27 protein-coding genes and 2 pseudogenes are annotated in these 51,928 nt (G+C 55.5%); 16 read left to right on the top strand and 13 right to left on the bottom strand.

The window, feature by feature from the left end; all coding sequences use genetic code 11:
- Window positions 1–270: 270 nt before the first annotated feature.
- Window positions 271–2,775: a copper-exporting P-type ATPase CopA gene (copA, locus tag FQZ95_RS04430; protein WP_160529919.1), complete on the bottom strand. Its 2,505-nt coding sequence runs from the start codon at window positions 2,773–2,775 to the stop codon at window positions 271–273.
- Window positions 2,776–3,036: 261 nt separating this feature from the next.
- Between copA and glsA the strand changes: the two genes are divergently transcribed.
- The 7 genes and pseudogenes from glsA (at window position 3,037) to cueR (ending at window position 32,475) form a co-directional block, all read left to right on the top strand.
- The gene (gene glsA / locus FQZ95_RS04425; protein ID WP_160529918.1) at window positions 3,037–3,969 is read left to right on the top strand and encodes a glutaminase A; all 933 of its coding nucleotides are present in this window, start codon (window positions 3,037–3,039) and stop codon (window positions 3,967–3,969) included.
- A 2-nt stretch (window positions 3,970–3,971) separates the two neighbouring features.
- Window positions 3,972–5,264 carry an APC family permease gene (locus tag FQZ95_RS04420; RefSeq protein WP_105277212.1) on the top strand — a complete coding sequence of 431 codons (1,293 nt, stop codon included), beginning with the start codon at window positions 3,972–3,974 and terminating at the stop codon, window positions 5,262–5,264.
- Between the two features lie 337 nt (window positions 5,265–5,601).
- A complete protein-coding gene (locus FQZ95_RS04415) occupies window positions 5,602–6,957 on the top strand; it encodes a TolC family outer membrane protein (protein ID WP_160529917.1) in 1,356 nt (451 codons plus the stop codon).
- Window positions 6,958–7,065: 108 nt separating this feature from the next.
- Window positions 7,066–28,733 (top strand): annotated as a pseudogene (locus FQZ95_RS04410) (Ig-like domain-containing protein).
- A gap of 3 nt (window positions 28,734–28,736) precedes the next feature.
- Window positions 28,737–30,899, top strand: coding sequence for a type I secretion system permease/ATPase (locus FQZ95_RS04405; RefSeq protein ID WP_088541933.1), 2,163 nt, complete (start codon window positions 28,737–28,739; stop codon window positions 30,897–30,899).
- Window positions 30,896–32,071, top strand: a complete 1,176-nt coding sequence (locus tag FQZ95_RS04400; RefSeq protein WP_160529916.1) for an HlyD family efflux transporter periplasmic adaptor subunit — start codon at window positions 30,896–30,898, stop codon at window positions 32,069–32,071. The genes FQZ95_RS04405 and FQZ95_RS04400 overlap by 4 nt, the downstream gene beginning before the upstream one ends.
- Entirely contained in the window at window positions 32,068–32,475 is a 408-nt protein-coding gene (gene cueR / locus FQZ95_RS04395; RefSeq protein ID WP_001026747.1) for a Cu(I)-responsive transcriptional regulator, read from the top strand. Before FQZ95_RS04400 ends, cueR begins: the two co-directional genes overlap by 4 nt.
- Here the strand turns inward: cueR and FQZ95_RS04390 are convergent, their stop codons facing one another.
- The 4 genes from FQZ95_RS04390 to FQZ95_RS04375 all read right to left on the bottom strand — a co-directional run bounded on the left by FQZ95_RS04390 (window position 32,476) and on the right by FQZ95_RS04375 (window position 35,483).
- A complete protein-coding gene (locus FQZ95_RS04390) occupies window positions 32,476–33,699 on the bottom strand; it encodes a hypothetical protein (protein ID WP_160529915.1) in 1,224 nt (407 codons plus the stop codon).
- An 88-nt stretch (window positions 33,700–33,787) separates the two neighbouring features.
- On the bottom strand, window positions 33,788–33,994 hold the full coding sequence (locus FQZ95_RS04385; RefSeq protein WP_000664213.1) for a hypothetical protein: 207 nt from the start codon (window positions 33,992–33,994) through the stop codon (window positions 33,788–33,790).
- Window positions 33,991–34,413 carry a hypothetical protein gene (locus FQZ95_RS04380; protein ID WP_160529914.1) on the bottom strand — a complete coding sequence of 141 codons (423 nt, stop codon included), beginning with the start codon at window positions 34,411–34,413 and terminating at the stop codon, window positions 33,991–33,993. Before FQZ95_RS04380 ends, FQZ95_RS04385 begins: the two co-directional genes overlap by 4 nt.
- A 53-nt stretch (window positions 34,414–34,466) precedes the next feature.
- On the bottom strand, window positions 34,467–35,483 hold the full coding sequence (locus FQZ95_RS04375; protein ID WP_160529913.1) for a YadA C-terminal domain-containing protein: 1,017 nt from the start codon (window positions 35,481–35,483) through the stop codon (window positions 34,467–34,469).
- A 367-nt stretch (window positions 35,484–35,850) separates the two neighbouring features.
- On the opposite strand from FQZ95_RS04375, the gene FQZ95_RS04370 reads away from it, so the two are divergent.
- Entirely contained in the window at window positions 35,851–36,213 is a 363-nt protein-coding gene (locus tag FQZ95_RS04370) for a hypothetical protein (protein ID WP_001001644.1), read from the top strand.
- Window positions 36,214–36,315: 102 nt separating this feature from the next.
- On the opposite strand, the gene FQZ95_RS04365 is transcribed toward FQZ95_RS04370, so the two are convergent.
- Entirely contained in the window at window positions 36,316–36,774 is a 459-nt protein-coding gene (locus FQZ95_RS04365) for an NfeD family protein (RefSeq protein ID WP_000970331.1), read from the bottom strand.
- Window positions 36,771–37,688, bottom strand: coding sequence for an SPFH domain-containing protein (locus FQZ95_RS04360; RefSeq protein WP_000904502.1), 918 nt, complete (start codon window positions 37,686–37,688; stop codon window positions 36,771–36,773). Before FQZ95_RS04360 ends, FQZ95_RS04365 begins: the two co-directional genes overlap by 4 nt.
- Before the next feature lie 145 nt (window positions 37,689–37,833).
- Here FQZ95_RS04360 and fetA point away from each other — a divergent pair, with 145 nt between their 5' ends.
- Together fetA and fetB are read left to right on the top strand one after the other, a co-directional pair.
- Complete coding sequence (fetA, locus tag FQZ95_RS04355; RefSeq protein WP_001157551.1) at window positions 37,834–38,511, top strand: iron efflux ABC transporter ATP-binding subunit FetA; 678 nt, start codon at window positions 37,834–37,836, stop codon at window positions 38,509–38,511.
- Window positions 38,498–39,277 (top strand): iron efflux ABC transporter permease subunit FetB, encoded by a 780-nt coding sequence (gene fetB / locus FQZ95_RS04350; protein WP_001353389.1) that lies wholly within the window; start codon window positions 38,498–38,500, stop codon window positions 39,275–39,277. The genes fetA and fetB overlap by 14 nt, the downstream gene beginning before the upstream one ends.
- Window positions 39,278–39,411: 134 nt before the next feature.
- Here fetB and cnoX read toward each other — a convergent pair whose 3' ends face one another.
- From cnoX to tesA, 3 genes are read right to left on the bottom strand one after another with little or no spacing between them, the layout of a single operon-like run.
- The gene (cnoX, locus tag FQZ95_RS04345; protein ID WP_024211993.1) at window positions 39,412–40,266 is read right to left on the bottom strand and encodes a chaperedoxin; all 855 of its coding nucleotides are present in this window, start codon (window positions 40,264–40,266) and stop codon (window positions 39,412–39,414) included.
- Between the two features lie 60 nt (window positions 40,267–40,326).
- Window positions 40,327–41,136 carry an NADP(+)-dependent aldehyde reductase gene (gene ybbO / locus FQZ95_RS04340; protein WP_160529912.1) on the bottom strand — a complete coding sequence of 270 codons (810 nt, stop codon included), beginning with the start codon at window positions 41,134–41,136 and terminating at the stop codon, window positions 40,327–40,329.
- Window positions 41,126–41,749 (bottom strand): multifunctional acyl-CoA thioesterase I/protease I/lysophospholipase L1, encoded by a 624-nt coding sequence (tesA, locus tag FQZ95_RS04335; RefSeq protein WP_001295836.1) that lies wholly within the window; start codon window positions 41,747–41,749, stop codon window positions 41,126–41,128. The genes ybbO and tesA overlap by 11 nt, the downstream gene beginning before the upstream one ends.
- Between tesA and ybbA the strand changes: the two genes are divergently transcribed.
- Window positions 41,720–42,406 carry a putative ABC transporter ATP-binding protein YbbA gene (gene ybbA, locus FQZ95_RS04330; protein WP_001110573.1) on the top strand — a complete coding sequence of 229 codons (687 nt, stop codon included), beginning with the start codon at window positions 41,720–41,722 and terminating at the stop codon, window positions 42,404–42,406. The genes tesA and ybbA overlap by 30 nt on opposite strands.
- Window positions 42,403–44,817, top strand: coding sequence for a putative ABC transporter permease subunit YbbP (gene ybbP, locus FQZ95_RS04325; RefSeq protein ID WP_032183509.1), 2,415 nt, complete (start codon window positions 42,403–42,405; stop codon window positions 44,815–44,817). Before ybbA ends, ybbP begins: the two co-directional genes overlap by 4 nt.
- A gap of 205 nt (window positions 44,818–45,022) precedes the next feature.
- Here ybbP and dinQ read toward each other — a convergent pair whose 3' ends face one another.
- From dinQ to allS, 3 genes are all read right to left on the bottom strand, one after another.
- The gene (dinQ, locus tag FQZ95_RS26920; protein ID WP_349808740.1) at window positions 45,023–45,106 is read right to left on the bottom strand and encodes a damage-inducible type I toxin DinQ; all 84 of its coding nucleotides are present in this window, start codon (window positions 45,104–45,106) and stop codon (window positions 45,023–45,025) included.
- Window positions 45,107–45,517: 411 nt separating this feature from the next.
- Window positions 45,518–46,612: a tRNA 2-selenouridine(34) synthase MnmH gene (mnmH, locus tag FQZ95_RS04320; protein ID WP_032183511.1), complete on the bottom strand. Its 1,095-nt coding sequence runs from the start codon at window positions 46,610–46,612 to the stop codon at window positions 45,518–45,520.
- Window positions 46,613–46,680: 68 nt separating this feature from the next.
- Window positions 46,681–47,607, bottom strand: a complete 927-nt coding sequence (gene allS, locus FQZ95_RS04315) for an HTH-type transcriptional activator AllS (RefSeq protein ID WP_032183512.1) — start codon at window positions 47,605–47,607, stop codon at window positions 46,681–46,683.
- A 228-nt stretch (window positions 47,608–47,835) separates the two neighbouring features.
- Here allS and allA point away from each other — a divergent pair.
- The 4 genes and pseudogenes from allA (at window position 47,836) to hyi (ending at window position 51,870) form a co-directional block, all read left to right on the top strand.
- A pseudogene (gene allA / locus FQZ95_RS04310) lies at window positions 47,836–48,317 on the top strand (ureidoglycolate lyase).
- A 77-nt stretch (window positions 48,318–48,394) separates the two neighbouring features.
- Complete coding sequence (gene allR / locus FQZ95_RS04305; protein ID WP_000141275.1) at window positions 48,395–49,210, top strand: HTH-type transcriptional repressor AllR; 816 nt, start codon at window positions 48,395–48,397, stop codon at window positions 49,208–49,210.
- Window positions 49,211–49,299: 89 nt separating this feature from the next.
- Entirely contained in the window at window positions 49,300–51,081 is a 1,782-nt protein-coding gene (gene gcl, locus FQZ95_RS04300) for a glyoxylate carboligase (RefSeq protein ID WP_032183513.1), read from the top strand.
- A gap of 12 nt (window positions 51,082–51,093) precedes the next feature.
- A complete protein-coding gene (gene hyi, locus FQZ95_RS04295; RefSeq protein WP_032183514.1) occupies window positions 51,094–51,870 on the top strand; it encodes a hydroxypyruvate isomerase in 777 nt (258 codons plus the stop codon).
- Window positions 51,871–51,928: the final 58 nt, after the last annotated feature.

Raw genomic sequence — 51,928 nt, 5'->3', positions numbered from 1 at the left:
TGCACCTACCCGTTTTATTACATAACTGAAGAAAGCATTGCATTCCGGGAGCGTCCATATATGTTACCTCGCGCCCGACCCGGTAGCCGCAAGGGATAAGCCGAGGGTACCGCGCAGCGGCGATTTTGTTCGCCAGAGCCCGGGGGTGCAGGGGGCGGCGGCGATTGGCCGCCCCCTGCGCGCTCCTTGCGCCAGTCACTTTATATGGCATGACTCATAAAAGGAGCGCAACAAGAACTGGATCTCACAAACGCATTAAGTAAATACCAATCACTCTTTCGGTTTAAATCGCAGCAACCGGTTGGCGTTACTCACTACGGTGATCGACGAGAGCGCCATTGCCGCTCCGGCAACCACCGGGTTAAGCAGTGTTCCAGTGAACGGCCACAAAATACCGGCGGCGACCGGAATACCAATGCTGTTGTAGATAAACGCACCGAGCAGGTTCTGCTTCATGTTGCGCAGCGTTGCGCGGGAAATTGCGAGCGCATCCGCAACACCCATCAGGCTATGGCGCATCAGGGTAATCGCCGCGGTTTCAATGGCAACATCACTGCCGCCCCCCATCGCAATACCGACATCCGCCTGAGCCAGCGCTGGCGCGTCGTTAATGCCGTCACCCACCATTGCCACCTGACGTCCTTCACTTTGCAGACGTTTGATCGCTTCGGCTTTACCGTCTGGCAGCACCCCGGCTATCACCTCATCAATCCCTGCCTCTTTGGCGATCGCATTGGCGGTGGTCGGGTTATCCCCGGTTAGCATCACCAGACGATATCCCGCTTTATGCAGACGTTGCAGCGCCGCCACGCTATCACTACGCAATGGATCGCGTACAGCCAGCAGGGCTACCGCTTTCCCGTCAACCGCCAGCAGCACAGGCGTTGCCCCTTGCGATGCCTGGGCTGAAATATCTGCTTCAATCGCTTTAGTATCGACTTGCTGGTCATTTAACAACGCCTGATTACCCAGCAATAACGCATGACCTTCTGCTTCACCGCTCACGCCCAGCCCACGCAATGTACGGAAGCTGTTGACCTGCGGCAGCTGCATATCGCCTGCTTTATCGAGGATCGCCCGTGCCAGCGGATGGCTGGAACCTTGTTCCAGTGCCGCCGCCAGACGCAATGCTTGCGCTTCATCAACATCAGCAAATGTTTTTACTGCGGCAACCTGCGGCTTCCCTTCGGTCAGCGTCCCGGTTTTATCGAACACTACGGTGTCGAGCGTACTGGCGCGTTGCAGCGCGTCGGCGTCCCGTACCAGCACGCCAAATTCAGCCGCACGCCCGACGCCGGAAATAATCGACATTGGCGTTGCCAGCCCCAGCGCACACGGGCAGGCGATAATCAGTACCGTAGTGGCAATCACCAGGGTATAAACAATTTGCGGTGCCGGACCAAAGAAGTACCAGATGGCCGCACTGACCAGCGCAATCACCACCACTACCGGCACAAATACGGCAGAGATTTTATCCGCCAACTGGCCGATTTCCGGTTTACTGCTCTGGGCCTGGCGCACCATACGAATGATCCGTGACAGCGTAGTATGGCTGCCAACCGCACTGGCACGAAACAGCACGCTACCGTCCTGCACCACGGTACCGGCATGAACGCTATCGCCTTCGCCTTTTTGCTGTGGGATAGGTTCGCCCGTCAGCATTGCTTCATCCAGCCACGCTTCGCCCTGGGTAATTTCACCATCTACCGGTACACGATCGCCGGTCGTCAGGCGTAGTAACATACCAGGCTGAACATCTGCCAGCGGCACGCTTTTTTCACCTTCGTCAGTGACCAGGCGCGCCGTCGGCGGGGTTAAATCGAGTAATTTCTCCAGCGCCTTTGAAGAACGCTGACGTGCGCGCGCTTCCAGCATATGACCGAGATTAATCAGACCGATAATCATCGCACTGGCTTCGTAATAAAGATGTCGCGCTTCCATCGGGAACCACTGCGGCCACAGGTTGACGCTCATTGAATAGAGCCACGCCACGCCAGTACCCAGCGCCACGAGCGTATCCATTGTCGCCGCACCGTTCAGCAGGCTTTTCCATGCGCTACGGTAAAAATGCCCGCCGGCGAAAACCATTACCGCCAGCGTTATCAGGCCGATAACTAACCACAGACTGCGGTTGTCGGCGGTGACCATCATGTTATCGCCGATCATCCCCCAGACCATCACCGGGATACCTACCGCCAGAGCGACAATTGCCTGCCAGCGGAAGCGCTTCATGGTAGCGACGGCGGTTTCCTGCTGGCGCTCGCGGCGTTTAGCGTCATCTTCAATCGCTTCCGCGCCGTAGCCCGCTTTTTCCACCGCCTGCACTAAATCTTGTGGGGAGGCACTGCCCATCACCAGCGCAGTACGCTCCGCCAGGTTTACCCGTGCCTGAGTGACGCCCGGTACGCTTTGCAGCGCATTTTGTACGCGGGTAACACAGCTGGCGCAGCTCATGCCGCTCAGCAGCAACTGCTGACTGTCATCGTCATCGGCGTTTGCTGCCGGAAGCGCCTCAGAAACCGCTGTCAGTGCTTCCGACGGGATTGATGACTCCGCCAGCGGTTTAGCCTTTGGGTGGCTTACAGATGCGTCATAACCCGCTTGTTTGATAGTTTCGATCAGCTGTTCTGCACTGGCAGTACCGGTAACGTGTGCTTCAGTGATAGACACATCCGCCTGCTCAACGTCCGGGCGCTGTTCGAGACTTTCTTTCACGCGTTTAACGCAGTGACCGCAGGACAGGCCGTCCAGGGTCAGGTCGATAGTTTGTGACATAACGTACTCCTTTAAGACAGTGTTGACTGACTGTGTTAAAGGTTAAACCTTCCAGCAAGGGGAAGGTCAAGAAATTAATAAACCAGGCGGGTAAAAGTCCGTAAAGATTAAAAAATCGGCTCAATTTGCATCAGGATTAGACATTTATCTCTTTGTTTTCCTGTAGTTAAGTCGCGGATGCTAAGTTAAATCAGGATGCCTGAAAATCGGCACCGGGGTGAGGAATCCCCTCCCGCATCTATAAAAAGGAGTTAACAAAAGATGTTAGATGCAAACAAATTACAGCAGGCAGTGGATCAGGCTTACACCCAATTTCACTCACTTAACGGCGGACAAAATGCCGATTACATTCCCTTTCTGGCGAATGTCCCTGGTCAACTGGCGGCAGTGGCTATCGTGACCAGCGATGGCAACGTCTATAGTGCGGGTGACAGTGATTACCGCTTTGCGCTGGAATCCATCTCGAAAGTCTGTACGTTAGCCCTTGCGTTAGAAGATGTCGGCCCGCAGGCGGTACAGGACAAAGTTGGCGCTGACCCGACCGGATTGCCCTTTAACTCGGTTATCGCCTTAGAGTTGCATGGCGGCAAACCGCTTTCGCCACTGGTAAATGCTGGCGCTATTGCCACCACCAGCCTGATTAACGCTGAAAATACTGAACAACGCTGGCAGCGAATTTTACATATCCAACAACAACTGGCTGGTGAGCAGGTAGCGCTCTCTGATGAAGTCAACCAGTCGGAACAAACAACCAACTTCCATAACCGGGCCATAGCCTGGCTGCTGTACTCCGCCGGATATCTCTATTGTGATGCAATGGAAGCCTGTGACGTGTATACCCGTCAGTGCTCCACGCTCATCAATACTGTTGAACTGGCAACGCTTGGCGCGACGCTGGCGGCGGGCGGAGTGAATCCGCTGACTCATAAACGCGTTCTTCAGGCCGACAACGTGCCGTATATTCTGGCCGAAATGATGATGGAAGGGCTGTATGGTCGCTCCGGTGACTGGGCATATCGCGTTGGTTTACCGGGCAAAAGCGGTGTAGGTGGCGGTATTCTGGCGATCGTTCCTGGTGTGATGGGAATTGCCGCGTTCTCACCACCGCTGGACGAAGAAGGCAACAGTGTTCGCGGTCAAAAAATGGTGGCATCGGTCGCTAAGCAACTCGGCTATAACGTGTTTAAGGGCTGATCATGATGAACACGGAAGGTAATAACGGTAACAAACCCCTCGGTCTATGGAACGTCGTTTCCATTGGCATTGGGGCAATGGTGGGGGCGGGGATCTTCGCGCTGCTGGGGCAGGCTGCGTTGCTAATGGAAGCCTCGACCTGGGTCGCCTTTGCTTTTGGCGGTATTGTGGCGATGTTTTCCGGTTATGCCTATGCGCGTCTGGGGGCGAGCTATCCCAGCAATGGCGGTATTATCGACTTCTTTCGTCGCGGATTAGGCAACGGCGTCTTTTCGCTGGCGCTCTCGTTACTGTACCTGTTGACGCTGGCGGTGAGCATCGCCATGGTCGCCCGTGCTTTTGGCGCTTATGCCGTGCAGTTTTTGCATGAAGGCAGCCAGGAGGAGCACCTTATTCTGCTCTACGCGTTGGGGATCATTGCGGTGATGACGCTATTCAACTCTTTAAGCAACCATGCGGTAGGACGGCTGGAAGTGATCCTCGTCGGCATTAAAATGATGATCCTGTTATTGCTGATTATTGCCGGTGTCTGGTCGCTACAACCGGCGCATATTTCCGTCTCTGCGCCTCCCAGCTCCGGTGCGTTCTTCTCCTGTATCGGGATAACCTTCCTTGCCTATGCGGGCTTTGGCATGATGGCGAACGCGGCGGATAAAGTGAAAGATCCGCAGATCATTATGCCACGGGCGTTTCTGGTGGCGATTGGCGTTACCACGTTGCTTTATATCTCGCTGGCGCTGGTTTTGCTTAGCGATGTATCGGCATTAGAGTTAGAAAAATATGCCGATACCGCCGTAGCGCAGGCAGCATCTCCGCTCCTCGGGCATGTGGGTTATGTGATCGTTGTCATCGGTGCTTTACTGGCGACGGCTTCAGCCATCAACGCGAACCTGTTCGCCGTGTTTAACATCATGGACAACATGGGCAGCGAACGCGAACTGCCAAAGCTAATGAATAAATCTCTGTGGCGGCAGAGTACCTGGGGCAACATCATCGTCGTGGTGTTGATTATGTTGATGACGGCGGCGCTAAATTTAGGCTCACTCGCCAGCGTTGCCAGTGCCACCTTTTTGATCTGCTACCTGGCGGTGTTTGTGGTGGCGATGCGCCTGCGTCATGATATCCATGCCTCGTTGCCGATTCTTATCGTTGGCACGTTGGTTATGTTGTTGGTGATCGTTGGCTTCATCTACAGTCTGTGGTCCCAGGGCAGTCGTGCTCTGGTATGGATTATTGGCGCGCTCTTACTCAGCCTTATTGTGGCAATGGTCATGAAGCGCAATAAAGCCGTATAAAACCTCTCTGGGCGCAGTACTTTCTGTACTGCGCCTTTGTCTTTAATTCAAATTTCCTTTCTTATTCCTTTAATAAATAAGTCACAAAAAAATGATATATACGCGATAAATCTGTGATGCTAATCATTTATTGCTGTGGATTATTCTTAATGCGTATGATGGTAATCTAAAAGTCGTAGTGTATTCTAAATAAATAACGTATAAGCTTTTTAACTGCATTTCTTTTCCAATCTCAATGTTCGACAAAAGAGGTGCACAAGTTATTACCCTTCTTAATAAAATGAGACTGGTTATAAAAACCAGTTAAAATAATGACCTGGAAGGAAGTGACTTATCTATGGCGCGATTCCAGTTTAAAAGCCGTAAAAATAATGGGTTTATTTTTTTAATAAGTTTTATGGTGATGGGAGAAGCTACAATTGCTGCACCGCTGCCACAATGGGCGAACGCCCCAGCGGTAACGCCAGTTGCCCGATTATCTTTACAGGAAAGTATATTACGCGCCTTTGCGCGAAATCCCGACGTCACTCAACAGGCGGCGCAGATAGGTATTGGCGAAGCGCAAATTGATGAAGCCAAAAGTGCCTGGTATCCGCACGTTGGATTAACCGGCAACGCGGGGCCGTCCCGACAAACGGACTCCAGCGGCAGGCTTGATAACAACGTTTCGTATGGCATAACCCTGACACAGCTGGTGTATGACTTCGGTAAAACAGATAACGATATCAAACTGCAAACCGCCGCTCGTGACAGCTACCGCTTTAAATTGATGGCAACTTTAACCGATGTTGCCGAAAAAACGGCGACTGCCTATATGGAGGTCAGTCGTTATCAGGCGTTGTGCGATGCGGCTCAACGCAATATCCACTCGCTGGAAAACGTCTACAACATGGCGGCGCTGCGCGCTAACGCTGGTCTGAACTCATCGTCAGATGAATTGCAGGCCCAGACGCGTATAGCGGGAATGCGCTCGACGCTGGAGCAATATCAGGCGCAGATGGCGAGCGCCAAAGCGCAACTGGCGGTGCTCACTGGCGTCCAACCGGAGGCGATAGCCGCGCCACCTGCTGAATTAGCCGAGCAGCCGGTATCGTTGAAAAATATTGATTACCAGTCCATCCCGCTGGTACTGGCGGCAGAAAACTTACGCCAGTCTGCACAGTACGGCGTGGAGAAAACCAAATCGCAATACTGGCCGACGCTGAGTATTCAGGGGGGCAAAACGCGCTACCAGACCAGCGACCGCTCGTATTGGGACGACCAGTTACAACTGAACGTTAACGCGCCGCTGTATCAGGGCGGCGCAGTTTCAGCCCAGGTGCAACAGGCTGAAGGGCAACAAAAAATCTCTGCCTCGCAGGTCGAACAGGCAAAACTGGATGTGCTGCAACGAGCGTCTGTGGCATATGCGAACTGGACCGGCGCACGGGGTCGCGAAGAAGCCGGTTTAGCACAATCCGAAAGTGCGCACAGAACGCGAGATGTGTACCAAAATGAATATAAATTGGGCAAACGCAGTCTGAATGATCTATTAACCGTCGAGCAAGATGTCTTTCAGGCGCAATCGGCTGAAATAAATGCCAATTATGATGGCTGGGTCGCCGCAGTGAATTATGCCGCTGCGGTGAATAACCTTATTCCATTAGCGGGAATTAAACAGGGCTTATACAACGACTTACCCGACTTGAAATAATCCTGCCATTATTAATATCAGGTATGCATCGTTGTTAAGTGATTACCTTTGTCTTATTTAGATAAATGGACTCGCTAAGGATATGCGCCATTTATCAGGAATGCCATTATGAGCCTGATTATTGATGTTATTTCGCGAAAAACATCCGTCAAACAAACGCTGATTAATCCTGGCGACGTTACGGTTGTCATTTATGAGCCCTCCGTGGTGCAGGTTCATGCTCAGGCCTCTGCCGTTGCGCGTTACATCCGTGAAGGAAATGACCTGCTGATCTATATGCAGGACGGCACGGTGATCCGCTGCAACGGTTATTTCCTGCAAGCGGCAAATACCAGCGAACAATCTCAACTGGTGTTTGCCGATGGTCAACAGCTGACACATGTCACCTTTGCCGATACCGCCGCCGGTGGCTTAGCGCCCGTGGAGCTGACCGCTCAGACTACCGCAATTGAAAGCATTGCGCCGTATCTTGATACCGTCGCTCAGACCAGTGCCTTCCCGTGGGGATGGTTAGCGGGTGCCGCGGTAGGTGGTGGCGCGCTTGGCGCTTTACTGGCAAGCGGTGGTGATGATGACTCAAAAACTGAAGTGGTTAACAACCCACCGCCAGCCGAACCCGGCAATGCCACTCCATCGTTTTTGGTAACCGATAATCAGGGCGATCAACGCGGTATTCTTTCCGCCAACGATATCACCGATGACACTACGCCAACCTTTATCGGCAGCGGGCAGGCGGGGGCGACTATTCAGATTAAAGACAGTAACGGCAATACTATTGCCAGTACTCAGGTAGACAACAACGGTCACTGGAGTGTCTCGTTACCCACGCAAAGTGCAGGTGAACATACCTGGTCAGTGGTGCAAATTGTCGGCAGTACCATCACTGACGCCGGTTCGATAACGTTAACCATCGACAATAGTCAGGCTGTCGTACAGCTCGCCACCACCGCAGGCGATAACATCATTAACGCCAGCGAACAGGCCGCCGGGTTTACGCTTTCTGGCACGACGAGCAACCTGGCGCAGGGAACCGAACTCACCGTCACGCTAAATGGTAAAACCTACACCACCAGCGTAGGCGCTAACGGCGCGTGGAGCGTGCAGGTGCCGACCGCCGATGCGCAGGCGTTAGGCGAAGGGAATCAGGCGGTGCTGGTCAGCGGGAAAGACGCCACAGGCAATACCGTCACTGGCGCGCAGCTGCTAACGGTCGATACCCAACCGCCAACGCTTGCCATCAACACTATCGCTCAGGACAACATCGTCAGTGCTGCGGAACATAACGCCGCGCTGGTACTGAGCGGCACTTCGAATGCAGAAGCGGGGCAAACAGTAACCCTGACCGTCAACGGGAAAAGCCATTCAGCAACCGTCGGTAGCGACGGAACCTGGCAAGTGACGCTGCCTGCCACGGAGGTCCAGGCACTGGCGGAGGGGGACTACGCTGTCAATGCCAGTGTCAGCGATCGGGCAGGGAACACCACCAGCAACAGCGCGAATTTCACGGTAGACACCTCAGCACCCGTGGTCAGCGTTAACACCGTGGCGGGCGACGATATTCTTAATAATGCCGAGCAGGCCGTCGCGCAGATCATCTCCGGACAAGTCAGCGGTGCTTCTCCAGGCGATACGGTAACGGTGAAATTGGGCACTCATGTCCTGACGGGCATCGTGCTGGCAGATGGCAGCTGGAATGTGGCGCTTGATCCGGCGGTAACTCGCACTTTAGCGCGTGGCCCTAACGATATTATCGTCACGGTGACCGATGCCGCCGGAAATACCGGTACAGCGACTCATAACATCATCCTGGCGGGCGTCGCGCCGCAAGTCGCGATAGATGCTATCAGCGGAGATAACGTACTGAATGCGTTGGAGTCTCAGCAGCCGCTAACGTTAAGCGGCACCAGCAATTTGCCCGATGGCGGTACAGTTAGCGTGACGTTGAATAATGTCACGTATAGCGCTCAGGTCAGCGGCGGCGTCTGGTCGCTGAGCGTTCCGGTGAGTGATGTTGTTAATCTTGCGAACACCAATTACACCGTCACTGCCAGCGCCACCGATGTGACCGGCAACACTGGCACCGCGCAGAGCAATTTGCTGGTCGATACGGTGCTGCCGCAGGTGATCATCAACACCTTTGCGGGCGACAACATTGTCAACAACGCCGAAGCGGGAGCAGATCAAACCCTGAGTGGCGTCGTCGTGGGCGCCGCGCAGGGCGATACGGTCACTATTGAACTGGGCGGCAATACTTACACGGCGACGGTGGGCAGCAATCTCACCTGGAGCGTGAACGTTCCGGCGGCAGATTTACAGGCGCTGGGCGATGGTGCGTTAACCATTAATGCTTCGGTTACTACCGTACATGGCAATACGGGTAGCAGTGCGCTTGATATCACCATCAGCGCCGGGCTGCCGGGGCTGCGCATTGACACCATCGCGGGCGATGATGTGATCAATGCCGTTGAGCAGCAGCAAAACCTGATTATCACCGGTAGCAGTACTAATTTGCCCGCCGGAAGAGTGGTCACTGTTTTGCTCGGCGGCAACACCTACCAGGGGGTGACCGACAGCAACGGCAACTGGCAGGTAGGCGTGCCTGCGGCAGATCTACAGGCACTGACGCCGGGTACGATAGTGGTTAATGCCAGCGCAACGGACCCCGCCGGGAACCCGGTTACTATCGATCGCAACGTGGAGGTTAATCCGGGCGCGGTGCTTATTACCATCAATACCGTCTCCGGCGATGACATTATCAATGCCGCAGAAAAAGGCGCGCCATTGACGCTGACCGGTACCACGCAGCTGGTGGAAACCGGGCAAACCGTAGTAGTGAAATTCGCCGGGCAGACCTTTACCACTACCGTTCAGGCAGGTGGCGGCTGGAGCCTGACCGTTCCCGCCAGCGCGGTGAGTAGCCTGGCAGACGGTGCGGCGGAAATCACTGCGACCGTCACTAATATCAGCGGTAACACAGGCGACACCTCCCGCACCATTACCGTCGACAGCCAGGCCCCGGCCTTAAGCATTGACTCGCTGACGGCTGATAACATCATCAATGCCGCCGAAAGTGGTCAGGATCTGCAAATCACGGGCACCACCGACGCTCAGCCGGGGCAGACGGTGACCGTCACGCTTAATGGGCAGACCTATCAGGGCGTCGTGCAGTCAGATGGCTCCTGGAGCGTGACCGTTCCCACCGCCAACGTTGGCGCACTGGCTGACGGCAACGCCACGGTGACCGCGAGCGTGAACGATGTCGCGGGTAATCCGACCAGCGTCTCACGGGTGGCGCTGGTCGATGCCACGCCGCCGGTGGTGACCATTAATCCGGTGGCAACCGATAACGTCATTAACACGCCGGAACATACCCAGGCGCAAATCATCAGCGGCACGGTCACCGGCGCGCAGGCGGGCGATATTGTCACCGTTACGCTGAATGATGTGGATTACACCACGGTGGTGGATGCTTCCGGCAACTGGAGTCTGGGCGTTCCGGCCTCCGTTGTCAGCGGACTGGTGGACGGCAGTTATCCGATCAACGTTTCAGTGACTGATCGCGCCGGAAATACGGGTAGCCAGTCACTGACCGTCACGGTTGATACCGCCGCGCCGGTGATTGGCATTAACACCATTGCGGGCGATGATGTGATTAACGCCAGCGAAAAAGGGGCCGATGTTCAAATTACCGGCACCAGCGATCAGCCTGTTAATACCGCCATCACAGTGACGCTGAACGGGCAAAATTACACCACCACGACCGACGCCTCCGGTAACTGGAGCGTCACCGTTCCGGCATCGGCGGTAACCGCACTGGGCCAGGCCAACTATACGGTAACGGCGGCGGTGACCAGCGATATCGGCAACAGCGCCACCGCCAGCCATAACGTGCTGGTCGACAGCGCGCTGCCCGGCGTGACTATTAACCCGGTGGCAACCGACGATATTATTAACGCCGCCGAAGCGGGGGCTGCGCAAACCATCAGCGGGCAGGTTACCGGAGCTGCCGTTGGCGACACGGTAACCGTTACGCTGGGCGGTAATACTTACACCGCCACCGTGCAGGCCAATTTAAGCTGGAGCGTGAGCGTTCCGGCGGCGGATATTCAGGCGCTGGGCAATGGCGATTTAACGGTAAGCGCCTCGGTCACCAATCAAAACGGCAACACCGGCAGCGGCACACGGGATATCACCATTGACGCCAATCTGCCCGGTCTGCGGGTCGATACGGTGGCGGGTGATGATGTGGTCAATATCATCGAACACGGGCAGGCGCTGGTGGTCAGCGGCAGCAGCTCAGGGCTGGCTGAAGGCACGCCGCTTACCGTTACGATTAATAATGTGGAATACACCACTGCGGTGCAGGCCGATGGTAGCTGGAGCGTGGGCGTCACGGCGGCGCAGGTTAGCGCCTGGCCTGCGGGGACGGTGTCTATTGCTGTATCCGGGGAAAGTAGCGCCGGAAATCCGATAAGCATTACGCATCCGGTAACGGTCGATCTCACGCCGGCGGCGATCACCATCAACACAATCGCTACGGACGACGTGATTAACGCCGCAGAAAAAGGCGCTAATTTAACTCTTTCCGGCACCACTACTAATGTAGAGCCAGGACAAACCGTCACCGTCACCTTTGGCGGGAAAAATTACACCGCCAGCGTGGCGAGCGATGGTAGCTGGACTGCCACCGTTCCTGCCGCCGATCTGGCAGCATTACCTGAGGGCAGCGCCTCCGCGCAGGCCAGCGTCAGCAATATCAATGGCAATAGCGCCTCGGCGGTGCATAACTACAGCGTCGATAGCAGCGCGCCAACCATCATTATCAATACCGTCGCCAGCGACAATATCGTTAACGCCAGCGAAGCCGATACGGGCGTGACGGTGAGCGGCAGCACCACCGCTGAAGCGGGGCAGATTGTTACGGTAACGCTCAATAGCCCGACCGTGCAGACGTATCAGGCAACGGTGCAGGCCGACGGCAGCTGGAGTATTACTATTCCGGCGGCAGATCTTGAGGCATTGACGGATGGCAGCCACACTCTGACGGCAACAGTCAATGACAAAGCGGGCAACCCGGCGAGCACCACGCATAATCTGGCAGTGGATCTCACCGTTCCGGTACTGACCATTAACACCATTGCGGGCGATGATATTATTAACGCCGCCGAACACGGGCAGGCGCTGGTGATTTCCGGTTCCAGCACCGGCGGAGAAGCGGGCGATGTCGTCAGCGTCACGCTAAACAGTAAAACCTACACCACGACGCTGGATGCTTCCGGCAACTGGAGCGTCGGCGTTCCGGCGGCTGATGTCTCTGCGCTGGGCAGCGGCCCGCAAACCGTGACGGCGACCGTTACCGATGTGGCTGGCAACAGCGACAACGAGACGCACACGGTCACCGTTAACCTTACCGCGCCGACCATTGGCATCAACCCCATTGCCAGCGATGACGTGATTAATGCCACGGAAAAAGGCGCGGATCTGCAAATTTCCGGCACCAGTAATCAGCCCGCAGGCACCACAATTACGGTGACGCTTAACGGGCAAAATTACTCCGCCACGACGGACGCCGCAGGCAACTGGAGCACCACGGTGCCAGCCTCTGCCGTCGGTGCGCTGGGCGAAGCCAGTTACACGGTGACGGCGAACGTCACCGACAGCGCGGGCAACAGCAATTCCGCCAGCCATAACGTGCAGGTGAATACCGCGCTGCCGGGTGTCACCATTAATCCGGTGGCGACCGACGATATTATTAACGCGGCGGAATCGGGCGTGGCGCAGACCATCAGCGGCCAGGTGACGGGCGCGGCGGCGGGCGATACGGTTACCGTGACGCTTGGCGGGAAAACCTACACCGCTACTGTGCAGGGTAATTTAAGCTGGAGCGTGGACGTTCCGGCGGCGGATATTCAGGCCATCGGTAATGGCGACCTGACAGTTAACGCCTCGGTGACCAACGGCGTGGGTAATACCGGCAGCGGTGCGCGCGATATTGTGGTAGACGCCAATCTGCCAGGTCTGCGCGTTGATACCGTGGCGGGCGATGATGTGGTTAACAGCATCGAGCACGGTCAGGCACTGGTGATAACCGGTAGCAGCAGCGGGCTGGCGGCGGGCGCGGCGCTGACGGTGGTGATTAACACGGTCACTTACGCTGCGACAGTATTAGCCGATGGCACGTGGAGCCTTGGCGTTCCGGCAGCAGATGTGGGCAACTGGCCTGCGGGGACGGTGGATATCACGGTTTCAGGCGCCAGTAGCGCAGGAAACCCGGTCACCATCACCCATCCGGTCACCGTCGATCTGGCGGCGGTGGCGATCTCCATTAACACCGTTTCCGGCGATGATGTGATTAACGCCGCCGAAAAAGGGGCAGATTTAACCCTTTCCGGCAGCACTTCCGGCGTGGAAGCGGGGCAAACCGTCACCGTCACCTTTGGCGGCAAAACCTATACCGCTACCGTAGCGGGCGATGGCAGCTGGACAACCACCGTACCCGCCGCCGATCTCAGCGCGTTACGTGACGGCGACGCCACGGTACAGGCCAGTGTCAGCAATATAACGGCAACACGGCTTCGGCAACCCACGCCTATAGCGTCGATGCCACGGCACCGACGCTTGCCATTAACACTATTGCCACCGACGATATTCTTAACGCCGCTGAGGCGGGCAATCCGTTAACCATCAGCGGCACCAGCACCGCCGAAGCGGGGCAAACGGTAACCGTCACGCTTAATGGTGTGGCTTACATCGGCACCGTTCAGGCGGGCGGTAGCTGGAGCGTCAGCGTGCCGACAACAGATCTCAGCAATCTGACCGCCAGCCCGTACACGGTCAGCGCCTCGGTAAGCGACAAAGCGGGTAACCCGGCGACCGCCACTCACGGCCTGGCGGTGGATCTCACCGTGCCAGTTTTAACCATTAACACCGTCTCCGGCGATGACATCATTAACGCCACCGAACACGGACAGGCGCTGGTGATCTCCGGTTCCAGCACTGGCGGCGAAGCGGGCGATGTCATCACCATCACGTTAAACAGTAAAACTTATACCACCACGCTGGATGCCTCCGGCAACTGGAGCGTCGGCGTTCCGGCAGCAGACGTCACTGCGCTGGGCAGCGGCCCGCAAACCATCACTGCGGCAATTACCGATGCGGCAGGCAACAGCGATGATGCCAGCCGCGCGGTCACCGTAAATCTCACCGCGCCAACCATTGGCATCAACACTATCGCCAGCGATGACGTGATTAACGCCACAGAAAAAGGCGCGGATCTGCAAATCACCGGCAGCAGTAATCAGCCCGCAGGCACCACAATAACGGTGACGCTGAACGGGCAAAATTACACCGCTACCACCGATAGCAGTGGCAACTGGAGCGCCACGGTGCCAGCCTCGGCAGCTAGCGCGTTGGGTGAAGCCAACTACACGGTAACGGCGAGCGTTACCGACACGGCAGGCAACAGTAATTCTGCCAGCCATAATGTGCTGGTCAACAGCGCCTTACCTGGCGTTACCATTAACGCAGTGGCAACCGATGACATTATTAATGCCGCCGAAGCGGGCAGTGCGCAAACCATCAGCGGGCAGGTGACGGGCGCGGCGGCGGGCGATACGGTCACCGTCACGCTGGGCGGCAACACCTACACCGCTACGGTGCAGGCTAATTTAAGCTGGAGTGTCAGCGTTCCGGCGGCGGATATTCAGGCGCTGGGTAACGGCGACCTGACAGTTAACGCCTCGGTCACCAACGTCGTGGGCAACAGCGGCAGCGGCTCGCGCGATATCACTATCGATGCCAATCTGCCTGGTTTGCGGGTCGATACCGTGGCGGGCGATGATGTTATTAACAGCATTGAGCACAATCAGGCGCTGGTGATAACAGGTAGCAGCACCGGGCTGACGGCAGGAACGGCATTAACGGTCGTGATTAACAACGTCACTTACGCTGCCACGGTGTTAGCTGACGGTACATGGAACCTCGGCGTTCCGGCGGCAGACGTCAGCAACTGGCCTGCGGGTACGGTGGATATCACGGTAAGCGGCACCAACAGCGCCGGAACAACCTCCACCATTACCCATCCGGTTACCGTCGATCTGGCGGCGGTCGCCATCACCATTAACACTCTCTCCGGCGATGATGTGATCAATGCCGTCGAAAAAGGCGAAACGCTGGTGGTGAGCGGCAGTACCAGCGGTGTAGAAGCCGGGCAGACGGTGACCGTCACCTTTGGCGGTAAAAATTACACCACCACTGTGGAAGCCAACGGTAGCTGGACGGTGAATGTGCCTCCTGCCGATCTCGCTGCGTTGCCGGACGGCGCGGGCAACGTGCAGGCGAGTGTCAGCAACATTAACGGCAACAGCGCCCAGGCCGATCGCGCGTACAGCGTCGATGCCACCGCGCCGCTTGTGACCATCAACACCATCGCCAGCGACGATATTCTCAACGTGAGTGAAGCGGGCGCGGGGATAACCATCAGCGGCACCACCACGGCGCAGGCCGGGCAGACGCTGACTGTCACGCTCAATAACAACACGTACCAGACTACCGTCCAGGCCGATGGCACCTGGAGTGTGAACGTTCCGGCGACAGATTTAAGCGGATTAACCGCCAGCAGTTATACCGTAACCGCCACGGTGAGCGACAAAGCGGGCAACCCGGCAAGCGCGGATCATGCACTGGCGGTGGACGTTACCGCGCCGGATCTCACCATTAACACCGTCGCGGGAGATGACATTATCAACGCCATCGAACACGGGCAGGCGCTGGTGGTGAGCGGAACCAGTACGGGCGCGGCGGCAGGCGATGTGGTGACCGTCACGCTGAACGGTAAAAACTACACCACCACGCTGGACGCCTCCGGTAACTGGAGTGTGGGTATTCCGGCAGCGGATGTCACGGCACTGGCAACCGGTAGCCAGACCATCACCGCCAGCCTGAGCGATCGCGCGGGCAACAGCGACAGCACGACTCACGATGTGACCGTTGATCTCAGTGGCCCGACGCTGACCATTAACACTGTCTCCGGTGATGACATTATTAATAATGCGGAGAAAACCCAGGATCTGACCATCAGCGGCGGCTCCAGCGGTCTGGCGACTGGCACCACGGTCACCGTGATGTTGAACGGCCTGGCGTACAGCGCCACCACCGACGGTACCGGCAACTGGAGCGTTACCGTGCCCGCTTCGGCGGTTGGCGCACTGGGCGAGGCGGTATACCAGATTAGCGCCAGCGCCACCGACAGCGCGGGCAACAGCGGCAGCACCACCCATACGGTGAATGTCGAATCGCTCCTGCCTGGGGTAATCATTAATACCGTGGCGGGCGATGACATTATCAACGCCGCTGAAATCGCCGTTAATCAGACCATCAGCGGTCAGGTCACGGGAACAGCGGTTGCGGGGAATACGGTGATTGTCACCATTGGCGGCAATCAATATAACGCCACCGTGCAGTCAGATTTAAGCTGGAGCGTCAGCGTACCTGCGAACGTTTTGCAAGCGCTGGGCAACGGTGAACTGACCATCAGCGCCTCGGTGACTAATTCCGCAAATAATACCGGCACCACAACGCACGATATCGTGATAGATGCCAATCTGCCAGGTCTACGGGTCGATACCGTGGCAGGCGATGATGTGGTCAATATTATCGAGCATGGTCAGGCTCTGGTGGTCACCGGTAGCAGTACCGGACTGGCGGTGGGGGCGGCGTTGACGGTAGTGATCAACGGCGTCACCTATGGCGCAACGGTCCTCGCTGATGGCACATGGAGCGTCGGCGTTCCGGAGACGGATGTCACAAACTGGCCTGCGGGGACGGTCAATATTGCCGTCTCTGGCACTAATACTGCCGGAACCACAACCAGCATCAGCCATCCGGTCACGGTCGATCTCGCGGCCGTGGCGATTACCATTAACACCCTTTCCACTGACGATGTGATTAACGCCGCCGAAAAAGGCAGCGATTTGCAGCTCTCCGGCACCACCTCCGATGTGGAAGCGGGGCAAACCATCACCGTTATCTTCGGCGGCAAAAGCTACACCACCACGGTTGCCGCGGGCGGCACCTGGGGGCTGACAATCCCAGCAGCCGATCTCGCAACCTTGCCTGACGGCGCAGCAAACGTCCAGGCCAGCGTCAGCAACGTCGCAGGTAACAGCGCCCAGGCAACGCATGCTTACAGCGTCGATGCCACCGCGCCCTCCGTTACCATCAACACCATCGCCACGGACGATATTCTTAACGCCGCCGAAGCGGGATCGGCGCTGACCATCAGCGGTACCAGCACGGCGGAAGCCGGGCAGACGGTGACCGTGACGCTAAACGGCGTCAATTACAGCGGCAACGTGCAGGCAGACGGGAGCTGGAGCGTCAGCGTATCAACTGGCGATTTAGCCAACCTCACTGCCAGCTCGTATACCGTCAACGCCTCGGTAAGCGACAAAGCCGGAAATCCGGCCTCGGCAACGCATAACCTGACGGTAGACCTTGCCGCTCCGGTCGTCACCATTAACACGGTAGCGGGCGATGACGTGATTAACGCCACGGAACATGCTCAGGCGCAGATTATCAGCGGCTCGGCAACGGGCGCGACGACGGGTAACACGGTTTCCGTGACGATTGGCACGACCACCTACACCACCGTGCTGGACGCCAACGGCAACTGGAGCATCGGTGTGCCTGCCAGCGTGATTTCCGCGCTGGCCCAGGGCGATGTGACCATTACCGCCACGGTTACCGACTCCGCAGGCAACAGCGGCACGGCCTCGCACACTGTCAGCGTGGCGCTCGGTGCACCGATACTCGCCATTAACACCATCGCCGTCGATGACATCATCAACGCCATGGAGAAAGGCGCGGATCTGTCGATTTCCGGCACCAGCAACCAGCCTGCGGGCACGCAGGTAACTGTTACGCTCAACGGGCAAAATTACACCACCACTGCCGATGCTTCCGGGAACTGGAGCGTGACTGTTCCGGCGTCTGCGGTTGGTACGCTCGGTGAAGCGACTTATACGGTGACTGCCGCCGCAACCGATGTTGATGGCAATAGCGGTTCCGCCAGCCATAACGTGCAGGTTAATACCGCGCTACCGGGCGTCACCATTAACGTTGTGGCAACGGACGATATTATTAACGCCGCCGAAGCGGGGGCAACTCAAACTATCAGCGGGCAGGTCACGAGGGCCGCGGCGGGCGACACGGTGACCGTGACGCTAGGCGGGGCGACTTACACCGCTACGGTACAGGCAGACTTAAGCTGGAGTGTCGATGTTCCGGCTTCGGCGTTACAGGCGTTGGGCAACGGAGAGCTGACCATTTCGGCTTCGGTAACGAACAGCGTAGGCAATACCGGTAACGGCACGCGCGAAATCACCATAGACGCGAATCTCCCCGGTCTGCGGGTCGATACCGTGGCGGGCGATGATGTGGTCAACATTATCGAGCACGGTCAGGCGCTGGTGATTACCGGCAGCAGCTCTGGGCTGGCGATGGGTAGCAATGTCACGCTGACCATTAACGGGCAAACCTATGTTGCGGCAGTGCTGGCGGATGGCACCTGGAGCGTCGGCGTTCCGGCGGTGGATGTCAGCGCCTGGCCTGCGGGGGCGGTGACGATTACGGCGAGCGGCAGCACTACTGCCGGAAACCCGGTCAGCGTCACCCATCCGGTGACTGTCGATCTCTCGGCGGTGGCGGTCAGCATCAACGCCATTACCGCCGATGATGTGATTAACGCCGCTGAAAAAGGCGCGGCATTAACGCTCTCCGGCAGCACTTCCGGCGTCGAAGCCGGACAAACGGTCACCGTGACCTTTGGCGGTAAAACCTATACTGCAAGTGTCGCGGCGAATGGTTCCTGGAGCACCACGGTTCCGGCGGCGGATATGGCAGCCCTGCGTGATGGTGATGCCAGCGCGCAGGCCAGCGTCAGCAACGTTAACGGCAACAGTGCCACCACTACCCACGCTTACAGCGTCGATGCCACCGCGCCAACGGTGACCATTAACACCATTGCGGGCGACGATATTCTTAACGCCGCCGAAGCGGGTGCGGCGCTGACCATCACCGGCAGCAGCACGGCGGAAGCCGGGCAGACGGTGACCGTCACGCTCAATGGCGCAAACTATACTGGCACGGTACAAACGGACGGCAGCTGGAGTATCAGCGTACCGCCAGCCGACTTAAGCGCTCTGACCGCCAGCATCTACACCGTCAGCGCGGCGGTGAGCGACAAGGCCGGAAACCCGACCTCGGTTAACCACAACCTGACGGTGGATACTTCCGTTCCGGTCGTCACCATCAACACGGTGGCGGGCGATGATGTGATCAACGCGGCGGAACACGCCCAGGCGCAGATCATCAGCGGCTCCGCCACGGGTGCGGCAACCGGTAGCACAGTCACGGTGACTATCGGCTCAAATACCTTCACCACGGTGCTGGATGCCAGCGGCAACTGGAGCATCGGCGTCCCGGCAAGCGTTGTTTCGGCACTGGCAAACGGCACGGTGACCATTAACGCCAGCGTCACTGACGCCGCCGGAAACAGCGGCAGCGCCACCCATCAGGTGACGGTCAATACTGGCCTGCCGACCATTACTTTTAACGCCATCAGCAGCGATAACGTCCTGAACGCCGATGAAAAAGGCCAGCCGTTGACCATCAGCGGTAGCAGTACGGGGCTGGCGACCGGCGCACAGGTTACCGTCACGCTCAACGGTCATAACTACAGCGCTACCACCGACGCAGCAGGCAACTGGACCTTAACCGTGCCGGTGAGCGATCTGGCGGCCTTAGGTCAGGCTAACTATACCGTCAGCGCCAGCGCCACCAGTGCGGCAGGCAACACCGCCAGCAGCCAGGCGAATTTACTGGTCGACAGCGGCCTGCCAGGCGTCACCATCAACACCGTGGCAGGCGACGATATTATCAACGCCGCCGAAGCAGGTGTCGCTCAAACCATCAGCGGGGTGGTGACCCGCGCCGCCGCTGGCGATACGGTTACTGTGACGCTGGGCGGCAACACTTACACCACCACGGTACAGGGCAACTTAAGCTGGAGTATCAGCGTTCCGGCAGCCGATCTCCAGGCGCTGGGAAATGGTGATTTGATCATTACCGCCTCGGTCACCAACGCGAATGGCAACACCGGTAGCGGCACGCGGGATATCACCATTGATGCCAACCTGCCGGGGCTGCGCGTGGATACCGTGGCGGGCGATGATATCGTCAACAGCATCGAGCATGGTCAGGCACTGGTGATCACTGGTGGCAGTAGTGGCCTGAATGCAGGTGCTGTGCTGACGGTTACCATCAACAGTGTGGCTTATTCTGCCACGGTACAGGCAGACGGGAGCTGGAGCGTCGGCATTCCAGCAGCAAGCGTCAGTGCATGGCCAGCGGGGCCGTTAACCGTTGAAGTGACAGGCCAGAGCAGCGCCGGAAACCCGGTCAGCGTCAGCCATCCGTTCACCGTCGATTTAACGGCGGTGGCAATCAGCATCAACACCGTTGCCAGCGACGACGTGATTAACGCCGCCGAAAAAGGCACCAATCTGACCCTTTCTGGCAGCACCAGTGGGATTGAAAACGGGCAAACCGTTACCGTCACTTTTGGCGGCAAAACCTACACCGCAAGCGTCGCCGCCAACGGTAGCTGGAGCGTGAACGTTCCAGCGGCAGATTTGGCAAGCCTGCCAGACGGCGCGGCGAACGTGCAGGCCAGTGTCAGCAGTGCGAGCGGCAACAGCGCGTCGGCAACTCATGCGTATAGCGTCGATGCCAGCGCACCGACGCTCACCATTAATACCATCGCCAGCGATGACATCCTTAACGCCACGGAGGCGGGAAGCCCGCTCACCATCAGCGGCACCAGCACCGCCGAAACCGGGCAGACGGTCACCGTCACTCTTAACGGCGCAACCTACACCGGCAATGTACAGGCGGACGGTAGCTGGAGCGTCAGCGTTCCCACTTCAGCCCTGGGCGCTCTGACTGCAAGCAATTACACCGTCAGCGCCACGGTCAACGACAAAGCGGGCAACCCCGGCAGCGCCAGCCATAATCTGGCGATAGACACCACCGCGCCGGTTCTCACCATTAACACCGTGGCGGGCGATGACATCCTTAACGACGCCGAACACGCCCAGGCGCTGGTGATCTCCGGTACCAGTACGGGCGGGGAAGCGGGCGATGTGGTGAGCGTTGTGCTCAATGGCAAAACGTATACCACGACGCTGGATGCCTCCGGTAACTGGAGCGTTGGCGTTCCAGCAGCGGATGTTACGGCACTCAGTAGCGGCGCACAGACCATCACCGCCAGCGTCAGCGATCGGGCGGGCAACAGCGACGACGCCAGCCGAACCGTCACCGTTAACCTCACCGCGCCAGCGATTAGCATCAACACCATCGCGGGCGATGACGTGATCAACGCGACGGAAAAAGGATCGAATCTGGCTCTTTCCGGCACCAGCGATCAGCCTGCGGGCACGGCGATCACCGTCACGCTGAATGGACAAAACTACAGCGCCACCACCGATGCCTCCGGCAACTGGAGCGTCACCGTGCCCGCCTCGGCGGTCAGTGCACTGGGCGAAGCCACCTACAGCGTGACGGCGAGCGTCACCAACGCCCAGGGTAACAGCAGCACCGCCAGCCATAACGTGCAGGTCATTACCGCGCTGCCGGGCGTCACCATTAATCCGGTGGCGACGGACGATATTATCAATGCTTCAGAGGCGGGCAGCGCGCAAACTATCAGCGGCCAGGTAACCGGGGCGGTGGCTGGCAGCACCGTCACCGTTGAACTGGGTGGTAAAACTTACACCGCCACTGTGCAGGCTGATTTAAGCTGGAATGTAAGCGTACCAGCCGCTGACTGGCAGGCGTTAGGTAACGGTGAATTAACCGTTAATGCCTCGGTGACCAACGCCGTTGGCAACACCGGCAGCGGCATGCGTGATATCACCATCGATGCCAGTCTGCCCGGTCTGCGGGTGGATACCGTCGCAGGCGATGATGTGGTCAATATCATCGAACACGCTCAGGCGGAGGTGATTACCGGGAGCAGCTCCGGCTTTACGGCAGGTACGGCGCTGACCGTGGTGATAAATAACCAAACTTATGCCGCCACGGTGTTGGCGAACGGCACCTGGAGCGTCGGCGTTCCGGCGGCGGATGTCAGTAACTGGCCTGCGGGAACGCTGAATATTACCGTTAGCGGGGCGAACAGTGCCGGAACACAAACCAGCATTACCCATCCGGTGAGCGTTGATCTCACTACCGTCGCCATCAGCATGAACAGCATCACCAGCGATGATGTGATTAACGCCACTGAAAAAGGTGCGGCGCTAACGCTCTCCGGTAGCACATCCGGCGTCGAAGCGGGGCAAACCGTTACCCTTACTTTTGGCGGCAAAACTTACACCACCACGGTGGCGGCAAACGGTAGCTGGAGCACCACCGTTCCGACTGCGGATTTGGCGGCTCTGCGTGACGGCGATGCCAGCGCCCAGGTGCGGGTGACTAACGTCAACGGCAACAGCGCCACGACAACGCATGAATACAGCGTCGATAGCGCCGCGCCAACGGTGACCATCAACACCATTGCCAGCGATAACATCATCAACGCCAGCGAAGCGGCGGCGGGCGTCACGGTGTCCGGCACCAGCACCGCGGAAACCGGGCAGACGCTGACCGTCACGCTTAATGGCACTAACTACCAGACCACGGTACAGGCGGACGGCAGCTGGAGCTTAACGCTGCCTGCCAGTGACCTAACCGCACTTGCCAATAACGGCTACACCCTGACCGCCACGGTCAGCGATCTGGCGGGTAACCCTGGCAGCGCCAGCAAAGGCGTCACCGTCGATACCACCGCGCCCGTCATCAGCTTCAACACCGTGGCAGGCGATGACGTGATTAACAACGTCGAACACGCTCAGGCGCAGATTATCAGCGGCACCGCCACGGGCGCGGTCGCGGGTGACCGCCTGGTGGTGACCATCGCCGGGCAGCAGTATGTCACCAGCACCGATGCCAGCGGCAACTGGAGCGTTGGCGTGCCAGCCAACGTGGTTTCCGGCCTTGCAGACGGCACGGTGACCATCAGCGCCACCATCACCGACAGCGCAGGCAACAGCAGCATGCAGACGCACAACGTGCAGGTCAATACGGCGGTGGTGTCGCTCTCAGTCAGCACCATCAGTGGCGATAATATTATTAACGCCGCCGAAGCAGGCAGTGCGCTGACCCTGAGCGGCACTGGCACTAATTTCGCGACAGGCACGGTGGTGACCGTGTTGCTTAATGGCAAGGGCTACAGCGCCACCATTCAGAACAACGGGAGCTGGAGCGTGAATGTGTCGGCGGCAGACGTCGCGGCACTTGCGGATGGCACCAGCTACACGGTTAGCGCCTCCGCCCAGGACAGCGCAGGAAACAGCGCCACGGCCTCGCGCAGCGTGGCGGTGGATCTCACCGCACCGGTTATCAACATTAATACCGTTTCGACGGATGACCGACTCAACGCCGCCGAACAGCAGCAGCCGTTAACCCTTAACGGCTCGACCAACGCGGAAGCGGGGCAGACGGTCACTGTCACCTTTGGCGGCAAAACCTATACCGCCACGGTTGCCGCCAATGGCACCTGGGCGCTGAACGTGCCTGCGGCGGATCTGGCAGCACTCGGGCAAGGCGCGCAGACCATTACCGCCAGCGTGAACGATCGCGCCGGTAACCCCGGTCAAACCACGCACGCCCTGACTGTTGACACCGTTGCGCCGACGGTCACCATCGCCACCGTTGCGGGTGACGATATTATCAACAACGCCGAGCAGCTTGCCGGGCAGACCATCAGCGGCACCACCACCGCCGAAGTGGGCCAGACGGTGACCGTTACCTTTAACGGGCAAACCTGGACCGCAACGGTCGGCAGCGGCGGAAGCTGGTCGGTGTTTATTCCGGCGCAGCAGTTTGCCGGATTAAGCGACGGCAGCTACACCATTAGCGCGACGGTCAGCGATCAGGCCGGAAACCCCGGCAGCGCCAGCCGTGGCGTGACGCTGAACGGCGATGTGCCCACCGTCACCATCAATACCTTTGCGGGCGATGATGTGGTGAACGCGGCGGAACACGGCGCGTCTTTGGTGATCAGCGGCACCACCACCGCCCCAGTCGGGCAGACGCTGACTCTGACCTTAAACGGTAAAACCTACACCACTACGGTGCAGACCGGTGGTAGCTGGAGCTACACCCTCGGCAGTGCCGATGTCACCGCGCTGGCGGACGGCAATGCCTATGTGATTAACGCTTCGGTGAGCAATGCCATTGGCAACACCGGCAGCAGCAATCACACCATTACCGTCGATCTCAGCGCCCCGGCGATGGGCATTAATATTGATTCCCTGCAAGCCGACACTGGCCTTAGCGCCAGCGACTTTATCACCAGCGTCAGCCCGGTGGTGGTCAACGGCTCACTCACCGCCGCGCTTGCCAGTAACGAGACGGCGCAAATCAGTATCGACGGCGGTGTAACCTGGAGCACGCTTACCGTTACTGGCACGACCTGGCGCTATAACGACAGCCGCACGCTGACCGATGGTAACTATCTCTATCAGGTGCGGGTGATTGATGCGGCGGGCAACGTCGGGGCGACTGATAGCCGGAATGTGGTGATCGACACTACTGCGCCAGATCCCGCGGTGAAAACCATCACCATTAGCGCGATCACCACCGATACAGGTCTGATTACTAATGATTTTGTCACCAGCGACACGACGCTTGCGGTGAGTGGTACGCTCGGAGCGGCGCTCTCTGCTGGTGAGTTTGCGCAAATCAGTATCGATGGCGGCACCACCTGGCAGAATCTGGCGGTAAATGGATTAACCTGGACTTATCTTGACGGGCGCACGCTGACCGACGGTAACTACAACTATCAGGTACGGGTGATCGACACCGCCGGAAATATCGGCGCGACCGCCAGCCAGATCGTCACCGTGGATACCACCGCGCCGCTGGCGAGCAAAACCATCGTCATTGCGGGCATCAGCGATGACACCGGGTTAAGCAGCAGCGATTTTGTGACCCGTGACACTACGCTGACCGTGCGCGGGACGCTCGGCGCGGCGCTGGCGGCAGATGAACGGGCGCAAATCAGCCTTGATGGTGGCGTTACCTGGGCCACCTTAACCGTTATCGGCACCAGCTGGAGCTATGCCGATGGTCGCACGCTCACCGACGGCACATGGAATTACACGGTGCGGGTGGTGGATCTGGCGGGGAATGTCGGGCAGACCGCGACGCAAAACGTGGTGGTCGACACCATCAGCCCGGAAGCGGCGAAAAGCATCACTATTACCGGTATCAGCGATGACACCGGAGCCAGCAGCAGCGATTTTATTACCAGCGACACCACGCTTACCGTGCGCGGCGTGCTGGGCGCGGCGCTCGGCGCTAATGAGTTCGCGCAAATCAGTACCGACAACGGCGCAACCTGGGTGAACGTGACCGTTGCCGCAGACGGTCTGAACTGGACATATGTGGACGGGCGTACGCTGACCAACGGCACCACCACCTGGCAGGTGCGGGTGGTTGATTTAGCGGGCAACGTTGGCGCAACCGGCAGCCAGTCGGCGCAGATTGACACCGTTAACCCGGCGCAGGTGCTCACCATCGCCAGCATCAGTACCGATACGGGGAGTTCGGCCACCGACTTTATCACCAGCGATACCACGCTCACGCTGACCGGTTCGCTGGGGGCGGGGCTTGCCAGCGGCGAAGTGGCGCAGATTAGCCTCGATGGCGGCGCGACCTGGACCACGCTCACCACCAACGGTACGCAGTGGACTTACACTGACAGCCGCACGCTGACCGACGGCAGCTACGTTTATCAGGTACGGGTGCTGGATCTGGCGGGAAATACAGGCCCGGTGGTATCGAAAACGGTGGTGGTCGATACGATTAACCCCACCGCCACGCCGACCATTGTGTCGTATAACGATGATGTCGGGCAGCGGCAGGGGACATTAAGCAGTTCGCAGGCCACCGACGACACTACGCCGCTGTTAAACGGCGTGCTCTCTGCGCCGCTTGCCAGCGGTGAAGTCGTTTACCTCTACCGTAACGGTCTGCTGTTAGGTGCGGTAACGATGGTCGGCGCACTGAACTGGACTTACAGCGACAGTGGTCTGGTCAGCGGTGCCTATACCTACAGCGCACGAGTGGTGGATCTGGCAGGGAATATCACCTCCTCCAGTGATTTTGTTCTGACGGTCGATACCTCTATTCCGACGACGCTTGCGCAAATCACCAATCAAACCACGCGCGATACCACGCCGATTATCAGCGGCGTAATCACGGCGGCACTCGCCAGCGGGCAGTATGTTGAAGTGGTGATCAACGGCAAAACCTACACCTCGCAGCCGGGCGGTGCGGTGGTGGTCGATCCGGCGCACAACACCTGGTATGTGCAACTGCCGGATACCGACGCGCTGGCGGCATCTGCGACCGCCTATAACGTCACCGCGCAGGTGAAAAGCTCGGCGGGCAACGGCAATACCGCTAACGTCAGCAACGGCACAGTCACTGTTAACGCGGCAATTGATTACACACCAGCCTGGACCACCACCAGCAAATCCACCGCCTGGGGGCTGACCTACGGCCTCGACACACACGGGATGTGGACGGTGCTGGCCAACCAGCAAATTATGCAATCCACCGATCCGCTCACCTGGTCGAAAACCGCTCTGACGCTGGTGCAAAGTGGCAACAACTATGCCACCAGCTCCATCGCCGATTACAACCGTAACGGTACGGGCGATCTGTTTATTACTCGCGATGACTACGGCACGGGGTATATCAACGGCTTTACCAATAACGGCGATGGTACGTTTTCCAGCGCTATCCAGGTGAACGTTGGCACCCTGACGTGGTATGGCTCGATTGTGGCGTTCGATAAAGAGGGCGACGGTTATCTTGATTTCTGGATTGGCGACGCCGGGGGGCCGGACTCCAACACTTTCCTGTGGAACAACGCCGGCACCCTGACAGGCAACTCGACCACTGCTAATAACGGGGGGAGTGCTACGGTCGGTGGGGCGGTGACAGGTTATCTGTCACTCAACGAAGGTTCCGGTGTCGATCTTAATAATGACGGCAGGATTGACCTGGTTCAGCACACTTTCAACCTGAACAACAACTTCACCCTCTCATCGTTGATAAGTCAGGGCAATGGCACCTTCGTCTGGGGACAAAACACCGTCAATACTTTCCTCAGTAGTCCTGGCTCGGGGGGAAACTCGACATCCGTTTCCATGACATGGGCCGATTTCGATGGTGACGGCGATATGGATCTCTTCCTGCCCGCCAGCCAGGGAAGAGCTAACTACGGTTCGCTGTTATTCAACACCAACGGCGTGCTGGGTAGCCCGGTGGCGGTCGGCGCGACGGCAACCACCTACGCCAGTCAATTCAGCCTGGCCGTCGACTGGGATCATGACGGGTTAATGGACATCGCCCGTATCGCCCAGACCGGACAGTCGTATATTTATACCAACGTCAGCAACGCCAGCAACTGGACGCAGTCGGCACTCGGCGGCAGCCAGAGCGGCACCACCAGCGGCGTGGCGGCAATGGGCTACGACTGGGACGGCGCGGTGGATGTGCTGGTAACCAAACAGTCGGGCAGCGTGTTCCTCATCCGTAACACTAACACGGTGAGCTACGGCACCTCGTTGCACCTGCGTATCACCGATCCCAACGGTATTAACGTCTATTACGGCAATACCGTGAAGCTGTACAACTCGGCGGGCGTGCTGGTTGCCACACAAATCATCAACCCGCAGTCGGGGATGGGCGTTAACGACACCTCGGCGCTGGTCAACTTCTACGGACTTAATGCGGGAGAAACCTACAACGCGGTGCTGATCAAATCCACCGGTACTACCGCCAGCAATATCGACCAGACGGTAAACACCACATGGGGCGGCTTACAGGCCACCGATGCTACTCACGCTTACGATCTCAGTGCTGAAGCGGGTACGGCGAGCAACAACGGCAAGTTTGTCGGCACTGGCTATAACGACACCTTCTTCGCCACCGCAGGCACCGACACCTACGACGGTTCCGGCGGCTGGGTGTACAGCTCCGGCACAGGAACCTGGCTGGCGAACGGCGGCATGGACGTGGTCGATTTCCGTCTCTCAACGGTGGGCGTGACCGCTAACTTAAGCGTCACCACCGCCCAGGCCACAGGTTTTAATACCTCGACATTTACCAATATCGAGGGGATTTCCGGCTCGAATTTTAATGACACTCTGACCGGCAGCAGCGGCGATAACCAACTGGAAGGGCGCGGCGGCAACGACACGCTCAACATCGGCAACGGCGGCCACGATACCTTGCTCTATAAACTGCTTAACGCCAGTGACGCCACCGGGGGCAACGGTTCGGACGTGGTGAATGGCTTTACGGTAGGCACCTGGGAAGGCACCGCCGACACCGATCGCATTGATATTCGTGAACTGTTACAGGGCAGCGGCTACACCGGAAACGGCAAAGCCAGCCATGTCAACGGTGTGGCAACGCTGGATGCCCAGGCCGGAAACATCGGTGATTTTGTCAAAGTCACCCAGAGCGGCAGCGACACCATCGTGCAGATCGACCGTGACGGCACGGGCGGCGGCTTTGCGACAACTAACGTGGTCACGCTGACGGGCGTGCATACCGACCTCGCCACCTTACTGGCGAATCATCAGTTGATGGTGGTGTAGAGAATGAAAAAAAATGCCCAGTCCGTGGAAGCCTGGCTGGAGGCGATGATCGCCGTGGCGCGCTATTACCGCCTCGATTTTTCCCAGGAGAATGTGCGCGCGACCGTCAACTGGGAGCGCGACAGCAAACGGGAAGAGTTGCTCACCGACATGGCGCGGCAGTTAGGGATGGGGCTGCGGCTGGTGGAATTTTCCGCCGACTCGCTTAACCCGTGGCGGCTGCCGCTGATCGCGGTGTTTGATAATCAACAGATTGGCGTGATCACCCGCCGCGACAATCACGACAATATCAGCGTTCAGTTCAGCGGTGACGAAGGGCTGGAAACCACATTAAACGTCACGGATATAGAAGACAAAATCGTTGAACTGGCGCTGCTACGACCGCTCAGCGCCATTCCCGATGCGCGGGTGGATGACTACATTCGCCCGTATCAGGCTAACTGGTTCTGGAATCTTTCGCTAAAAGACTGGCGGCGCTATGGCGATATTATGCTGGCCTCGCTGGTGGCGAACGTGCTGGCGCTGGCGGCGATGATTTTCTCGATGCAGGTTTACGACCGCGTTGTTCCGGCGCAGTCCTACCCGACGCTATGGGTGCTGTTCGCCGGGGTGATGATGGCGATCCTGTTTGAGTTCTGTATGCGCATGGTGCGCACGCACCTTTCCGATGTGATTGGTAAGCGGGCAGATCTGCGTATTTCGGATCGCGTGTTTGGTCACGCATTACGGCTGAAAAATAACGTGCGATCGAAATCCACCGGATCGTTTATCTCACAGATCCGCGAACTGGAATCGGTGCGGGAACTGATCACTTCTACCACCATCGGCGCGGTGGCGGATCTGCCATTCTTCCTGCTGTTTGTTTTTATTTTGTGGATGATCGGCGGCTGGCTGGTGCTGGTGGTTTTGCTGGCGCTGCCGTTGCTGGTGATCCCCGGCCTGCTGGTGCAACGCCCGCTGGCGCGGCTGGCGAACGAAGGGATGCGCGAATCGGCAGTGCGCAACGCTACGCTTGTCGAGGCCGTGCAGTCGATTGAAGACATTAAACTGCTGCGTGCTGAACAGCGTTTCCAGAATCAGTGGAATCACACCAACGACGTGGCCTCGTCCATCAGTATGAAGCAACGTTTTCTCACCGGGCTGCTGCTCACCTGGACGCAGGAAGTGCAATCCATCGTCTATGTGGTGGTGCTGTTGGTGGGCTGCTTCATGGTGATGAACGGCGACATGACCACCGGCGCGCTGGTGGGGACGACGATTCTGGCTTCGCGCACCATCGCGCCGCTGTCGCAGATATCCGGCGTGCTTTCGCGCTGGCAGCAGGCGAAAGTGGCGCGTAATGGCCTTGATGAACTGATGAAGCGCCCGGTGGATCAGCCGGAACACGGCAAACTGGTGCATAAAGCAGTGCTGCACGGCAATTATCAGTTCAGCAACGCGGTGTTTTATTACGACGAAGAAGAGAAGATTGCCGATGTGGCGATCGGCAAACTCAACATTCAGGCCGGAGAGAAAATCGCCATTCTCGGGCGCAACGGCGCGGGTAAATCAACGCTACTGCAAATGCTCGCCGGAATGCGTATCGCCCAGCAGGGGCAGGTGCTGCTGGATAACATCAGCATCGGGCAGCTTGATCCGGCAGATCTGCGCCGCGACATGGGGCTGCTCAGCCAAACCGGGCGACTGTTCTTCGGCTCGCTGCGGGAAAACCTCACCATGGGGATGCCGGAAGCCAGCGATGAAGATATCGAACGCGCGTTAACCCTCAGCGGGGCGCTGCCCTTTGTACAGAAGCAGAAAAACGGCCTCAACTACATGATTCAGGAAGGGGGATTTGGTCTTTCTGGCGGTCAGCGGCAAACGCTGCTGCTGGCGCGGCTACTTATCTCTCAGCCGAATATTGTCCTGCTTGACGAACCCAGCGCCTCGCTGGATGAAATGGCGGAAGCGCATTTAATCGAACAACTGAAACAGTGGATTGGACATCGCACGCTGGTCATCGCCACTCACCGCACGGCGATGCTGCAACTGGTGGACCGCATTATCGTGATGGATCAGGGGCGGATTGTGATGGATGGCGCGAAAGAGACCATTTTGCGTGAACAGGGCGAACCCACGACGCGACGCGTGGTGTTGCAGGAGAAGAATAAGGGGTCTGCCGCATGAACGGACAACTGCAATACAACCGTGGCCTGACTGAACCCCGCCTGCCACGTTCGGCGCTGGCGGTGCGCGTTACCGCTGTGATGCTGCTCTGTTTTCTCGGCTGGGCGTGGTACTTCCAGCTTGATGAAGTCACCACCGGCAGCGGCACGGTAGAACCTTCCGGACGCGAACAGGTGGTGCAGTCGCTGGAAGGCGGGATTTTGTATCATCTCGACGTGAAGGTTGGCGATATTGTCGAACAGGGGCAGCCGCTGGCGCAGCTTAACCGCACCAAAACGGAATCCGACGTCCAGGAAGCGATGTCGCGGCTGTATGCGGCACTGGCAACCTCGGCGCGGCTGCGGGCAGAAGTGAGCAATAAACCGTTGGTCTTCCCTGACGAACTGAATAAATTCCCCGAACTTATCGAGTCGGAAACGGCGTTATATAACACTCGCCGCGACGGGTTGAACAAAGCCACCACCGGGTTGACGCAGGGGATTAGCCTGGTCAACCGCGAACTGGCGATGACCCAGCCGCTGGTGAAACAGGGGGCGGCGAGCAGCGTTGAAGTGCTGCGCCTGCAACGCCAGGCCAATGAACTGGAAAACAAACTTAGTGACGTGCGTACGCAATACTACGTACAGGCGCGGGAAGAGTTAGCGAAAGCCAATGCGGAAGTGGAAACCCAGCGTTCGGTGATCCGCGGGCGGGAAGATTCTCTCACCCGGCTCAACTTTACCGCGCCGGTGCGAGGCATTGTTCAGGACATTGACGTCACCACGGTTGGCGGCGTCATCGCCCCTGGTGGTAAACTTATGACTATCGTGCCGCTGGATGAGCAACTGTTGATCGAGGCAAAAATCTCCCCCCGCGATGTGGCGTTTATCCATCCGGGGCAAAAATCGCTGGTGAAAATAACCGCTTACGACTACTCCATCTACGGCGGCCTGCCGGGGGAAGTGGCAGTGATTTCACCGGACACTGTACAGGATGAAGTGCGGCGCGATGTTTATTACTATCGGGTGTACATTCGCACTTTCAGCAACCATCTGGAAAATAAAAGCAAACAGCAGTTTCCGATATTTCCCGGTATGGTGGCGACGGTCGATATCCGCACTGGCAAAAAAAGCGTGCTGGATTATCTGTTGAAACCCTTTAACAAAGCACAGGAGGCGTCGCGCGAACGATGAACATTAGCGATGTAGCAAAAATTACCGGCCTGACCAGCAAAGCCATTCGCTTCTATGAAGAGAAGGGGCTGGTGACGCCGCCGATGCGTAGCGAAAACGGTTATCGCACCTACACGCAGCAGCATCTCAACGAACTGACCTTACTGCGCCAGGCACGCCAGGTGGGCTTTAACCTGGAAGAGAGCGGCGAACTGGTAAATCTGTTTAACGACCCGCAGCGGCATAGCGCCGATGTAAAACGGCGCACGCTGGAGAAGGTGGCGGAGATCGAACGGCACATTGAGGAGCTGCAATCCATGCGCGACCAGCTACTGGCGCTGGCGAATGCCTGCCCCGGTGATGACAGCGCCGATTGCCCGATTATCGAAAATCTCTCCGGCTGCTGTCATCATCGGGCAGGGTGATTAAGACATACGGAAATAGTCGTCCATTATTTTCGTCAACTCCGGACGTTCGCCGTCATCATTGATGGCAAAATCCAGAAAAAAAGCATCTGCTTGCGGCGTTCGGTTTTGCGCCATCAACCGGAAGGTGAGGGGGCGATAAATGGCGTATGCCGGATAGCTGATAACGAATCGGGCAAAGTCAATAAAAAGCGGCGAGTGTGTGAAAAACAGCGCCTGCAAAATTACATCAGCCTGTTCATCCTCCCCCAAACCTTGTTGGATCATGCTCTTAATACGAGTTTCGCTCAAATTCCCGGCCTCAACAATTTGCCAGGCTTGATCCAGTGAAGGGTACCGACTGACGCTCTGCTGCAACTCTTCTGACCAGGTTTCGGATGGGCTGATGTGCTTATCAGGGCCGAAACTCTCCCATGCGCCGGGCGGTAATGTTTTCCACTCAGTGAGTTTGGGAACGTGGCACAGTAGCTCTGTTTTGTGCAGACATTCTCCGCCCGGAAATACTAGTGTTTGTTGCTCATCATTAAAACGGGTTGCCGTGCTGAGTACCAGTGTTTTGAGCGGTCGCCCTTCCAGTGCGGCAGCAGTGGCCTTATGGTGCCCGTCGAGCAGAACGCAGAGATAGGAATCAGGGAGATACCAGGCCAGAGCGCGGGCGTCCGGTTTATTGCGATAAAACGTCGCACGATCAGGATTAAAATGTGATGGCGGCTGTCCGGGAAGAAGAAAACAGGGGGCGATGTCACTGAAATAGCAATATTCAGGATCCCAGACGGCAACGGTCGCCGGATTACTGGCGCTATGGTCCGTTGCCGCCCAAAAGAAATGCCCGTTGCCATCCGTCGGGTAAAGTTCACGATCTTCCAGCAGGTAATAGCCATCAGCCATGCATGAGAACAGCGGTGTCAGCGCGGCAAAAGCGTCCGTCATGCCAGACCACGGGCGATTCCAGTTTTCGAGAGCAGACAAAAACCGGGCGGCTCCCTGTTCATCATCCGCAAAACCGCTGTAGACAAATTCCGCACAGGTGGGGCAGCCAGCCTCGGACCAGAAACGTATTAACGGGACATCCTGCCAGCAGAGCGAACGGATAAGCCCATAAGGGTGCGGATCGTAAATCACACACTGACACAGAAATCCTTTCCCGGACTTCACCGAAAAAATGACGCCTGCAGCGGTATTATTCAGTAGACGTACTTCAGGTTTTCGACAGGGAAAAAGCATGGCTACTCCTTAGCCAAAATTTCAGTTCCCTGAACTGTGCCAGAAAATTACGCTGGTGACTATTGCTCTATAAATGGAAGCGGTGCTCTTACCCGTTAATCACCGGTTGCACAGACAGAATATGCTGCAAACTTTCTACCATAATGCGCCCCGATTGAAATAAGCCTTCCTGAATTTCATTGTTAACATTCACAGCGTGAACCAGGGAGGCTAATAACACCACTTGTAAGAAGGCAAAAATAAACGCACCGATAATCATAATATGCGTCAGGGGGATTTTCCTTTGCTCCTTCATTTTAAATAGCCCACAAACTGGCCTTCTTTCATTAAGGCGATTTTTCCTGTGTGATGATAAACAATGACGTTATACAGACCCGACTGATAAACCGTGGCATCGGCATTATCTTCATCTATGACACATAAGGAATCATTGAGATAAGCAAAGTTCTTACTGCTCATTCTGAAGGTGACGCCAAATCCTTTATAAATGGCTTTCTTTGCCGCCTGGGCATGTTGTGCGGCTTCTGCATTTTTAAATGCCTGCGCCTCGGATGCACTTAAAATAGCCGTCTGACGCTGCTGTTCTGCGAGATAACAGGTATCATGACTGACGCCCTGCGCCTGGCAATCTGCGATGCGGGAAGTGGGTGAACTACAGCCAGCCAGTAATATAACCGCCAGCAGGGAAAACGATTTAATGGAGCTATTCATCATTGTTAACCTTAAATAATGTACGGAAAATTGCGAATAAGAAATTGCTGTTAAAATTAGAACGAATATCCCACGCCGACACCCGCACCGAAATCAGATTGTGTATCCGCAGAAATACCTGCTTTAAGTACCGTATGCGTTCCGGCATTAAAAGATGTTCCTACAGACACCGCAGATTCACCGTTGAACGTTCCCGCTCCCGCTGACACCATCATCAAGTCACCGGTTTTCACCTGTGGTTGTGAGGCGATAGCGATGGCAGATGCAGTTCCCGCATTGGCTTCTTTACGATTGTCCTCAACTTCGTTTTTCAGAGAATCGAAATGGTTATTGAGCGTGTTAATTTGTTGGCTGTTATCTGCGACCCGTTTTTGCGTGTTGGTTAACTGTTGCTGCGTTTGTGCGGAATCTTGTCTCAGACTTTCAATTTGCTCATGTGCCTGGACAGACTTCTGCGCCAGACTTTGCATTTGTTTATCGTATTGAGTCCTTTCATTTTGATGTTGTACTGCCACATCGGTTGTCAGCGCATTCATTTTCTGCCCTTGTTCAGTGGTAGTGCGCTGATTAGCCTCATTTTGAGCCGCCAGTCTGGCATTAATCATCTCCTGATAATGCGCGGTATTTTGCGTATCTCCAGTCGCGGCGAGCGTTTTTTGTGTGGCTACGATCTGCGCCTGTTGCTCTGTAATTTGCGTTTGCTGGGCATCAGTTACCGCAGACTGTCGGGCGTTGATCATGCTCTGATAACGGGCAGTTGTATGTACATCACCTGTAGCGGCAACGGTTTTTTGTCCTGCGTCAGGATCTGTCTGGACAGGGGGAATCTGAGTGGTATCAGGTGTTTCAGAAGGGATGTAGTGATGTTCAGTCAAATAGGTATATGCAGCGGGGCTGTTGTCGGTGCGTTCTAAAAAGCGGGTAATCTTCTGCTCAATCTCCGATTGCGACATGCCCGAGTTAATGGCTGAAAGCTCTGTTGCCGCCGCTTCAATGGTATCACCAGCTAAAACAAAAGGGCTGGATGTTGCTGAAATTATGAGTGCCAGTAAAGCTACGTTTACAGTTTTCATTCATTTTCTCTCGATAAAAATAAGTCGCATTAATGTTTCTATAAGAAACAAATAATATTGTTATTAAGAAATAAAATACGTTGCAATATGATCGAAATCTACGCCGCCATTTGTGTGATGTAAAGCGCATTTTTGTCTGGTGTAAGCGTAAACACCACCAATAAGAAACAAAAAATGTTTCTCATATAAATAAAAAAGGAAATTATTTCGTGCTCTTTCAATGTATAAAAGAGTAAAGACTTGTTTTGATAAGCGAAATAAATTCTGTTTCTGGACTAAACGTGAAGCAGTTCCTGATGTGTGCTAAAATGCGTTTCTTTGATAAATCTCAATTTTTAAGAGGTTTACGCCAGGCAGGAAAATTTAAATGAATGAATTTGAGAAGATTTTTAATGAAATGAATCTGGACCGGGCATTGCTACCGATCCTTTTTCGTTCGAACCGGTCAACAGTGTGGAAATATTTAAGTGGCGATAGTACGGCTCCTGCCTCAGCTATGTCACTGATTATGCTGTTGCAGTTAATCCAGAAACGAAACCCCGATCTATTAGCCGAATGGTTAACGCTTTCTGATTTCACCATTCCGCCAGAAGTTTACCTGGACCAGCCTGATTACTGGAAAGGGTGGGTGTATACGCAACACAAGGTCAATAAAAACGTCCTGGAATATCTAAAAAAACACTATCCGGATGAAGACCAAAAAAGTATGGGTAAAGGCCGGGAAGAGTAATTTTGCCTCTACTCGGCTATATGCCGGATGCGGCGCAAGCACCTTATCTGGCCTACGATTCGGGCATATTTTGTAGGCATGATAAGACGCGCCAGCGTCGCATCAGGCGATGACCGCACGGATAATCAGCGTTATCCCTTCTATCGCAATCACCTCAACATGCGTACCTGCGCCGAGATCCTCGCTGGCGCTGACAGGCCATGAACTGTCACCGACGCGCATATGACCGCGCCCGTTGACCAGCGGAGATTCCAGCACAAAACGTCGGCCAATAAGCTGCTGCCCGCGCTGGTTTAAATGACTGTCGCTGTGCTTTTGTTCGCGCACCCGCCGCGACAACCATTTCCACCACAGCCAGGCGGCGAGCAGCGTCAGGACGGCAAACATCACCCCTTGCCACTCCCAACCCAGCGGCACCAGCCAGACCACCAGGCCGGTAATCACCGCTGCCACGCCGCTCCACAACAGATAACCATTTCCGCCCAACATCTCGGCTGCCAGCAACAACCCGCCGAGACTGAGCCAGAAAATATGTGGATGAACGACCATTAACTCCATCATGGCTGAGTCCGTTTGTTGGCGCTGTCTTTCACCAGCTCGGCAATCCCGGCAATCGACCCCATCAGGCTGCTGGCCTCTAATGGCATCATCACTACTTTGCTGTTACTGGATGAACCGATCTGCTGTAACGCTTCGGTGTATTTCTGTGCGACGAAGTAGTTCACTGCCTGAATATCACCAGAGGCGATGGCTTCCGACACCATTTTAGTGGCACGGGCTTCTGCTTCGGCGGAACGTTCACGCGCTTCAGCTTGTAAAAATGCCGACTGACGCTCACCTTCCGCTTTCAGGATTTGCGACTGTTTTTCACCTTCGGCTTTGAGGATTTCCGCCTGACGGATCCCTTCCGCTTCAAGGATGTAAGCGCGTTTGGTACGTTCCGCTTTCATCTGCGCGTTCATCGAAGAGATAAGCTCTGCCGGTGGGCGCACGTCGCGAATTTCAATACGGGTGACTTTAATCCCCCACGGGTTGGTAGCCTCATCGACAATACGCAGCAGGCGTGAGTTGATGCTGTCGCGCTGAGAGAGCATTTCGTCAAGTTCCATTGAACCCAATACGGTACGGATGTTAGTCATGGTCAGATTGATGATCGCCAGCTCCAGATTGCTGACTTCATAAGCCGCGCGCGGGGCATCAATCACCTGAATAAAGCACACGGCGTCGATGGTAACGTTGGCGTTATCTTTCGAGATAACTTCCTGAGAAGGGATATCGAGCACTTGCTCCATCATATTGATCTTACGACCAATGCGATCCATAAACGGCACGACCAGACTGAGCCCCGGCTGTAACGTTTTGGTATAGCGACCAAAGCGTTCTACTGTCCACTGATAGCCCTGCGGCACGATTTTAACACCCGCGCCGACAATGACCAGCGCGACAAAAATGAGAATCGGGATAAAGATAAGCATCGGAAAAACCTCCTGTTGTACCGTCCATAATCAGCAAAATTGCTGCTTGATTAAACAAATTATACCTGATTACTGAAAGAGAGTTCCCCCTTATTCCTGCGAAGGATAAACTGTTTTTAGTAAAAATCAGAAAAAGGGAACAGCGATGCAGGAAAATAGTCCTTTGCTTCAGCTACAAAACGTAGGATATCTGGCGGGTGATACGAAGATTCTTAATAACATCAATTTTTCGCTACGTGCTGGCGAATTTAAGTTAATTACCGGCCCTTCCGGTTGTGGCAAAAGTACGCTGCTGAAAATTGTTGCTTCATTAATCAGCCCAACCAGCGGAACGTTGCTGTTTGAAGGTGAGGATGTCAGTACACTCAAGCCAGAAATCTACCGCCAGCAAGTATCTTACTGCGCCCAGACGCCGACGCTGTTTGGCGATACGGTATACGATAATCTGATCTTTCCCTGGCAGATCCGTAACCAGCAGCCTGACCCAGCCATTTTTCTCGATTTTCTCGAACGCTTCGCTTTGCCGGACAGCATTTTGACAAAGAATATCGCCGAGCTATCTGGTGGTGAAAAACAACGCATCTCATTGATTCGTAACCTGCAATTTATGCCAAAGGTATTATTGCTGGATGAAATCACCAGTGCACTGGATGAAAGTAATAAACATAACGTTAATGAGATGATCCACCGTTATGTGCGCGAGCAAAATATTGCCGTGCTGTGGGTGACACACGATAAAGACGAAATTAATCATGCGGATAAAGTGATTACACTGCAACCGCATGCCGGAGAAATGCAGGAAGCACGCTATGAACTCGCATAATATTACTAACGAATCATTGGCACTGGCATTAATGCTGGTGGTGGTGGCAATCTTAATTAGCCATAAAGAAAAACTGGCGCTGGAGAAAGATATTCTCTGGAGTGTCGGGCGCGCGATAATTCAGCTGATTATTGTCGGCTATGTGCTGAAGTATATTTTCAGCGTGGATGATGCCAGCCTGACATTATTGATGGTGTTATTTATCTGCTTTAATGCGGCGTGGAACGCGCAAAAACGCAGTAAATATATTGCTAAAGCTTTTATCTCATCGTTTATTGCCATTACGGTCGGGGCAGGAATTACCCTGGCGGTGCTGATTCTCTCAGGGTCGATTGAGTTTATCCCGATGCAGGTGATACCTATTGCAGGGATGATTGCCGGTAACGCGATGGTGGCGGTAGGGCTGTGTTACAATAATTTAGGGCAACGGGTCATTAGCGAACAACAACAGATTCAGGAGAAACTGAGTCTTGGCGCGACGCCGAAACAGGCTTCAGCGATATTGATTCGCGACAGTATTCGCGCGGCTTTAATTCCGACGGTGGATTCAGCAAAAACGGTTGGCTTAGTGAGTTTACCGGGAATGATGTCCGGGCTGATATTTGCCGGGATTGATCCGGTGAAGGCGATTAAATATCAGATTATGGTGACCTTTATGCTGCTCTCAACCGCCAGCTTGTCGACCATTATTGCCTGCTATTTAACCTATCGTAAGTTTTATAATTCGCGCCACCAGTTGGTGGTGACGCAATTGACGAAGAAATAAATATTTAATTAGCACGGTTTGGTAGGCCGGATAAGGCGTTCACGCCGCATCCGGCGGCTATGCGCGGATGCCTGATGCGACGCTGGCGCGTCTTATCAGGCCTACAAACCAGCACATCGCATTTCAACGGAAAATCAATACAACAACGCATACAGCTGGCGGCGATACTTCGACGCCAGCGCATCACCCGTACCCAGCGCAGCGAGGATCTCCTGGAACGTTTTACGCGTCTGACCGTCTGCGGCGGTGAGATCTTTACGCAGATGCCCAAACAGCAACTCCAGCGCCTCTTCATTACGCCCAACCTGATGCAGTTGCAGTGCCAGTTGCGTCGCCAGGGCGGCATCTTCTGGATTCTCTGCCACCTGCTGTTGCAACTGTTGAATTTCCGGCGTATCAGCCGCCTGCTTCAGCAGTTCAATTTGCGCCACCAGCCCCTGGTAGCGGGTGTCCTGATCCTGCAAAGGAATGGTTTTCAGCACGGCTTCTGCATCTTCAGAACGGTTCAGCGCAATCAGCGTTTCTGCCAGCAGCAGGCCGATCTCCCCGTTCTGACTTGACAGCTGCCAGGCGTCTTTCAGCAATGGCAGGGCGTCGGTGTAATTGCCTTCCTGCATCAGTTGCATCGCCTGCTGCGCTTTCAGTTCTTCTTCGCGCGGCAGCACTTTATCCAGCAGGGCGCGGATCGCTTCTTCCGGTTGTGGCCCCTGGAATCCGTCTACCGGTTGCCCGTTCTGGAACAGATACACGGTCGGGATCGCGCGCAGACCAAACTGCGCGGCAATCATTTGCTCCGCGTCGCAGTCCAGCTTCGCCAGAATAAATTGCCCGTTGTACTGCGCCGCGAGGCTTTCCAGAATTGGGGTTAACTGCAAACAGTGCTGGCTACGTTCAGACCAAAAATAGAACAGCACCGGAGTGGTCATCGACTGTTCAAGAACCTGTTGCAGGTTAGATTCGTTAATGTTGACAATATTTTCTACGGACATGGAGTCGCTCTCTGTTGTCGATATTTTCTTTGACATGGGGGCTTAAGCGCGCGCTTCAACTCACCCCTGCAATATTTTGTCCATCACGCGCCCCGGCAGCAGGCGCTTGAGCACCATTACCGCCCAGGTCACCAGCGTTACCGGATAGCGCATCTTCGGTTTCTCGCTAATAAAAGCATGGCGCACTTTGTCGACCACCGCTTCCGGTCCCAACGTAAAGCGGGCGGCGATGCCAGGATTTTCGACTGGTTTATCACTTTGCGTCTGGTTGACGTTGTCGGTGAAGCGAGTACGAATGGGACCAGGTTCGATCAGGCTTACTTTAATTCCGCTGTGGCGCAGCTCCATGCGCAGTGCGTCTGACCACGCCTCCAGCGCATATTTACTGGCCGCGTAAGCGCCTCGACCCGGCGTGGAGATTAATCCCATCACCGATGAGGTCATCACAATACGCCCTTCACCGTGCGGCAACATCGCGGGTAACAGGCGCATGGTGAGCTGGTGTGCGCCGAAAAAGTTGGCGGAAAACTGCTGTTCCATCTGCGCACGGCTGATGGTGGAAAGGGGGCCATACATGCCGAATCCGGCATTGTTAAAGATCCCATACAGACAATTATCGGTCAGGGCGATCACTTCGTCGGCTGCGCGATCAATACTTTCTGGCGAATCCAGATCGATCAACACGCCGGTAAATCCCATGCTGTTCATGCGCTCAACATCATCCGGTTTCCGGCAACCTGCCAGCACATGAAAACCCTGGCGTTTTAATTCGAGCGCGCTTTCCAGGCCAATACCACTGGAACATCCGGTAATTAAGACCGATTTTTGCATAACTTTACCTGTCAGGATCTCCGTTGCTTTATGAGTCATGATTTACTAAAGGCTGCAACTGCTTCGCCATCCAGTCGGCAATAAACGGCTGGGCGTCGCGGTTGGGATGAATACCGTCATCCTGCATCCATTGTGGCTTGAGGTAGACCTCTTCCATAAAAAAGGGCAGCAGCGGAACATCAAACTCTTTGGCGAGTTTGGGGTAAATGGCGCTAAAGGCTTCATTATAACGGCGACCATAGTTTGCAGGCAGACGTATTTGCATTAACAATGGTTCAGCGTTGGCGGCTTTGACATCCTGCAAAATCTGGCGCAGCGTTTGCTCGGTTTGTTGTGGCTGAAAACCACGCAAACCGTCATTGCCGCCCAGTTCAACCAGCACCCAGCGCGGCTGATGCTGTTTCAGCAGAGCCGGAAGGCGCGCCAGCCCTTGTTGCGAGGTGTCGCCGCTGATGCTGGCATTGACTACCGACGTTTTACTCTGCCACTTATCATTCAACAAGGCAGGCCAGGCCGCGCTGGCAGACATTCGATACCCGGCGCTCAGGCTATCACCCAGAATCAATAACGTGTCCGCTGCGGCGGCACGGAAGGTTAACAGGACCAGGAACAGGAAGGGCAAATGCCAGCGGAAAACATTGTTGAAGTTCATCATCTTAAGAAGTCCGTCGGTCAGGGGGAGCATGAACTCTCCATCCTCACCGGAGTTGAGCTGGTTGTCAAACGTGGCGAGACCATCGCGCTGGTAGGCGAGTCGGGATCGGGTAAGTCAACGTTGCTGGCGATCCTCGCCGGGCTGGATGACGGCAGCAGTGGCGAAGTAAGTCTTGTGGGACAACCGCTACATAATATGGACGAAGAAGCGCGGGCAAAGTTACGCGCGAAGCACGTAGGCTTTGTTTTTCAGTCGTTTATGTTAATTCCTACCCTTAACGCGCTGGAAAACGTCGAGCTTCCGGCGCTGCTGCGCGGTGAGAGTAGCGCGGAAAGTCGTAATGGGGCGAAAGCGTTGCTCGAACAGTTAGGGCTGGGTAAACGTCTTGATCATCTTCCGGCACAGCTTTCCGGCGGCGAACAGCAACGTGTGGCGCTGGCGCGAGCTTTTAATGGTCGGCCTGATGTGCTGTTTGCCGACGAACCCACCGGTAACCTTGACCGCCAGACGGGCGATAAAATTGCCGACCTGCTGTTTTCCCTCAACCGTGAGCATGGCACCACGTTGATTATGGTGACTCACGACCTGCAACTGGCGGCACGTTGCGACCGCTGCTTACGACTGGTTAACGGGCAGTTGCAGGAGGAAGCATGATTGCACGTTGGTTCTGGCGCGAATGGCGCTCGCCGTCGCTGTTAATTGTCTGGCTGGCGCTAAGCCTGGCGGTGGCCTGCGTGCTGGCGCTGGGCAACATCAGCGATCGCATGGAGAAGGGCTTAAGCCAGCAGAGCCGGGAGTTTATGGCGGGCGATCGGGCGTTGCGCAGTTCACGCGAAGTGCCGCAAGCGTGGCTGGAGGAAGCGCAAAAGCGCGGCCTGAAAGTCGGCAAGCAGCTGACTTTCGCCACCATGACATTTGCAGGCGACACACCGCAGCTGGCGAACGTCAAAGCGGTGGATGATATCTACCCGATGTATGGCGATCTGCAAACCAATCCCCCAGGCCTGAAACCGCAGGCGGGCAGCGTATTGCTGGCCCCACGCCTGATGGCACTGCTTAACCTGAAAACGGGCGATACCATTGACGTGGGCGATGCCACCTTGCGGATTGCCGGAGAAGTGATTCAGGAACCGGATTCCGGTTTTAACCCCTTCCAGATGGCTCCGCGTCTGATGATGAATCTGGCGGATGTCGATAAAACCGGAGCCGTGCAGCCGGGGAGTCGGGTCACCTGGCGCTATAAATTCGGCGGCAGCGAGAACCAGCTCGACGGCTATGAGAAATGGTTGTTACCTCAGCTTAAACCCGAACAACGCTGGTACGGTCTGGAACAGGACGAAGGCGCGCTGGGGCGATCGATGGAACGCTCGCAACAGTTTCTGCTGCTTTCGGCGCTTCTGACCTTGCTGCTGGCAGTGGCAGCGGTGGCGGTGGCGATGAATCATTACTGTCGTAGTCGCTACGATCTGGTGGCGATCCTCAAAACGCTGGGGGCTGGGCGAGCGCAACTGCGTAAGCTAATCGTCGGTCAGTGGCTGATGGTGCTGGCGCTTTCAGCCGTTACCGGCGGGGCGATAGGCCTGTTGTTCGAAAACGTGTTGATGGTGCTGCTCAAGCCCGTTCTGCCTGCCGCACTACCGCCTGCCAGCCTCTGGCCATGGCTGTGGGCGCTTGGCACCATGACGGTCATCTCGCTGCTGGTGGGGCTGCGACCATACCGCTTGTTGCTGGCAACACAGCCTTTACGCGTATTGCGTAATGATGTGGTCGCGAACGTCTGGCCGCTCAAGTTTTATCTGCCGATTGTCAGTGTGGTGGTTGTGCTGCTGCTCGCCGGATTAATGGGCGGCAGTATGCTGCTCTGGGCGGTGCTGGCGGGCGCGGTAGTACTGGCTTTGCTGTGCGGTGTGCTGGGCTGGATGCTGCTGAATGTACTTCGCCGCATGACGCTGAAATCGCTACCTCTGCGCCTGGCGGTCAGCCGCCTGTTACGTCAGCCGTGGTCAACGTTAAGCCAGCTTTCGGCATTTTCGCTCTCCTTTATGCTGCTGGCACTGTTGCTGGTGTTGCGTGGCGATCTGCTCGACCGCTGGCAACAGCAGCTACCGCCAGAAAGCCCGAACTACTTTTTAATCAACATCGCCACAGAACAGGTTACGCCGCTAAAAGCGTTCCTCGCGGAACATCAAATAGTCCCGGAATCGTTTTATCCGGTAGTGCGGGCGCGGTTGACGGCGATTAACGATAAGCCGACAGAAGGCAATGAAGATGAGGCGCTCAATCGCGAACTCAATCTCACCTGGCAAAATACGCGGCCCGATCATAATCCGATTGTCGCCGGTAACTGGCCGCCAAAAGCCGATGAAGTATCGATGGAAGAGGGGCTGGCGAAACGCTTAAACGTTGCCCTCGGCGATACCGTGACTTTTATGGGCGATACCCAGGAGTTCCGCGCTAAAGTGACCAGCCTGCGCAAAGTGGACTGGGAAAGTCTGCGGCCTAATTTCTATTTTATTTTCCCGGAAGGGGCATTAGACGGGCAACCGCAGAGCTGGCTTACCAGTTTCCGCTGGGAGAATGGCAACGGCATGTTGACGCAACTCAACCGCCAGTTCCCGACCATTAGCCTGTTAGACATTGGCGCGATTTTAAAACAGGTCGGTCAGGTGCTGGAGCAGGTAAGTCGGGCGCTGGAAGTGATGGTGGTGCTGGTCACCGCCTGCGGTATGTTGCTGTTGCTGGCACAGGTGCAGGTGGGAATGCGTCAGCGTCATCAGGAGCTGGTGGTGTGGCGCACTCTCGGTGCGGGCAAAAAACTGCTGCGCACGACATTGTGGTGTGAGTTCGCCATGCTCGGGTTTGTATCCGGCCTGGTGGCCGCAATTGGTGCGGAAACGGCACTGGCAGTGTTGCAGGCGAAAGTGTTTGATTTCCCGTGGGAGCCAGACTGGCGATTGTGGATTGTGTTGCCTTGTAGCGGTGCGCTGCTGCTGTCGTTTTGCGGCGGCTGGCTGGGTGCGCGACTGGTTAAGGGTAAGTCGCTATTCAGGCAGTTTGTGGGGTGATGACAGTCGTTAGATTGCCTGATGCGACGCTGGCGCGTCTTATCAGGCCTACAAAACTGCACTTAACCGTAGGCCGGATAAGGCGTTCACGCCGCATCTGGCATGAACAGCGTGCATTTTGGCAATAAATCTGAAACCAACTGTCATGTCGGTTTTTTTAAAGGCCGAAGGTGGTAAACCTTCGGCCTTAGCTACGTTTCCTCAGTTATTCAATAAACTGGCGGATCAGTTCCAGCAGCGCGATTAGCGCCTTAAGAACGATGAGAACTTTATCGAGAAAAGTTTTCATCCGTTGCTCCCTTAAGGGAGAAAGACAATCACAGCTTACCCTTACGTTGCCTGTAACTATGATTTTCTTCATGTGCTAGATGAGGACTGCCTCTCTCCAAATTAGAGCACCAGAATCAGCACCACCTGTATCCTGACCAGGACTTAAAAGTACTTTTCCGCACTGCGGTAATTCCTTGAGGCAGTATCACTACTAGCGTCGGGATTGTATCGCCAACATAGCTGTTTGAATATGTAGGCATCCTGACTTATAATCCACTTGCTAGATGAGGACTGTTTCATTTCTGTCCGGAACCACCAAGTCTTGGACGGAAAAAATAAAAAAACCGACTGTCATGTCGGTTTTTTTATATCTGTATTCTGATGCAACCATTCTGTTCTCACGACAATCGCCGTTTCAGAATATCGCCTATTACCGCGTCTTAACCCATTCCGCCACTTCCGCCCACTCACCGCGAAAGACAACTTTTTCCGCTTTTTTCTCAAGCTGATAGCGATACATCGGGTCGTAATATTCTTCAAGTAACGGCACCAGCCAGGCCAGATGACCGTCGGTGCTGCCGGTGGTAAGTTGCGTTGTCAGCGCCGCATCCAGCCTTGCAGCCAGTTCGTTATAGCGTTGTAGCCCCAGCCGACGCTTAATCGCCGAAAGTCCGTGATGCAGGTATTCGCAATACTCCTGCCAGCCCTGTTCGTCGCCGTACGCATGGGTAAAATCATGATGCATACGCAAGAAATACTCTTCGTTCAGGCGTTCAAGACGGATCTCAAACGGATCTTCTACCACCGCAATCGCCGCCTGAGTCATTCGCTCGCGCAGGCATTCCGGCAGGTGATTCGAACCGATCATCCGGCTTTCATCTTCCAGCACCCACAGGTGCAAATCCTGACGGGCGTCGGTTTTTAGCATTTCGGCAGCCAGCAGATTTTCAAAACTCGCCTGGCTAAGTTGCGGTTGCAACGTGCGACCAAACGCCGAACCGCGATGACGCGCCAGCCCTTCCAGATCAACACCGTTCGGCTGTTGTTGCACTAACAGCGTTTTACCGCAGCCGGTACAACCGCCAATCAGCACTATCGGTTTTTGTGCCAGTTCAATGGTCGCCTGAATCGCGGCCTGGCGCAGCGCCTTATAACCGCCTGCCACCAGCGGATAATCAATCCCCGCTTCATGCAGCCAGCGTTGCACAATATGTGAACGTTGACCGCCTCGGGCGCAGCAGAGAATACCTTGCGGATTTTGCAGGCACGCTGCCCGCCAGGCGTCCATGCGCTGCTGACGAATTTCACCCGCCACCAGTTTATGCCCCAGCGCCAGCGCCGCGTCTGACCCTTGCTGTTTATAGCAGGTGCCAACGGCGGCGCGTTCATCGTTATTCATTAACGGCAGGTTGATAGCGGCGGGCATTGCGCCTTGCTCAAACTCGATGGGGGCGCGAACATCAATAATGGGCGTATCAGCAATCAGCAGGGCACGATAGTCCTGTTCCGTGTGTCTCTCTTGCATAGTTAAAAGTGAACCTCAAATCAGCTTGTGCGCTATTTTACGCGCCAACGCGCAAGGAAACTTGATTTTTAACTGCGTGGGTTGCCGAAAATTTCTAAAAATCCGCTGATTTCCGGCCTGCGCTGAGTAAACAAGGTCACAATATCTTCTACCGCTTTGCCACTGCCAAATTTGCGCCATGCCAGACTCAATGGCGAAGGAGGGCGCATCGTTGGGATTACCCGGCTGACCAGTTGTTGATTATCGATCATTGACTGGCAAAGTGATTTTGGCAAAAAACCAATGCCAACGCCCGCCAGATGGGCGGCGATTTTCGTTTCCATATCGGGAACAATAATCTCTTTTTGCCCCGGCAATCGCCAGGCGACGCGTTTGGTTAGTGTGCGGGCGCTGTCTTCAATATTAACCGCCGGAAAGCGCCGCAACTGCGCTTCTGTTAGCGGCTCTTCAACTTTCGCCAGCGGATGATCCGCCGCCATGACAAAGCGCCATTGCACCGATCCTAAGGGATCAAGACTAAAGGTATTTGCCAGCGCCTCGGTTCCCGTGACGCCGATAGCCAGTGAAAAACCTTCGTACAATAGCGAGTCCCAGACGCCCATATAGATTTGTCGGGAGATGTGAAACTGGGTAAAGGGGTAACGTTCATTCAGCCACGCCAGCAGCTGGGCGACGGCCTGGGGGTTGTAGAGCAGGTTGTTGATGACAATATTCACCTGGCGTTCCACGCCATCATTCACCTGTTGCAGCTCGCTGGGCATACTTTCCAGCCAGCTCAGCCAGTCTATGGCCTGAGAAAGTAGATGCTCGCCAGCCGCTGTCAACGTCACGCTGCGAGTCGTGCGGAAAAACAGCGCCACTCCGGTGTTCTCTTCCAGAAGTTTAATGCGATAGCTGATCGTCGCCGTGGTTTTACATAATCGTTCTGCCGCTTTTGAAAAACTTCCTGTTTCAGCAACCGCAATGAAAGTCCGCAAAGTTTCTGGATCGAACATTTTCAGGTATCCCCTTTTAAATCCGCAGGTTGCGTGATTTTCCTGTCCTTTGATTTACCTGTATTTTCACATGATAACCCTGTGTGATTTGTGGGCTAAATCTACTTTTGGAAAAATATTCCAACTTTTGTGTTGATGTTGTTCTCTTAAGGTTTTAGATTGCCTGTTATTGAACCACATTGTCCGGTCGGCGGTGGTTGAACGGAATTATGTTACAAGGACAAAAAGATGAAACTTCAGGTATTACCGTTAAGTCAGGAAGCCTTCAGTGCTTATGGCGACGTAATAGAAACGCAGCAACGGGATTTTTCCATATTAACAATGGCCTGGTGGAGCGTTACCACGATTTGGCGCTGGTTGAGATTCTTGAGCAAGACCGTACGCTTATCAGCATTAACCGCGCGCAACCGGCCAATCTGCCGCTGACCATTCACGAACTCGAACGTCATCCGCTGGGCACTCAGGCCTTTATTCCGATGAAAGGGGAAGTGTTTGTGGTGGTCGTGGCGTTAGGTGACGACAAACCAGACCTGTCAACCCTGCGGGCGTTTATTACCAACGGCGAACAGGGAGTGAATTACCATCGTAACGTCTGGCATCACCCACTTTTTGCCTGGCAGCGCGTCACCGATTTTCTGACCATCGATCGCGGCGGCAGTGACAACTGTGATGTTGAAAGTATTCCTGAACAGGAACTCTGTTTTGCGTGACGCCTGCAACCGACTTGCATAAGATAAATTAATTGTTCATTGTTTATGCTCACTTGTAGGTCGGAGTTAACGTAGGTATGACGGAAGTTAGACGGCGCGGCAGGCCAGGACAGGCGGAGCCTGTGGCACAGAAGGGCGCACAGGCGTTAGAGCGGGGAATTGCGATTCTGCAATATCTGGAAAAAAGTGGGGGAAGTTCGTCGGTTAGCGATATTTCTCTCAATCTGGATTTGCCGCTCTCCACGACCTTTCGCTTGCTGAAGGTTTTACAGGCAGCGGATTTTGTCTATCAGGACAGTCAGTTAGGCTGGTGGCATATAGGATTAGGTGTCTTTAACGTCGGTGCGGCGTACATCCATAACCGCGATGTCCTTTCCGTCGCCGGGCCGTTTATGCGCCGCCTGATGTTACTTTCCGGCGAAACGGTCAATGTCGCGATCCGTAACGGCAATGAAGCAGTATTAATTGGTCAGTTAGAGTGTAAATCGATGGTCAGGATGTGTGCGCCACTGGGCAGTCGTCTGCCGTTGCATGCTTCCGGTGCGGGCAAGGCGCTGCTTTATCCGCTGGCGGAAGAGGAGTTGATGAGCATCATTCTGCAAACCGGTTTGCAGCAGTTTACGCCAACTACGCTTGTGGATATGCCCACCTTGCTGAAGGACCTGGAACAAGCGCGTGAACTGGGCTATACCGTAGATAAAGAAGAGCATGTTGTAGGTCTGAATTGCATAGCTTCAGCAATTTACGATGATGTAGGTAGCGTTGTTGCCGCTATCTCCATCTCCGGACCTTCATCAAGACTGACAGAAGATCGTTTTGTCAGTCAGGGTGAGCTGGTCAGAGACACCGCCCGCGATATCAGCACGGCGTTGGGACTGAAAGCACATCCATAGTGTCTGTCGCATCCCGCTCTGCGGAGCGGGTTTTTTTGACAAAATTTGAAAGTTGGAAAATTTTTCCAATTAATAGAGGTAGGAATAAAATGGCAAAAATGAGAGCCGTTGACGCGGCAATGTATGTGCTGGAGAAAGAAGGTATCACCACCGCCTTCGGCGTTCCGGGAGCTGCAATCAATCCGTTCTACTCAGCGATGCGTAAGCACGGCGGTATTCGCCACATTCTGGCGCGTCATGTGGAAGGTGCTTCGCACATGGCGGAAGGTTATACCCGCGCAACGGCAGGGAATATCGGCGTATGTCTGGGGACTTCCGGTCCTGCGGGCACGGACATGATCACCGCGCTCTATTCCGCTTCTGCTGATTCCATTCCTATTCTGTGCATTACCGGCCAGGCACCGCGCGCCCGTCTGCATAAAGAAGATTTTCAGGCCGTAGATATTGAAGCAATTGCTAAACCGGTCAGCAAAATGGCGGTTACAGTTCGTGAAGCGGCGCTGGTGCCTCGCGTGTTGCAACAGGCATTTCACCTGATGCGTTCTGGTCGTCCGGGTCCGGTACTGGTGGATTTACCGTTCGACGTTCAGGTGGCGGAAATCGAGTTTGATCCTGACATGTACGAACCGCTGCCGGTCTATAAACCTGCTGCCAGCCGTATGCAGATTGAAAAAGCGGTCGAAATGTTAATCCAGGCTGAACGTCCGGTGATTGTTGCCGGGGGCGGGGTCATCAATGCTGACGCAGCTGCACTGTTACAACAGTTCGCTGAACTGACCAGCGTTCCGGTGATCCCAACGCTGATGGGCTGGGGCTGTATCCCGGACGATCATGAACTGATGGCCGGGATGGTGGGTCTGCAAACCGCGCATCGTTACGGTAACGCAACGCTGCTGGCGTCCGACCTGGTGTTTGGTATCGGTAACCGTTTCGCCAATCGTCATACCGGTTCGGTAGAGAAATACACCGAAGGGCGCAAAATCGTCCATATCGATATTGAGCCGACGCAAATTGGCCGCGTGCTGTGCCCGGATCTGGGGATTGTCTCTGATGCTAAAGCTGCCCTGACTTTACTGGTTGAAGTGGCGCAGGAGATGCAAAAAGCGGGTCGTCTGCCGTGTCGTAAAGAATGGGTCGCCGACTGCCAGCAGCGCAAACGCACTTTGCTGCGCAAAACCCACTTCGACAATGTGCCGGTGAAACCGCAGCGCGTGTATGAAGAGATGAACAAAGCCTTTGGTCGCGATGTTTGTTATGTCACCACCATTGGTCTGTCACAAATCGCTGCGGCACAAATGCTGCATGTCTTTAAAGACCGCCACTGGATCAACTGTGGGCAGGCAGGCCCGTTGGGCTGGACCATTCCGGCGGCGCTGGGCGTGTGTGCCGCTGATCCAGAGCGCAATGTGGTGGCGATTTCCGGTGACTTCGACTTCCAGTTCCTGATTGAAGAATTAGCCGTTGGCGCACAGTTCAACATTCCGTACATCCATGTACTGGTCAATAACGCCTATCTGGGTCTGATTCGCCAGTCGCAGCGCGCGTTTGATATGGATTACTGCGTACAGCTCGCATTCGAAAATATTAACTCCAGCGAAGTGAACGGTTACGGCGTCGACCACGTAAAAGTAGCGGAAGGTTTAGGTTGTAAAGCTATTCGGGTCTTCAAACCGGAAGATATTGCACCGGCATTTGAACAGGCGAAAGCATTAATGAATCAATACCGTGTACCTGTGGTAGTGGAAATCATTCTCGAGCGCGTAACCAATATTTCAATGGGCAGCGAACTCGATAATGTGATGGAATTTGAAGATATCGCCGATAACGCAGCGGACGCACCGACTGAAACCTGCTTCATGCACTATGAATAAGGGAGATAAATAATGTTACGTTTCTCTGCGAATTTATCGATGTTATTTGGTGAATATGATTTTCTCGCCCGTTTTGAGAAAGCAGCGCAGTGTGGTTTTCGCGGCGTTGAATTTATGTTTCCTTATGACTACGACATTGAAGAATTAAAACAGGTGCTGGCGAGTAATAAACTCGAACATACTCTGCACAATTTACCGGCGGGTGACTGGGCGGCGGGGGAGCGCGGTATTGCTTGTATTCCTGGCCGTGAAGAAGAGTTTCGGGATGGCGTAGCAGCAGCGATTCGTTATGCTCGTGCGCTGGGTAATAAAAAAATTAACTGTCTGGTCGGTAAAACGCCGGCTGGTTTCAGCAGTGAACAGATTCACGCAACGCTTGTAGAAAACCTGCGTTATGCCGCGAATATGCTGATGAAAGAAGATATTTTATTATTGATTGAACCTATCAACCATTTTGATATTCCTGGTTTCTATCTCACCGGAACTCGGCAGGCGCTGAAATTGATTGATGATGTTGGTTGCTGCAATTTGAAAATTCAGTATGACATTTATCATATGCAGCGGATGGAAGGTGAATTAACCAACACTATGACTCAATGGGCCGATAAAATTGGTCACCTGCAAATTGCCGATAATCCGCATCGCGGCGAACCGGGAACCGGAGAAATTAATTATGAGTATCTCTTTACGGTAATTGAAAATTCTGACTACAACGGTTGGGTTGGGTGTGAATATAAACCCCAAACCACCACGGAAGCCGGTTTACGCTGGATGGATCCGTACCGTTAAAACGTAACGCTGTTCAGGCAATGCTTTTTTAGGCCGCTAAGTTGGCAGGGGATCGTGT

This window comes from Escherichia sp. HH41S (assembly GCF_009820115.1).
GTDB classification, from domain to species: domain Bacteria; phylum Pseudomonadota; class Gammaproteobacteria; order Enterobacterales; family Enterobacteriaceae; genus Escherichia; species Escherichia coli_F.
Note: the sequence above shows the minus strand (reverse complement) of the source record. Positions and strands in the feature narration are given on the sequence as shown.

Bases quoted from the DNA above. Each gene is read 5' to 3' on its own strand.
- copA (WP_160529919.1), bottom strand. From the start codon at position 2,775: ATGTCACAAACTATCGACCTGACCCTGGACGGCCTGTCCTGCGGTCAC.
- glsA (WP_160529918.1), top strand. From the start codon at position 3,037: ATGTTAGATGCAAACAAATTACAGCAGGCAGTGGATCAGGCTTACACC.
- FQZ95_RS04420 (WP_105277212.1), top strand. From the start codon at position 3,972: ATGATGAACACGGAAGGTAATAACGGTAACAAACCCCTCGGTCTATGG.
- FQZ95_RS04415 (WP_160529917.1), top strand. From the start codon at position 5,602: ATGGCGCGATTCCAGTTTAAAAGCCGTAAAAATAATGGGTTTATTTTT.
- FQZ95_RS04405 (WP_088541933.1), top strand. From the start codon at position 28,737: ATGAAAAAAAATGCCCAGTCCGTGGAAGCCTGGCTGGAGGCGATGATC.
- FQZ95_RS04400 (WP_160529916.1), top strand. From the start codon at position 30,896: ATGAACGGACAACTGCAATACAACCGTGGCCTGACTGAACCCCGCCTG.
- cueR (WP_001026747.1), top strand. From the start codon at position 32,068: ATGAACATTAGCGATGTAGCAAAAATTACCGGCCTGACCAGCAAAGCC.
- FQZ95_RS04390 (WP_160529915.1), bottom strand. From the start codon at position 33,699: ATGCTTTTTCCCTGTCGAAAACCTGAAGTACGTCTACTGAATAATACC.
- FQZ95_RS04385 (WP_000664213.1), bottom strand. From the start codon at position 33,994: ATGAAGGAGCAAAGGAAAATCCCCCTGACGCATATTATGATTATCGGT.
- FQZ95_RS04380 (WP_160529914.1), bottom strand. From the start codon at position 34,413: ATGATGAATAGCTCCATTAAATCGTTTTCCCTGCTGGCGGTTATATTA.
- FQZ95_RS04375 (WP_160529913.1), bottom strand. From the start codon at position 35,483: ATGAAAACTGTAAACGTAGCTTTACTGGCACTCATAATTTCAGCAACA.
- FQZ95_RS04370 (WP_001001644.1), top strand. From the start codon at position 35,851: ATGAATGAATTTGAGAAGATTTTTAATGAAATGAATCTGGACCGGGCA.
- FQZ95_RS04365 (WP_000970331.1), bottom strand. From the start codon at position 36,774: ATGATGGAGTTAATGGTCGTTCATCCACATATTTTCTGGCTCAGTCTC.
- FQZ95_RS04360 (WP_000904502.1), bottom strand. From the start codon at position 37,688: ATGCTTATCTTTATCCCGATTCTCATTTTTGTCGCGCTGGTCATTGTC.
- fetA (WP_001157551.1), top strand. From the start codon at position 37,834: ATGCAGGAAAATAGTCCTTTGCTTCAGCTACAAAACGTAGGATATCTG.
- fetB (WP_001353389.1), top strand. From the start codon at position 38,498: ATGAACTCGCATAATATTACTAACGAATCATTGGCACTGGCATTAATG.
- cnoX (WP_024211993.1), bottom strand. From the start codon at position 40,266: ATGTCCGTAGAAAATATTGTCAACATTAACGAATCTAACCTGCAACAG.
- ybbO (WP_160529912.1), bottom strand. From the start codon at position 41,136: ATGACTCATAAAGCAACGGAGATCCTGACAGGTAAAGTTATGCAAAAA.
- ybbA (WP_001110573.1), top strand. From the start codon at position 41,720: ATGCCAGCGGAAAACATTGTTGAAGTTCATCATCTTAAGAAGTCCGTC.
- tesA (WP_001295836.1), bottom strand. From the start codon at position 41,749: ATGAACTTCAACAATGTTTTCCGCTGGCATTTGCCCTTCCTGTTCCTG.
- ybbP (WP_032183509.1), top strand. From the start codon at position 42,403: ATGATTGCACGTTGGTTCTGGCGCGAATGGCGCTCGCCGTCGCTGTTA.
- dinQ (WP_349808740.1), bottom strand. From the start codon at position 45,106: ATGAAAACTTTTCTCGATAAAGTTCTCATCGTTCTTAAGGCGCTAATC.
- mnmH (WP_032183511.1), bottom strand. From the start codon at position 46,612: ATGCAAGAGAGACACACGGAACAGGACTATCGTGCCCTGCTGATTGCT.
- allS (WP_032183512.1), bottom strand. From the start codon at position 47,607: ATGTTCGATCCAGAAACTTTGCGGACTTTCATTGCGGTTGCTGAAACA.
- allR (WP_000141275.1), top strand. From the start codon at position 48,395: ATGACGGAAGTTAGACGGCGCGGCAGGCCAGGACAGGCGGAGCCTGTG.
- gcl (WP_032183513.1), top strand. From the start codon at position 49,300: ATGGCAAAAATGAGAGCCGTTGACGCGGCAATGTATGTGCTGGAGAAA.
- hyi (WP_032183514.1), top strand. From the start codon at position 51,094: ATGTTACGTTTCTCTGCGAATTTATCGATGTTATTTGGTGAATATGAT.